This window comes from Streptomyces pyxinicus (genome assembly GCF_024753135.1).
Taxonomy (GTDB): domain Bacteria; phylum Actinomycetota; class Actinomycetes; order Streptomycetales; family Streptomycetaceae; genus Streptomyces; species Streptomyces pyxinicus.
Genome location: NZ_JANUGP010000008.1, coordinates 172,673 through 229,081, shown reverse-complemented (window position 1 = coordinate 229,081; position 56,409 = coordinate 172,673). Strand labels below are relative to the sequence as shown.

General features: G+C 72.3%; 52 protein-coding genes (1 of these 52 running past the window's edge). 15 read left to right on the top strand and 37 right to left on the bottom strand.

Annotated features, from left to right (window positions below; all coding sequences use genetic code 11):
- Positions 1-75 precede the first annotated feature (75 nt).
- The 3 genes from NX794_RS13855 to fabG form a co-directional block, all read right to left on the bottom strand.
- Positions 76-897, bottom strand: coding sequence for an AfsR/SARP family transcriptional regulator (locus tag NX794_RS13855; RefSeq protein ID WP_258778794.1), 822 nt, complete (start codon positions 895-897; stop codon positions 76-78).
- A gap of 154 nt (positions 898-1,051) precedes the next feature.
- Complete coding sequence (locus NX794_RS13850) at positions 1,052-2,050, bottom strand: aromatase/cyclase (protein ID WP_258778793.1); 999 nt, start codon at positions 2,048-2,050, stop codon at positions 1,052-1,054.
- A 17-nt stretch (positions 2,051-2,067) separates the two neighbouring features.
- Positions 2,068-2,853 (bottom strand): 3-oxoacyl-ACP reductase FabG, encoded by a 786-nt coding sequence (gene fabG, locus NX794_RS13845; protein WP_258778792.1) that lies wholly within the window; start codon positions 2,851-2,853, stop codon positions 2,068-2,070.
- A gap of 167 nt (positions 2,854-3,020) precedes the next feature.
- Between fabG and NX794_RS13840 the strand changes: the two genes are divergently transcribed.
- The 3 genes from NX794_RS13840 (at position 3,021) to NX794_RS13830 (ending at position 5,494) form a co-directional block, all read left to right on the top strand.
- Positions 3,021-3,488: a nuclear transport factor 2 family protein gene (locus tag NX794_RS13840; protein ID WP_258778791.1), complete on the top strand. Its 468-nt coding sequence runs from the start codon at positions 3,021-3,023 to the stop codon at positions 3,486-3,488.
- Positions 3,489-3,587: 99 nt separating this feature from the next.
- Positions 3,588-4,661, top strand: coding sequence for a serine hydrolase domain-containing protein (locus NX794_RS13835; protein WP_258778790.1), 1,074 nt, complete (start codon positions 3,588-3,590; stop codon positions 4,659-4,661).
- A 59-nt stretch (positions 4,662-4,720) separates the two neighbouring features.
- Positions 4,721-5,494 carry an SDR family NAD(P)-dependent oxidoreductase gene (locus NX794_RS13830; RefSeq protein WP_258778789.1) on the top strand — a complete coding sequence of 258 codons (774 nt, stop codon included), beginning with the start codon at positions 4,721-4,723 and terminating at the stop codon, positions 5,492-5,494.
- Between the two features lie 76 nt (positions 5,495-5,570).
- On the opposite strand, the gene NX794_RS13825 is transcribed toward NX794_RS13830, so the two are convergent.
- Positions 5,571-6,431, bottom strand: coding sequence for a class I SAM-dependent methyltransferase (locus NX794_RS13825; RefSeq protein WP_258778788.1), 861 nt, complete (start codon positions 6,429-6,431; stop codon positions 5,571-5,573).
- Between the two features lie 213 nt (positions 6,432-6,644).
- Here NX794_RS13825 and NX794_RS13820 point away from each other — a divergent pair, with 213 nt between their 5' ends.
- The 3 genes from NX794_RS13820 to NX794_RS13810 are packed head-to-tail and all read left to right on the top strand — an operon-like array spanning position 6,645 to position 8,884.
- The gene (locus NX794_RS13820) at positions 6,645-7,079 is read left to right on the top strand and encodes an ester cyclase (protein ID WP_258778787.1); all 435 of its coding nucleotides are present in this window, start codon (positions 6,645-6,647) and stop codon (positions 7,077-7,079) included.
- A gap of 3 nt (positions 7,080-7,082) precedes the next feature.
- Complete coding sequence (locus tag NX794_RS13815; protein WP_258778786.1) at positions 7,083-7,949, top strand: SDR family oxidoreductase; 867 nt, start codon at positions 7,083-7,085, stop codon at positions 7,947-7,949.
- The gene (locus NX794_RS13810) at positions 7,946-8,884 is read left to right on the top strand and encodes an NmrA/HSCARG family protein (protein ID WP_258778785.1); all 939 of its coding nucleotides are present in this window, start codon (positions 7,946-7,948) and stop codon (positions 8,882-8,884) included. Before NX794_RS13815 ends, NX794_RS13810 begins: the two co-directional genes overlap by 4 nt.
- 95 nt (positions 8,885-8,979) lie before the next feature.
- Here the strand turns inward: NX794_RS13810 and NX794_RS13805 are convergent, their stop codons facing one another.
- The 5 genes from NX794_RS13805 to NX794_RS13785 form a co-directional block, all read right to left on the bottom strand.
- Positions 8,980-9,867: an MBL fold metallo-hydrolase gene (locus NX794_RS13805; protein ID WP_258778854.1), complete on the bottom strand. Its 888-nt coding sequence runs from the start codon at positions 9,865-9,867 to the stop codon at positions 8,980-8,982.
- A gap of 29 nt (positions 9,868-9,896) precedes the next feature.
- Positions 9,897-10,340 (bottom strand): ester cyclase, encoded by a 444-nt coding sequence (locus NX794_RS13800; protein ID WP_258778784.1) that lies wholly within the window; start codon positions 10,338-10,340, stop codon positions 9,897-9,899.
- Between the two features lie 67 nt (positions 10,341-10,407).
- Positions 10,408-11,472, bottom strand: a complete 1,065-nt coding sequence (locus tag NX794_RS13795; protein WP_258778783.1) for a zinc-binding dehydrogenase — start codon at positions 11,470-11,472, stop codon at positions 10,408-10,410.
- A complete protein-coding gene (locus NX794_RS13790; RefSeq protein ID WP_309505994.1) occupies positions 11,469-12,353 on the bottom strand; it encodes an NAD(P)H-binding protein in 885 nt (294 codons plus the stop codon). The genes NX794_RS13795 and NX794_RS13790 overlap by 4 nt, the downstream gene beginning before the upstream one ends.
- A gap of 129 nt (positions 12,354-12,482) precedes the next feature.
- On the bottom strand, positions 12,483-13,235 hold the full coding sequence (locus NX794_RS13785) for a TetR/AcrR family transcriptional regulator (protein ID WP_258778781.1): 753 nt from the start codon (positions 13,233-13,235) through the stop codon (positions 12,483-12,485).
- A 255-nt stretch (positions 13,236-13,490) separates the two neighbouring features.
- Here NX794_RS13785 and NX794_RS13780 point away from each other — a divergent pair, with 255 nt between their 5' ends.
- Entirely contained in the window at positions 13,491-13,973 is a 483-nt protein-coding gene (locus NX794_RS13780) for a DUF2269 domain-containing protein (RefSeq protein ID WP_258778780.1), read from the top strand.
- A gap of 7 nt (positions 13,974-13,980) precedes the next feature.
- Here the strand turns inward: NX794_RS13780 and NX794_RS13775 are convergent, their stop codons facing one another.
- The 11 genes from NX794_RS13775 to NX794_RS13725 form a co-directional block, all read right to left on the bottom strand.
- Positions 13,981-14,688 carry a beta/alpha barrel domain-containing protein gene (locus tag NX794_RS13775; RefSeq protein WP_258778779.1) on the bottom strand — a complete coding sequence of 236 codons (708 nt, stop codon included), beginning with the start codon at positions 14,686-14,688 and terminating at the stop codon, positions 13,981-13,983.
- Positions 14,685-15,353 (bottom strand): phosphoribosylanthranilate isomerase, encoded by a 669-nt coding sequence (trpF, locus tag NX794_RS13770; RefSeq protein ID WP_258778778.1) that lies wholly within the window; start codon positions 15,351-15,353, stop codon positions 14,685-14,687. Before trpF ends, NX794_RS13775 begins: the two co-directional genes overlap by 4 nt.
- Positions 15,350-16,048 (bottom strand): transglutaminase-like domain-containing protein, encoded by a 699-nt coding sequence (locus NX794_RS13765; RefSeq protein WP_258778777.1) that lies wholly within the window; start codon positions 16,046-16,048, stop codon positions 15,350-15,352. The genes trpF and NX794_RS13765 overlap by 4 nt, the downstream gene beginning before the upstream one ends.
- A 48-nt stretch (positions 16,049-16,096) precedes the next feature.
- The gene (locus NX794_RS13760; RefSeq protein WP_258778776.1) at positions 16,097-17,236 is read right to left on the bottom strand and encodes an acyl-CoA dehydrogenase family protein; all 1,140 of its coding nucleotides are present in this window, start codon (positions 17,234-17,236) and stop codon (positions 16,097-16,099) included.
- Positions 17,236-17,610 (bottom strand): ectoine synthase, encoded by a 375-nt coding sequence (locus tag NX794_RS13755; protein WP_258778775.1) that lies wholly within the window; start codon positions 17,608-17,610, stop codon positions 17,236-17,238. The genes NX794_RS13760 and NX794_RS13755 overlap by 1 nt, the downstream gene beginning before the upstream one ends.
- Complete coding sequence (gene trpA / locus NX794_RS13750) at positions 17,597-18,442, bottom strand: tryptophan synthase subunit alpha (protein WP_258778774.1); 846 nt, start codon at positions 18,440-18,442, stop codon at positions 17,597-17,599. Before trpA ends, NX794_RS13755 begins: the two co-directional genes overlap by 14 nt.
- Complete coding sequence (locus NX794_RS13745) at positions 18,435-19,469, bottom strand: anthranilate phosphoribosyltransferase (RefSeq protein WP_258778773.1); 1,035 nt, start codon at positions 19,467-19,469, stop codon at positions 18,435-18,437. The genes trpA and NX794_RS13745 overlap by 8 nt, the downstream gene beginning before the upstream one ends.
- Before the next feature lie 2 nt (positions 19,470-19,471).
- Entirely contained in the window at positions 19,472-19,735 is a 264-nt protein-coding gene (locus NX794_RS13740; protein ID WP_258778772.1) for an acyl carrier protein, read from the bottom strand.
- 1 nt (position 19,736) lies between these two features.
- Entirely contained in the window at positions 19,737-21,209 is a 1,473-nt protein-coding gene (locus NX794_RS13735) for an AMP-binding protein (protein WP_309505991.1), read from the bottom strand.
- A 190-nt stretch (positions 21,210-21,399) separates the two neighbouring features.
- The gene (locus NX794_RS13730; RefSeq protein ID WP_258778771.1) at positions 21,400-22,710 is read right to left on the bottom strand and encodes an SWIM zinc finger family protein; all 1,311 of its coding nucleotides are present in this window, start codon (positions 22,708-22,710) and stop codon (positions 21,400-21,402) included.
- A complete protein-coding gene (locus tag NX794_RS13725) occupies positions 22,707-25,508 on the bottom strand; it encodes a DEAD/DEAH box helicase (protein WP_258778770.1) in 2,802 nt (933 codons plus the stop codon). Before NX794_RS13725 ends, NX794_RS13730 begins: the two co-directional genes overlap by 4 nt.
- Positions 25,509-25,725: 217 nt before the next feature.
- Here NX794_RS13725 and NX794_RS13720 point away from each other — a divergent pair, with 217 nt between their 5' ends.
- Entirely contained in the window at positions 25,726-26,019 is a 294-nt protein-coding gene (locus NX794_RS13720) for an antibiotic biosynthesis monooxygenase family protein (RefSeq protein WP_258778769.1), read from the top strand.
- A gap of 68 nt (positions 26,020-26,087) precedes the next feature.
- On the opposite strand, the gene NX794_RS13715 is transcribed toward NX794_RS13720, so the two are convergent.
- The 10 genes from NX794_RS13715 to NX794_RS13670 all read right to left on the bottom strand — a co-directional run bounded on the left by NX794_RS13715 (position 26,088) and on the right by NX794_RS13670 (position 36,813).
- Positions 26,088-27,734, bottom strand: coding sequence for an FAD-binding oxidoreductase (locus NX794_RS13715; RefSeq protein ID WP_258778768.1), 1,647 nt, complete (start codon positions 27,732-27,734; stop codon positions 26,088-26,090).
- A 52-nt stretch (positions 27,735-27,786) separates the two neighbouring features.
- Positions 27,787-28,047: an acyl carrier protein gene (locus tag NX794_RS13710; RefSeq protein WP_258778767.1), complete on the bottom strand. Its 261-nt coding sequence runs from the start codon at positions 28,045-28,047 to the stop codon at positions 27,787-27,789.
- A gap of 45 nt (positions 28,048-28,092) precedes the next feature.
- Positions 28,093-29,349, bottom strand: a complete 1,257-nt coding sequence (locus NX794_RS13705; RefSeq protein WP_428985898.1) for a beta-ketoacyl synthase N-terminal-like domain-containing protein — start codon at positions 29,347-29,349, stop codon at positions 28,093-28,095.
- Positions 29,346-30,611, bottom strand: coding sequence for a beta-ketoacyl-[acyl-carrier-protein] synthase family protein (locus NX794_RS13700; protein ID WP_258778766.1), 1,266 nt, complete (start codon positions 30,609-30,611; stop codon positions 29,346-29,348). Before NX794_RS13700 ends, NX794_RS13705 begins: the two co-directional genes overlap by 4 nt.
- A gap of 256 nt (positions 30,612-30,867) precedes the next feature.
- Positions 30,868-31,596: an ABC transporter permease gene (locus NX794_RS13695; RefSeq protein ID WP_258778851.1), complete on the bottom strand. Its 729-nt coding sequence runs from the start codon at positions 31,594-31,596 to the stop codon at positions 30,868-30,870.
- A gap of 71 nt (positions 31,597-31,667) precedes the next feature.
- Positions 31,668-32,645: an ATP-binding cassette domain-containing protein gene (locus NX794_RS13690; protein WP_258778765.1), complete on the bottom strand. Its 978-nt coding sequence runs from the start codon at positions 32,643-32,645 to the stop codon at positions 31,668-31,670.
- Positions 32,646-32,780: 135 nt separating this feature from the next.
- Positions 32,781-33,431 (bottom strand): PadR family transcriptional regulator, encoded by a 651-nt coding sequence (locus NX794_RS13685; RefSeq protein WP_258778764.1) that lies wholly within the window; start codon positions 33,429-33,431, stop codon positions 32,781-32,783.
- A gap of 74 nt (positions 33,432-33,505) precedes the next feature.
- Positions 33,506-35,008 carry a CoA transferase gene (locus tag NX794_RS13680; protein ID WP_258778763.1) on the bottom strand — a complete coding sequence of 501 codons (1,503 nt, stop codon included), beginning with the start codon at positions 35,006-35,008 and terminating at the stop codon, positions 33,506-33,508.
- 38 nt (positions 35,009-35,046) lie between these two features.
- Positions 35,047-36,039, bottom strand: a complete 993-nt coding sequence (locus tag NX794_RS13675; RefSeq protein WP_258778762.1) for a 3-hydroxyacyl-CoA dehydrogenase family protein — start codon at positions 36,037-36,039, stop codon at positions 35,047-35,049.
- A gap of 36 nt (positions 36,040-36,075) precedes the next feature.
- On the bottom strand, positions 36,076-36,813 hold the full coding sequence (locus tag NX794_RS13670; RefSeq protein WP_258778761.1) for an acetoacetate decarboxylase: 738 nt from the start codon (positions 36,811-36,813) through the stop codon (positions 36,076-36,078).
- A 129-nt stretch (positions 36,814-36,942) separates the two neighbouring features.
- Here NX794_RS13670 and NX794_RS13665 point away from each other — a divergent pair, with 129 nt between their 5' ends.
- The 5 genes from NX794_RS13665 (at position 36,943) to NX794_RS13645 (ending at position 42,192) form a co-directional block, all read left to right on the top strand.
- Complete coding sequence (locus tag NX794_RS13665) at positions 36,943-37,860, top strand: LysR substrate-binding domain-containing protein (protein WP_258778760.1); 918 nt, start codon at positions 36,943-36,945, stop codon at positions 37,858-37,860.
- Between the two features lie 58 nt (positions 37,861-37,918).
- Positions 37,919-38,608 carry a TetR/AcrR family transcriptional regulator gene (locus NX794_RS13660; RefSeq protein WP_258778759.1) on the top strand — a complete coding sequence of 230 codons (690 nt, stop codon included), beginning with the start codon at positions 37,919-37,921 and terminating at the stop codon, positions 38,606-38,608.
- A 563-nt stretch (positions 38,609-39,171) separates the two neighbouring features.
- Positions 39,172-39,624, top strand: a complete 453-nt coding sequence (locus tag NX794_RS13655) for a hypothetical protein (protein ID WP_258778758.1) — start codon at positions 39,172-39,174, stop codon at positions 39,622-39,624.
- Complete coding sequence (locus NX794_RS13650) at positions 39,621-41,471, top strand: sensor histidine kinase (RefSeq protein ID WP_258778757.1); 1,851 nt, start codon at positions 39,621-39,623, stop codon at positions 41,469-41,471. The genes NX794_RS13655 and NX794_RS13650 overlap by 4 nt, the downstream gene beginning before the upstream one ends.
- Before the next feature lie 46 nt (positions 41,472-41,517).
- Positions 41,518-42,192, top strand: coding sequence for a response regulator transcription factor (locus NX794_RS13645; RefSeq protein WP_258778756.1), 675 nt, complete (start codon positions 41,518-41,520; stop codon positions 42,190-42,192).
- 101 nt (positions 42,193-42,293) lie between these two features.
- Here NX794_RS13645 and NX794_RS13640 read toward each other — a convergent pair whose 3' ends face one another.
- The 3 genes from NX794_RS13640 to NX794_RS13630 all read right to left on the bottom strand — a co-directional run bounded on the left by NX794_RS13640 (position 42,294) and on the right by NX794_RS13630 (position 45,072).
- The gene (locus NX794_RS13640) at positions 42,294-42,794 is read right to left on the bottom strand and encodes a GNAT family N-acetyltransferase (protein ID WP_258778755.1); all 501 of its coding nucleotides are present in this window, start codon (positions 42,792-42,794) and stop codon (positions 42,294-42,296) included.
- A gap of 10 nt (positions 42,795-42,804) precedes the next feature.
- On the bottom strand, positions 42,805-43,863 hold the full coding sequence (locus NX794_RS13635; RefSeq protein WP_258778754.1) for an alpha/beta hydrolase: 1,059 nt from the start codon (positions 43,861-43,863) through the stop codon (positions 42,805-42,807).
- Between the two features lie 222 nt (positions 43,864-44,085).
- On the bottom strand, positions 44,086-45,072 hold the full coding sequence (locus tag NX794_RS13630; RefSeq protein WP_258778753.1) for a hypothetical protein: 987 nt from the start codon (positions 45,070-45,072) through the stop codon (positions 44,086-44,088).
- A 353-nt stretch (positions 45,073-45,425) separates the two neighbouring features.
- On the opposite strand from NX794_RS13630, the gene NX794_RS13625 reads away from it, so the two are divergent.
- On the top strand, positions 45,426-48,158 hold the full coding sequence (locus NX794_RS13625) for a helix-turn-helix transcriptional regulator (protein ID WP_258778752.1): 2,733 nt from the start codon (positions 45,426-45,428) through the stop codon (positions 48,156-48,158).
- Positions 48,159-48,195: 37 nt separating this feature from the next.
- On the opposite strand, the gene NX794_RS13620 is transcribed toward NX794_RS13625, so the two are convergent.
- The 3 genes from NX794_RS13620 to NX794_RS13610 form a co-directional block, all read right to left on the bottom strand.
- The gene (locus NX794_RS13620; protein ID WP_258778751.1) at positions 48,196-49,725 is read right to left on the bottom strand and encodes a helix-turn-helix domain-containing protein; all 1,530 of its coding nucleotides are present in this window, start codon (positions 49,723-49,725) and stop codon (positions 48,196-48,198) included.
- A gap of 86 nt (positions 49,726-49,811) precedes the next feature.
- Positions 49,812-50,009, bottom strand: a complete 198-nt coding sequence (locus NX794_RS13615) for a DUF4236 domain-containing protein (protein ID WP_258778750.1) — start codon at positions 50,007-50,009, stop codon at positions 49,812-49,814.
- 110 nt (positions 50,010-50,119) lie between these two features.
- On the bottom strand, positions 50,120-50,413 hold the full coding sequence (locus tag NX794_RS13610; protein WP_258778749.1) for a hypothetical protein: 294 nt from the start codon (positions 50,411-50,413) through the stop codon (positions 50,120-50,122).
- A gap of 923 nt (positions 50,414-51,336) precedes the next feature.
- Between NX794_RS13610 and NX794_RS13605 the strand changes: the two genes are divergently transcribed.
- The gene (locus NX794_RS13605; RefSeq protein ID WP_258778748.1) at positions 51,337-54,147 is read left to right on the top strand and encodes an aconitate hydratase; all 2,811 of its coding nucleotides are present in this window, start codon (positions 51,337-51,339) and stop codon (positions 54,145-54,147) included.
- Between the two features lie 113 nt (positions 54,148-54,260).
- Here NX794_RS13605 and NX794_RS13600 read toward each other — a convergent pair whose 3' ends face one another.
- On the bottom strand, positions 54,261-56,409 hold the 3' portion of the coding sequence (locus NX794_RS13600; protein ID WP_258778747.1) for a SpoIIE family protein phosphatase. 578 nt of this gene lie beyond the right edge of the window; 2,149 of the gene's 2,727 nt are visible here — the last part of the coding sequence; the start codon falls outside the window, past its right edge; it ends in the stop codon at positions 54,261-54,263.

Below are 56,409 nucleotides of genomic sequence, written 5' to 3'. Positions count from 1 at the left end.
TGTCGACCCGCTGGGGAGCGACCTGCGGCGACCTCTGCACCAGGACCGTCTGGTGTAGAGGTCGCGCTGGTGTGATCAGGCCGCGTACAGGTCGAAGGTGGAACCCCGACGTTCGTCGGCGAGGACGTCGAGGCGGCTGTCGACGGTGAGGATGGCCTGATGGAGCCGTTGCAGTTGCGGTGAGGGTTCCACGCCGAGTTCCTCGATCAGGCGGGTGCGCAGAGCGCGATAGACGCCCAGGGCGGACGCCTGGCGGCCGGAGCGATAGAGGGCGACCATCGCCTGGGAGTGCAGGCCCTCGTGATGGGGGTGGCGGGAGACCAGGTCGAACAGCTCGGCGATCAGCTGGGAGTGCTTGCCCAGCCGCAGGTCGGCGTCGATCCGCCGCTCCGTGGTGACCAGGCGGGACTCTTGCAGTCGCATGACCTCGATCTCCAGGACCGGCCCGACGGGTACGTCGACGAGCGCCGGGCCCTGCCACAGGGACAGCGCTTTGCGGAAGGTCGCGGAAGCCTGCTCGTCCCGGTTCTGCTCGAAGGCGCTCTGGGCGCAGGCAGCCAGCCGCTCGTACTCGCGTACGTCGGTGCAGGCCGGCTCGACCTGGAGGACGTAACCGCCGTGCCGGGTCGCGAGCACGTCCTTCACCGAGTCCGACGCGTCCGGCCCCATGGCCGTGCCCAGGCGCCGGCGGAGCTGGAGAACGTACGTCTGGAGCGTGGTCAGCGCGCTCGCGGGCGGTTCGGTTCCCCAGATCTCGTCCATGAGGGTCGACACCGGCAGAATCCTGCCGGGGTGCAAAGCCAGCAGGGCAAGAACCTGCCGCGGCTTCCCCGCCGTCGGGACGATCGATTCTCCTCGTATGGTCGCCCCTAAGGGGCCCAGAAGCTGGATTTCCACAATCTCTCCCCGTCTCTCCGCGCTGTTGCGTCGAGCCAAATCCGAGTCAAGGATTCGTCATAGCATCACAGTAGTCCACCCGCGCCTTTGATGCTTGGATTTCATGGGTTCGGTCTTTTCTGTTACCGAACCCCGGCTGTACTTCCTCAAATCCTTAGGTCGGCCTTATTTCGGAGATCTCACTCCTAGTCGCACTCTCTGTGTATTTCTCGGCTTTCTCGGCGTGTTCCTTCGCGAGGTTGAGAGTCGCGGTGCTGTTGCGGCCGAGCGCCTCGCGTACATACCGGCGGGCCTCGGCGAGGCCGGCGCCCTCGCCGAGCACCCGCCGGATGTTCTCCTCGCGCAGCACCACACCGTGACGGGAGGTGACCGTCACGCCCGACGCGTCGGGGACGACCCGCCACTCGCCGACGTGGGCAGCCATCAAGGCGGGCGTCACCGTCTGCTTGTAGACGATGCGTCCGGCGTGCGGAAAGCACACGCGGACCGATTCGGTGGTGTGCGTGGAGCCGTCCGAGGTGCGGGTGTCCATCGACATCGTCTGGATCCCCGGTTCGTCCTCCACCACGGTCAGCCGGGACACGTGCGGGACGAGGTCCGGCCACTCGTGAACCCGGTGGAGGAACCCGTAGACCCGCTCGGCGGGGCCGTCGACCCGGACGGAGTCCTCGAAGGACAGCACCAGGTCGGTCAGCCGCGTCCAGCGCTCGGCCAGCTCCTTCAGACTCGCCAGCTCCGTACGGCTGTTGGTGTCGGTCGCCCGCTCCACCCACGCCACGTCGTCCGCCGAGTCACCCCGCACGGTGAAGTCGTGCAGCAGAACCAGTCTCGACTCGGCCGCTCCGCGCGGCTCGACGATCCAGGTGCCGCCCATGGACTCCACCGGTGCCGCGGACCGCTCCTGCCGGAACTCGATCCGCCGTTTTCCGGGGTCGAGGTAACGCCGCGAGGTCCATGACTTGGTCGCGCCGTTGGCCGTGGCCCACATACGCAACCGCTCCCGCCGCCCGTCGGAGTCGAGTTGCTCCACGTGAATGTTCGGCGGGAAGTACAGCGGCCAGTCGGCCGCGTCGGAGATGATCCCGTAGACCACGTGCGCGGGCGCGGCCAACTCGATCTCGTGTCGGGTGCGGTGTACTCGTTCGGCAGGCATTCGCCGCCCCTTTCGGTTCAGAAGTTGCCCAGGCCACCGCAGACATTGAGCGCCTGCGCCGTGATGGAGGCGGCGTGTTCAGTGGTCAGATAGCCGACGAGCCCCGCGACCTCCTCGGGGGTCGAGTAGCGCCCGAGCGGGATCTTCGCCTCGAACCGCTCCCGTACATCGTCCTGTGTCGTGCCCCAGGCCGCCGCGTAGCCCTGGCGGACCCGCTCGGCCATGGGGGTCTCGACATAACCAGGGCAGACGGCGTTGACGGTGATGCCGGCCGGGGCCAGTTCCTTGCCCAGTGCCTTGGTGAAGCCGACGACACCGTGCTTCGAGGCGGAGTAGGGGGCTCCCAGCAACACGCCCTGTTTCCCGGCTGTCGAGGCGATGTTGACGATCCTGCCGTAACCGGCGTCCGCCAGACCGCCCGTGGTCAGCGCGGCGCGGGTCACCAGGAAGACGCTGTTGAGGTTGGTGTCGATGACGTCGTACCAGAGCTCGTCCGCGAGGGCGGCCGTCGGGCCGCCCCCACTGCGTCCCGCGTTGTTGACCAGGACATTGACCGGGCCGAAGGTGTCGACCACGGAGCGGACGAGGGTCGCCACCGAGTCGGCGGAGCGCACGTCGGCCTCCGCGCCCGCCGCGTCCAGGCCCTCCTCGCGCAGTTCCTCGACGGTCCGCCGGACCGTGTCCCCGTCACGGGCGCAGAGAAAAACGCGGTTTCCCCGGCGCCCCAGGTCCCGGGCCACGGCGAGGCCGATGCCACTCGTACCCCCGGTGACCAGGGCGACCGGGTTCGTCACTGTCGTCATCCGTCTACCTCCCGTGCGGCGATGGCGGCTTCGACCGTGTCCCCGTCCGCTTGAACCCCACAAGAAGATCGCTTGAGGCGCGGTGCTCAAGGCGGCCTCGAAGCCCGCTCGACCCGGGTCCCGGACCATGGCGCGAAACGTGGGACAACGAGGTGACGGAGGAACCCATGACCACGCAGTCGACCACCGCCCGAGCCGCCGTCCGGCCGCGGGACGCGGAGGCGTTCACCGCCCTGTACGCGCGGGTGCAGCAGTTCTACGCCCACCAGATGCAGTTGCTCGACCTCGGTGAGTGCGACCGGTGGGCCGCCACCTTCACCGAGGACGCCACCTTCGAGGTGCCGACGCTGCCCGAGCCGGTGGCCGGCCGCGCCGCCCTGGCCGCGGCCACCGGACGCACCGCGGCCGAACTGGCGGCGAGCGGCATACGGCACCGCCACTTCGTCGGCATGTTCGACGTCGCCGGGCAGTCGGACGGCACGATCCACGTGCGTTCGTACGCCATCGTGTACGCGTCCCCGGTCGGTGGCGAGTCACGGGTGCACCGGGTGTGCGTCTGCGACGACGTGCTGGTCCGCGTGCCCGGCGGACTCCAGGTCGCCTCCCGCCGGGTGACCCGCGACGACCTCGCCTGAGCGGCGCTCAAGCGGCTCGCGTGCGGGCCTCCATCGCGGGTGGCCAGGCTTGCCCGCGGGAAAGCAACCAACCGCCACACGACACAGGGATGTGCCGACATGTCACAGCCGACCATCGCTACTCCGGAGGTCTCGGCCCACAAGGAGGCGGTCCAGCGCGCGGCCGACCGTCTCGTCGAACTGGGCGCCGCAGGCGTGCAGTTCCGGGTCACCCGAAGGGAGCACACGTTCACCGTCACGTCCGGCGTGGCGGAACTGGGCACCGACCGGCCGGTGCCCGAGGACGGCCGCTTCCGGATCTCATGCATCACCAAGCCGTTCGTCTCCGTGGTGGTGCTGCAACTCGTCGCCGAGGGCCGGATCGACTTGGACCGCACCGTGGAGAGCTACCTCCCCGGGCTGCTGCCGGAAGGCGGGCGGATCACCGTCCGCAATCTGCTCCAGCACACCAGCGGCCTGTACAACTACGCCGACTCCTTCCAGAAGCCGGGCGACCGCTTCCTGCGCGACCGCTACAACCACTACGAGCCGGAGAACCTGATCGCCATCGCGGCCGCCAAGCCGCTGGAGTTCGAGCCGGGGAAGGAGTTCGCCTACTGCAACACCAACTACTTCGTCATCGGCCTGCTCATCGGGAAGGTGACCGGCCGCTCGTACCGTGACGAGATCCGCGAACGGATCCTGGAGCCGCTCGGGCTGAAGGAGACCACGCTGCCGGGCGACGCCCCCGAGATCCCCGGGCCGCACGCCCACGGTTACATGCAGATCGCCGGCCGTACCGAGGACGTCACGCTGATGAACCCCTCCGAGGCCGGCTGCGCGGGAGAGATCATCTCGACCACGGCGGACCTGGACCGGTTCCTGGTCGCTCTGTTCGGCGGGGAACTGCTCGCCGAACCGGAGTTCGAGGAGATGACCACTCCGCTGCCCGGCGAGATGATCAAGGACCTGCCGATGGGCATCGGTTACGGCCTCGGACTGATGAAGCTCCAGAACGACGGCGGACTCGACCTGTGGGGGCACGGCGCGGGTATCCCAGGGTACGCCACGTTCGCGGCGACCACCCGGGACCTGGGCATCAGGGTCCAGTTGTCGATCACTCTCGGCGCGGACTTCACCAAGGAGGCGGAGCAAGCCGTCATCCGGGGCGTCAACACCGCGGTCTGCCACTGAGGCCGGCGTGCTCTCCCTGTTCCGGGCCAGGGGCCCGGCGCCGGAAAGGAGTCCGGCCCATGGCGAACCGTGACACCGTGGCCGGCGGCGAGGCGCGGGCCGTCGTCGTCACCGGCGGCGGCACCGGGATCGGCCGCGCCACGGCGCGCGCCTTCCACGAGGACGGGGCGCGCGTGCTGGTCGTCGGCCGCTCGGCGCATACTCTGCGGGCGACCGCCGACGGGTACGACGGCATCCGCTGCCTCACCGCCGACCTGCGGGCCCCCGAGGCCGCGGAGGAGATCGTCGCGGCGGCCCTGCGGGAGTTCGGGCGGATCGACGTCCTGGTCAACAACGCGGCCGTCGCCGGGTTCGAGTCGCTGCACGGTCTCGACCGGGCCGCCGTCGAGGCACAGTTGGGCACGAACCTGATCGGCCCGGTCTTCCTGACCCAGAGCGCGCTGGACGCGCTGGAGGCCACCGAGGGCACGGTGGTGAACGTCAGCTCGGCGGGCTCGCTCGGTCGCCGGGCCTGGCCGGAGAACTCCGTGTACGGCATGGCCAAGGCGGCCCTCGACTTCCTCACCCGCACCTGGGCCGTGGAACTCGCCCCGCGCGGTATCCGCTGTGTCGGTGTCGCCCCCGGTGTGGTCGACACCGGTGTCGGTGTGCGGGCGGGAATGCCTCCCGAGGCGTACGAGGCGTTCCTCACGCGGATGGCCGGGCGGATCCCGGCGGGCCGGGTGGGCCGCCCCGAGGACGTCGCCTGGTGGATCGTCCAGCTGACCCGGCCGGCCGCCGCGTACGTCAACGGCGCCGTACTGGCTGTGGACGGCGCGCTCTCGGTGACCTGAGGAGAGCCGGGGCGGCAGGGCGCGTGAGAGCGGAGGACCGGGACCGTCCCGGCCCTCCGCTCTCACACTCGCTCGGTCAGCGGGCGACCCTCGCGGTGACGTACCGCACCGGTACCTCGATGCGCACCGGACCGTCGTCGTCGCGCAGCGCGTCCAGCGCGGTGACGAGGCGGGCCCGCAGGTCTGCGGCCTGCTCGTCGGGCAGGTGCTGCCACAGCAGGCGCATGCCCTGGGTGTGCGACCAGTCGACCCACGCCGTGCCGGAGGCCGCGGTCATCCGCACCGGCTCGTCGACGGTCTCCACGTCGGTGAACCCCGCCTGCTCCAGGGCCGCCGCCAAGTCGGCCGGATGCTCCAGCCAGGAGTGCAACTGGCGGTGCAGCCGCTCCGGGTGCCAGGACTCCGGCAGGTGCCGCAGCAGGTCCAGCGGAATCAGCTCGGTGAACATCGGCGGCAGGAAGGGAAACGTGTCCCGGGTGAAGACCGGGCTGGTGAAGGCGATCCGGCCGCCGTCGGCCAGCAGCCGTGCGAAGCGGGCGAGCGCGGCCCGCGCGTCCGGCAGGAAGATCACGCTGTAGCTGCCGAGGATCAGGTCGAACAGCCGGGGCGGCAGGTCAGGGTGCTCACCGTCCATCACGCGCACCTCCATGTTGCCGATGCCCTGCCGCCGGGCCTCGCGCCGGGCCTCCGCGACCATCGCCGGGGCGATGTCGATGCCGAGGGCATGGCCCGCCGGACCGATCAGCCGGGCGGCGGGCAGCAGCGTCGCGCCGAGGCCACACCCGATGTCGAGCACCCGCTCGCCAGGCCGCGGTGCGGCCCGTTCGACGAGCCGGCGGCCCATGGGCGTGAAGAACTCGACACCCATCCGGTCGTAGACGGCCGCGGCCTCGTTGAAGGCGTCGGTGACTTTCGATTTGTAAGCGGCAGAGTCCATCGTCACTCGTTCTCTCCGGTCTCGTACGGCAGAAAGGGGCTGAGTTCATCGTCCGGGCCCGGCCACGGGGGCCACTGGACGGCCGGTGGAGAATTCTTCGAAGTTCGCTCGAATCATTTTCGACCAAGGGTGCGGCGCGGAATTCGGGGCTTGCTCAGGGCAATTCACTGCCGCAGGATTGCAGGCAAAGACCATGCCGTCGGAAGGAATGAGATGAGCGGTCAATTGAATACCGTGCGTCGCATGGTGAGGGCGTACAACACCGGTCTCACCGAGGATGTCGCCGAGTACATACACCCGGAATATCTGAATCCGGCGGCGCTGGAACACATGGATCTGCGGGGGCCGGAGTCCTTCGCCATGGCCGTCACCTGGCTGCGGGCGACGTTCTCCGAGGAGGCCCGCCTCGAAGAGGTACGCATCGAGGAACGCGGCGACTGGGTCCGCGCCCACCTCGTGCTCTACGGGCGGCACGTCGGCGAACTCGTGGGCATGGCCCCGACCGGGCGGGTTTTCTCGGGTGAGCAGATCCATCTGATCCGCTTCGTCGACGGACGGATCCGCGACCACCGCGACTGGCCCGACTACCAGGGCACCTACCGGCAGCTCGGCTCGCCGTGGCCCGAGCCCAGCGGTTGGCGGGCCTGACCGATGATCCTGATCACCGGAGCCACCGGCAAGGTCGGCCGCGAGGCCATCCGGCAGTTGCTCGGGCTCGGTCACGACGTCCGCGCGCTGAGCCGCAGACCCCAGGACGCCGAACTGCCCCCGGAAGTCGACGTCGTCGCGGGCAGCCCGGCCGATCCCACCTCACTCGGCGAGGCGTTCACCGGCGTCTCGGCGGTGCTCGTCGTCCTCGCCGGCGACATGGCGGTCGAGGCGGCCAACATCGCGGAGGCCGTTCGCAGGGCGGGCACCGGCCGGATCGTGCTGCTGTCGTCGGCGAGCGTCCGGCATCCGCTGCCGCACGGCATCGCGGACGAACACCGGGCCGCGGAGGAGGCGGTCCGGCGGTCCGGTGGGGCCTGGACCTTCCTGCGCCCCGGCCCGTTTCACGCCAACACGTCCTGGTGGAGCCGGACGGTGCGGGAACAGGGCTCGGTGCGCTGCTGGATCGGGAACAACCCCGGGGCGCCCGTCGACGAGTACGACATCGCCTCGGTCGCCGTCGTGGCGCTCACCCAGGACGGGCACGAGGGCCGGTCGTACCTGCTCACCGGTCCGGAGACACTCACCTCGCGCGAGCAGGCGCGCGTTCTCGGCGACGTGCTGGGCCGGGAGCTGACCTTCTCGGTGGCACCCGCCGAGGAGGTGGTGGAGGAGTTCACCGCGATCACCGGGGACCGCCCGGCCGCCGTGACCAACGTCGCCGCGCTGCACAGCCCCCAGGTGCCTTGGGCGAAGCCGACGACCGCCGTGCGCGATCTCACGGGGCGCGAGCCGCGCCCGTACCGGCGGTGGGCCGTGGAGAACGCGGCGCTGTTCACACCGGAGCGATCGAAGGGGAGTGCCGTATGAACGAGGCCGGGAGGCCGCCCGGAGGACACAAGGGCGCGCCGGCCGCTCGGAGACCCGAAGCGGCGGGAGAGACCGGACCGGTCCTGGTCACGGGCGCCACCGGCCTCCAGGGCGGCGCCGTGGCGCGTGAACTCCTACGCCGGGGCCGGGACACGAGGGCGCTGGTGCGGGATCCGGACGCACCGGCGGCCCGCAGGCTCGCGGCGCTCGGTGCGACCCTGCGCCGTGGCGACCTGGACGACGAGGCGTCGCTGCGGCGCGCGATGGACGGCGTGCGGGGGGTCTTCTCGGTGCAGACCTTCATGACGCCGGCTGGTCTCGGCGGCGAGGTTCGCCAAGGGCGTGCCGTGGCCCGGGCGGCTCTGGCGGCCGGTGTGGCCCACGTGGTCTACAGCTCGGTCGGCGGCGCCGAACGGCACAGCGGCGTGCCGCACTTCGACTCGAAGCGGGGTATCGAGCGGTATCTCGCCGAGCTGGGAGTGCCGCACACGGTGCTGCGTCCGGCGTTCTTCATGGACAACTTCGCCGCCCACGGCGTGCCCCGGGAGGACGGCGTACTGGTGGTGCGGCTCGCCCTGCGGCCGAACACCCGCGTCCAGTTCATCGCCGTCGACGACATCGCATACTTCGCCGCGGAGGCGTTCGAACGACCGCAGGAGTATCTGAGTCGGTCGATGGAGCTGGCCGGAGACGAGCTGACGGCGACCGAGGTGGCCGAGGCGTTCGCCCGGCGCACCGGTTCGCCGGCCCGCTTCGAGGAACTCCCGTTGGACGCGGTCGCGGCCAGCCCGCACCTCCCCAACGCACCGGAGATCGCCCTGATGTTCGAGTGGTTCCAGCGGCACGGCTACCGAGCGGACATTCCCGCGCTGCGTGCCGAGCACCCGGGGCTCCGGGACTTCACGACGTACCTCGAAAGCGTCGACATCGGATAGCGACGGCGGTGCCGCGGGCAGGCGTTCGGCCTGTCCGCGGCACCGCCGTCGTGCGGGGAATCAGGTGGGTGGAGCACCTCCCGAGTTCCCGCTGATCACGCTCGGCAGTCGGGGAGTCCGCCATGGAAGAGCGACATCTCCTCGAAGAGCGCGCCGACGTCGAGAGGGCTGCCGGGCGCCGCTCCGCGCACCTCCGCATAGCCCCGGTGCAGGTTCGGCACCAGCCGCTCGGAGTCGAGCAGGCCGTCGAACGGCCCAGGCCCGGTCGAACGGGCGAGCCGGAGCGGGGTCAGGCCGGCCGCGACGCCCCGCCGGGCCTCTTCGTCGAGCCAGCGGAAATACGCCTCGTTCGCGTCGATCAGTTCGGGGCCGCCGACCGGGCCGTGGCCGGGAACGACCGTCTCGGCCCCGAGGGCGCGCAACCGCCGCATGGCTCGCAGCGACCCGGAGACCGACCCCATCAGACAGAACGGCGTGACGCCGGACATCACCAGGTCGCCGGTGAACAGAACACGCCGTTCGGGCAGCCAGACGGCGGTGTCGGCCGTGGTGTGGGCCGGTCCCAGGGTGATGAGGTCGACACGCACCCCGCCCACGTGCAACGTCAGTGAGTCCCGGTAGACGAGCTGGGGCAGGACCAGTTCCAGGTCCCCCCAGTGCACGTCGGGCCACAGGCCGGTGAGGTGCAGTCCGGACGCGGCCATCTCGGTCCGGGTGCGCTCCTGGGCGATGATCAGCGCTTCGGGGAAGTGCGAGTTGCCGAAGGTGTGGTCGCCGTGGAAATGGGTGTTCACCAGGGTGCGCGGCGGGGCGCCCGACCGCCGCAGCACCTCGGTACGCAGCAGCCGGGCGCGCGACTCGGTGGCCGCGGTGTCCACCAGCAGGCTCTCGCCGCCGTCGCCGACCACGAGGCCGGCGTTGTTGAGGCACCAGCCACCGTCCGGCTGCACATAGGCGTAGACCCCGTCGGCGACGTCGACCATGTGCGGCGCGGCGGTCCGGGCCACGTGGCTCACAGCACGTCTTCCCGGGCCAGACCCAGCTTCTTGAGCATGGGCAGGTAGTTGAAGACGTCGTAGTGTTCGATCACCTGGCCCGCGTCGTTGAAGCGGAGTTCCTCCAGCATGTACCAGGTCACCTCGGTGCCGCTGGCGGCCTTGCCGAGGAACTCGCCCCCGTGGCTGGCCGTCACGGTGATCCGCAGGCAGACGCGGTCCCCCTCGGCGACGATGCTCTTGACGTCCAGGTGCAGGTCGGGGAAGGCGGCGAGGCCGCCCTCCATCGCCCGGACCATGGCCTTCGAGGACACCGGGCGGTCCTCGGAGAAGTGCCGGATGTCCGGAGCCCAGTGCTTGATGATGCCCTGGAGCTCCCAGCGGTTCCAGCTCGCGACCATGGAGAGGGCGAGTTCCTTGTTGCGCTTCTGGGCGGACTTCTCGGTCAGAGTTGCGGACATGCCGGGTTCCTTTCCGAACGGGTGAGTCGAGGCGGTCGGGGTTCGACCGGTGGTTCAGGCCGGTGGTTCAGGGCAGCAGGACGTGCTTGCCGACGGTGCGGCCTTCCAGCAGGGCGCGCACCGCGGCCGCGGCCCCGTCCAGGGGGTGGCGTGCCGCGATCTCCGGCCGCAGCACGCCCTCGGCGGCCAGCCGGAACAGCGTGGCGAGGTCGGCGCCGAAGCGTTCGCCGGGCTTGACGTAGTACATGGACATACGCCGGCCGCGGGTGAGCCCGAGGCGCCGTGCGACCCAGTGGCGCACGGTGCGCCGCAACGCCGGGACATGCGGGCGAAACCACTGGCCGGGCTCGTAGCCCGCGACGGAGGAGTCGTAGGAGACCAGGGTCCCGCCGGAGGCGAGCATGGCCCAGCTGTCGTCCAGACCGCGCCCGCCGACGTGGTCGAAGACAGCCCGCACCCCCTCGGGAGCCCGTTTCCGGACGACGTCCCGCAGGCCCGGCGTGCGGTAGTCGAAAGGCTCCGCGCCCAGCGCGCGGACCGCGTCGTGCTTGGCGGGCGAGGCGGTGCCGAGGACGCGCAGCCCGTGGTGCACGGCGAGCTGGGTGAGCAGACTGCCGACGCCGCCCCCGGCGCCGTGCACGAGCACGGTGTCACCGGGGCGTACCCGGGCCAGCCGGTGCAGCATCTGCCAGGCCGTCACCCCGTTGGTGATCAGGGCCACGGCGGCGGCGGCGTCCAGTTCCTCCGGAACGGTGACGAGCGTCCGGGCGGGTGTCTCCAGATACCGCGCCCAGGCGCCGTGGCGGGGCATGGCGGCGACCCGCTCGCCGACGCGTCGGTCGGTGACGCCCGGGCCGGTCTCGACGACGCGTCCGACCAGATCGTAGCCGGGGACGAAGGGGAAAGCCGGAGGGAAGGGGTGCAGCCGACCGAGCATCTGCACCTCCGCATAGGAGACGCCCGCGGCCTCGACCCGGATGACGACGTTGCCGCGGCCGGGGGTGGGGCGTGCGCCCTCACCGAGGACGATGTGCCGTTCAGGGTCACCGCCGCCGGTCATGCGGACGAAGATGTTGGTGTCGTCCGCCGTTCCGGGCGGCGTCACGGGCTCGGGGACATCGGCGGTGGTCATGCGGCGGGCTCCTCGGCACCCGGAGCGCGCCGCGCGAGGGGCACCGTGGCGGAGCGCGGGGCGAAGTCGCCGGCGTGGTCGGCCGCCCACCGCGCGAACGTCCTGCCCGGGCGGCCGGTGACGCGCTCCACGGTGTCCACCGGGACCGGCGGGTGCGCGACGGCATCGGTGAGATACCGCAGCACCATCTCCACGACCGGCGCCGGCATCGCCGCCGTCATCTCCTCGCGCGCCTGGTCCGGGGTGATCTCCTCGAACGCGACCGGGCGGCCTACGGCCTCGGCGATCGCTTGCACCTGACCGGCCTGGGTGATCACCTCGGGCCCGGTCAGCGCGTACGCCTGTCCGGCATGCCCATCCTCCAGCAGCGCGGCAGCGGCCACTTCGGCCACATCGGCTTCGTGCACCGGCACCCGCGGGGCGGCGCCGTAGGGAGCGCGTGCCACGCCCTCGGTGCGAATGGATTCGCCCCACTTCCACAGGACGTTGGACGCGAACTCGTCGGGGCGCACGAAGGTCCACTCGACGCCGGACTCCTCGACGGCGTGCTCCACCGCGCGATGGTGCTCCGCGCTGTGATGGTCACCCGAGGTGTCCAGCACGGAGGCCGAAGAGAGGACGACGATCCGGCGCACGCCGGCCTCCTCGGCCGCCGAGACCACCGCACGGGCCGTCTCGGGGACCGGGAAGAGGTAGAGGCGCTCCACGCCGTCCAACGCGGCGCGCAGCGTGTCCGGCCGCAGCAGATCACCCTCCCGTACCTCGGCCCCGTCCGGCAGCGCGGCCGAGGCCGGGTTCCGGGTCAGCGCTCGCACCTGTACGCCCGCGGCGAGCAGGTGACCGGTCACCAGCCGGCCCACGGATCCTGTCGCTCCTGTCACCAGAACTGTCACGCCTGCTCCGCCCTGTCGGCCTCAGTCCCGCGAGGCTCCCGCATCCCTTGTGGAACCAGGGTGGGAAACCGGACTGGAGAGCCCCCTGAGACTCGCTGGAGCACGGGGCTCCGGAGATCAGCCGGCGAAGCGGTCTGCGACGCGCCGCTCGATGCCGTCGAGCACCCGCTGCAGGCCGAACTCGAAACCCCCGTCGGGTCCGAGCCCCGCACCGGGCTCCTCGAAGACCCCCGACCGCCAGACCCGGGTGAGGGCCGGATACCGGTCGGCGGAGATCGTCTTCTCCAGCAGCGGTCCGGTCTGCTCGTACCACTCGTCGTAGCTGAGCCCGGAGCGCCGTGCGTCGTGCTCGGCGTCCGCCGACTGCTGGGCCGCGCCCCGGACATAGCCGTCGAGCAGGTGGACCACGGCCAGCATCTCGCGCTCCGGCAGGCCCACCCCGGACAGGGCGCCGAGCACACCGTCCCACCGGGCGGTCTCGTTGGGGCCCATGAGCATCCGCGAGGAGACGAGGGGCGGCACCCACGGGTGGCGGCGGGCGATGGCCATGCCGCCCCGCGCATAGCGCTCCAGGGCCTGCCGCCAGCCGTCGGCGGCCTCCAGCGAGGGCGCTTCACCGAGCACCTCGTCGAGCATGCAGTTGACCAGCTCGGCACGCCCCGGCACATAGGTGTAGAGCGACATCGCGGAGACACCGAGCGGTTCGGCGACCTTGCGCATCGAGAGGGCGGCCAGCCCGTCGGCGTCGGCGACGGCGATCGCGGTCCGCACGATGCGGTCGACCGTCAGCCCCTGGCGGGGACCGCGGGCCGGGCGCACGGGCTCATGCTCCGCACGCCACAGCAGAGCCAGGGTGCGGGCCGGATCCATCCGGCCATTTCCGTTCGCCCCGCCGCTTCCCGACCTCACAGCGGAATGGTAATCCTGTACGCTTCCCAGCATTCTCCTTACGCCGTAAAGAGTTAGTGTCCGCGTCGGCGCGCGCCCCGGACCCCCCGCAGAAAGCGAGGCGCAGGTTTGTCCGCTTCCACCTCCGCAGCGACCGGCAGGCCCGGCACTGTCCGGCGTCACCCCGCGAGGAAAAGGTTCGAACTCGGCCGCAGAACACGGAAGCTGGTCCTGGCCGTGCACGTCGTGACCTCGGTCGGCTGGGTGGGACTCTCGCTGTCCATGGCGGTCCTGGCCGTCATGGGGTACACCACACGGGACGCCGCCATCGCCAAGGGCGTCTACTACGCGATGTACGTCTTCGACGACACCAGCGTGACGGTCTTCAGCGTCACCGCCGCGGTCACCGGGATCCTGCTCTCCTGCGGCACCAAGTGGGGCCTGCTGCTGCACTGGTGGATCGTCGTCAAGTGGGTCATCACCCTGTTCATGACCGTCTTCGCGTGGTTCGTGATCCACCCGGTCGTGATGGCGGCCAGCGAGCGGACGGCCGGGGCCGACGGCAGCCCCCCGGAGCCGGGCGCGGCCGGGGACTTCCTGCTCTGGAGCGTGCCCCTGCTGTTCGTCCTGCTCACTGTCGCCGCCGTCGTTTCCGTGTACAAGCCCTGGGGACGCACGGCCCGCGGGCGCCGCGCTCGCCCAGCGGGCGGACGCGGCTGACGGGCGGTCAGCGCACCTGTGGCCTGGTGGCCCGCGCGGTGTCGAACGCGGCGCACCAGGCCGTCAGACTCGGGGCCCGCAACAGCTCGGTGCCGATGAGCAGGCCGGTGAAGCCCTCGCCCAGCAGGCGGGCCGCCATCGCCGGAGAGGTGATGCCGCTCGCGCTGACCGGGTGGCGGGTTCCGGTGCCGCGCACCGCCGGCAGCAGAGCCCTGCCACGTGCCGGATCGGCCGGAAGACGCTCACGGGTGGCGATGTCCTTGTTGTTGACCGCGACCACGCACTCCGGTCCACGCACCACCCGCGTCACCTCCGCCGCGTCGGCGACCTCCACGAAGGGCGTCAGCCCCAGTGCCAGGGCACGGTCGGTCAGCCGAGCCAGGATTGAGGCCGGCAGCAGCCGCGCGGTCAGCAGGACGGCGGACGCGCCCAGCTCACGGGTCCGCTCCAACTGGCGCGCGTTGGTGACGAAATCCTTGCGCAGCAGCGGCAGCGAGGTCCGGGAGGCGACCTCGCCCAGCAAGTTCTCGGTGCCGCCGAACCAGCGCCCGGTGACCACCGAGAGACACGGTGCTCCCGCCGTCTCGAACCGTGCGACCGTCTCGGCCACACTCCTGCCGCCCAGCAGGTCCCGGCCGTCGGCGTCCCGCAGCTTGACCTCCATGACAAGAGGCCGGGCGGCGGCCGTCAGCGCTTCGGTGAAAGGGGTGTTCACACAGTCCTCCAGGCGTCCACGACCGCTCGCGCTCGGTCGGCTCGCAGGAACCCGTCGGCGGCGCGTGCCGCCGAGTCGACATCTATGCCGAGGAAGCGTGGGTGCGCTCGCGCACGGGTGAACTCGTTCGCGTTGCCGGCGTGCAGACCCCCCGCCAGCAGGAACGGCAGGCCGATCCGGTCGGCGAGCGCGGTCACCGCAGGGTCTGCCAGAGGCTCGGCGGTACTGCCGAGGCGGCCGTCGGCGGTGACCGCGTCCATCAGGAAGTAGTCGGTGCCGGCTCGTTCGTAGGCATCGGTCAGCCGCTCCTCCAGGCACACGCCGGCGCGCAGGTGGAGCACCTTGACGATCTCCAAGCCCGGCGGCCCGTCCCGGCGCAGCGCGCGCACCACGCTTGGTGGCTGGAAGCCGTGCAGCTGCACGCACGGCACGCGGGACGCCGCCACCGCCGCCAGCAGCGCCCTGGTGTCGGAGGAGAACGTGACCACCATCGGCCGGAGCCGGCCACCCGTCAGGGCCACTGCGGCGAGAGCGGCGAGCCGGGCGGCGGGCAGGTCCGCACGGCCGCCCGGCACACCATGCCACAGGCCGACGAGATCGGCCCCGGCCGCCGCCATCGCCACGATCTCGTTCTCCGTCGTGGCCCCGCAGAACTTGACGATCACCGCTCGGCCGTCAGGGGTGCGGCCTCTCCGGCGAGCGAGCCCTCGGTGAACCTGGTGCCGTCCGCGCTGAAAAGGCGCGGATGGACGGTCTTCAGCTCCCCGATCACCCGCTCGTAGGGCAGGTCGTCGAACTCCCCGTGAGACCGCAGGAACTCCATGTGCCGACGGCCCTGGAGGTCGAAGGGGTGGTGCAAACTGTCCGCCGTGCCGTCGAAGTCCAGCGGCGCCAACCCGTACAGTCGGCACAGCGCCTTGTTGAACACGGGTGTCGCCCGCACCCAGCGGCCGTCCAGACGGACCGAGGTGAGGCAGTGCATGTGGAAGACGTCGCCGCCGATCAGCCGCTTGAGCCGCTCGGAGGCCAGGTGGTTGCGTACGTCTCCGAGAACCAGCCGGGCCGGAACACCGAGCGACCGCAGGCCGGCCGCGTACAGCACCGACTTGTGCAGGCACATGCCGGAACCGGTCCGCGCCACCGAACTGGCCCGCAGGCCGGCCCGGGACAGGTCCGCCCCGTACACCTCGTACCGGACACGGTCGCGTACCGCGTAGTAGAGCGCGACCGCCTGGGCGCGCGGGCTGGTGGCCGAGGCGGGCAGGGCGTCGGCGACGAAGTCGCGGACCTCGGGCGACGCGTGGTCGAGGAAGGCGGTGGCGCGCAGCACGCCGCCGTCCCCGTGGAGCTGGGTCGTCACGTGGGAGTCTCTCCGTCGAGGGTCGGAAGGCCGGCCCCGCTCGGCCGGTCACAGGCCGAGCAGGGCCGCGATGCGGTTGCGCTGGATCTCGGAGGTGCCCGAGTAGAGGGTGGAACCGACCGCGTCGCGCAGCCCGGCCTCGACGCCGTACTCGGCCAGGTATCCGCTGCCGCCGAAGACCTGCACGGCGGCCAGGGCCGAGGCGACGTTCGCCTCGCTGGTGACGAGCTTGGCCATGGCGATGTCCCGGGTCACGTTCGCGCCCGCCGCCAGCCGCTCCGCGGTGCCGTACAGCCAGTGGCGGGCGGTCTCCACCCCGATTTCCATGTCCACGATCCGGTGCGAGACGGCCTGGTTGGCCCCGATGGGCCGGCCGAACTGCTCGCGGGTCCGCGCGTACGCCACACAGCGGGTGACGCGGTGGCGCATCTCGCCCGCGTTGATGACGAAGGAGCAGAGGATCTCCCGCCGCATCACGTGGTCGAGCACCAGGAAACCGCCGCCGAGCGGCCCGACGACGTGGGACGCGGGCACCCGGCAGTCGTCGAGGAACAGTTCGCCCAGGGGCGAGGTGCGCAGCCCCAGCTTGGCGACGGGCGTACCGACCCGAAGCCCCGGTGTATCGCGCTCCACCAGGAACGCGGTCACCCCGAGCGGGCCGGGCCCGTCGCCGGTCCGGGCGTACACCGTGAACAGGTCGGCGACCGGCCCGTTGCTGACGAACGCCTTGCTGCCGTTCAGCACGTAGTGGTCGCCGTCCCGCACTGCCCTGGTCCGCATGGCCAGAGCGTCCGAACCACTGTCCGGCTCGCTGATGGCGTGGGCGCCGATCCACTCGCCCGAGCAGATCAGCGGCAGATACCGCTCCTTCAGGTCCGGCGAGCCGAAGTGCTGCAACGGCACCCCGGTGCTCACCATGTGGGTGCAGGCCGAGAAGCTCAGCCCGCCGTCCCGGCAGCCCTCGCCGAGCCCCTCCAGGACGTACATGGTGGTCAGCAGCGACTGCCCGAGGCCGCCCCATCGCTCCGCGAACGGCAGCCCGAAGATGCCGGTCCCGGCCAGTGTCCGCCAGTTCTCGTACGAGAACGAGGCGGACGCGTCCCGGGCGACATGACCGGTGTTGAGCTTCTCCAGCCAGGGTGCGAGGCCTTCGCGCAGCGCCCGCTGTTCCGCGGTCCACTCGATCATCAGTAGTGGGAGTAGCCGGACGAGTCGAGGTCGTGGCGTTCGTCGCCGCGCAGGGCGGGGGTGAAGACGCACACCAGGCGCAGGTCCTCCTCCGGGTGCGCGACGAGCCAGTGCGCGTCGTGCCGGTCGAGCGAGTACAGCGTGCCGGGCGTGATCGGGTGGACGGTGCCCGCGGTGTCGATCACCTCGCCGCTGCCCGCTATGCAGTAGCAGGTCTCCAGGTGGTTGCGGTACTCCAGCCGGGACTTGGTGCCCGCCCGGACGATGGTGTCGGTGACCGTGTAGCCGACACCATCGCCCCGGGTGAGGAAACGGCGGCTCAGGCCGTTGCCCCAGTCGACACTGGTGACCTCCTGGAGCTTACGGACGATCATGGGTTTCGATCCCTTCTTCCGGTCGGCCGGTGCGGGTACGGACCGGCGCGCGCAGTCCCTGTACGAAGGAGTGCAGTTCTTTGACGGGGTCGCGTCCCAGCAGCCCGGCCCGTTCGATGCGGGCCACCCCTGCGCTGCCGACCACGGCGGCGTCGGCGCCGAGCGCCTCCACCCGAGCGATGTCGTCGGCCGTCCTGATGCCGAAGCCGACGGCCAGGGGCGCCGACGCGGTGGAACGCAGGGTGCCGAGGACCGCCCCGAGCCGGTCCCGGTCCAGGGCCGCCGCTGTGCCACTGCGGCCGTAGTGCGCGACCAGATACACATATGCCGAGGCGAGGTCCGCCGCCTCGGCCACGGCGTCGGGGCCGGAGACGGCATAGCAGGTCGTGACGAGCGGGAGCTCCGCGCGGCGCACGGCCTCGTAGTGGGCCGCGCGCAGGCGGGGCGGCACCCCGTGCAGTAGCAGCCCGTCGCAGCCAGCGTCACGGACGGCGGCGGCGAAGTCGGCGGGGGCGGTGCCCCGGACGGTGTGGCTCCAGTCGGTGAGCAGCGCGATCCGCAGCCGGCGCAGCCCCGGGCGCACGGACGACACGGCGTCCAGCACCCTCCGGAACGTGGCGCCGCCAGCCAGCGCCCGGCGGGCGGAGGCCCGGACGACAGGGCCGTCGGTGGCCGAGCCGGGGAACGGGACGGCCAGTTCGAGGCAGTCGACCTGGCTCTCGTCGAGCATGGCGGCAAGGTCGGGCAGCGTGGCCAGCGGCGGGTCACCGGCGTTGAGGAACACCGCGATGCCTGGCCGGCCGGGCCCGCGGTGGGCGAAGAACTCACACATGGGCAGCCGCCGACGACCGCATCCGGCACAGCAGGCCGACTGCCCGGCCGTCCTGGATCACCGCACGAGCCGCGTCCAGCGCGGCCCCCCAGTCGCCGGTGAGCCGGCCGGCCACCGCCAGTGCGGCGGCGTTCAGGGCCACGGTCTCCGCCGCGACCGGCGCGCCACGCCCGGACAGCACCTCATGGAAATGCGCGACGGGGTGGGTGGGCCGCGGCCGCAGTTCGTCCGGCGAGCCCGGACGCAGCCCGAGCCGGGACGGATCGAGCACGAACTCGTCCTCCCACGTGCCCTCGCAGGTGTACACCCGGTTCGGCACGAAGCTCACCAGTTCGTCGGCACCCGCGTCGTTGGTGCACAGCCAGACCGAGCGGACACCGCCCCGCGCCAGATGCCCGCCGGCATGCCGCAGCCCGGTCACCAGCCGCGCGTCCGCGACGCCGGTGAGCTGCGCCTGGGCCGGCATTCGCGCCAGAAAGGGGCCGAACGCGTTGACGAAACCGCCGAGCTGCCTGATGTCCAGCGGTTGCACGTGACGCGCCAGTAGGCCCAGTTCGGGCGGGTAGACGAAGGCGCCGGCGAAAGCGATGCCGTACTCCTCCAGGGACGCGCGCGTCTCGTCATACGACGTGGTCAGCGGAACCCCGAGCAGCTCCAGCAGGTCGACCGAGCCGAGCCCGCCCGTATAAGCGCGCGAGCCGGTCTTCACGACCCGGACGCCCATCGCGGCGGCTACCAGCGCGGCGGCCGTCGAGATGTTGAAAGTGCGTGGGCCCCCGCCGGTCCCGACGATGTTGACCGCCGCACCCACCTCGTCGGGCACCTCGGCCGGCCGGTGCCCGGACAGTGAGTCCAGGAAGCCGGTCAGAGTGGTGCGGTCGGGGACCCGGGTGGCCAGGGAGGCGAGCAGGGCCACCGACTCTCCCTTCCGCAGGCCGCCCTCGCGCAGCCGGTCCCAGAACGAGCGCCAGACCGGCGCTTCCACGGGCCGCTCCCGCCGGAGCAGCGTGGTGACGGCTTCGTGCACGGCTACGCGCCTTTCGTCCGCCGGTACGACGCGCGCGTGACGAACGCGTCGATGGCCGCCACCGTGTGGAACGACTCCGGCCGCAGTTCGACCGTGTCGGTGTCGATCCCGTACCGGTCCTCGATCCAGGCGATCACCTTGAGCAGCCCCAGACTGTCGATCACCCCGTTCGCCAGCAGGTCGTAGTCGGCGTCCAGTTCCGCCGGAGAGACGTCCGGCAGGAATTCCTCGACCACGAACTCCTTGATGGCCTGGGCGTAAGGCATGTCAGCTCTCCTCGGTGAAGTGGACGTGTCCGGCGCGCTCCCGGTCGACCTTGCCGGTGGCGGTCCGGGGCAGCGGCTCGTCGGTGATCAGCAGGGCCGCGGGGATCGCGGCCCGGGACAGGCGCTGCGCCAGATGGCCGCGCAGTGAAAGGCTGTTGAGCCGGGAGCCGGGGCGGCGACGCGCCACGGCGCGCAGCGTGTGCCCGGCCGCCGGGTCCGGCACCGCCCGTACGGCGGCCTCGGTGACGTCCGGGTGCGCCAGCAGCAGGTGCTCGACCTCCTGCGGATTGACCCGGACGCCGAGGATCTTGACCTGGAAGTCGGTGCGCCCGACGAGGGTGAGCGTGCCGTCGGGCGAGCGTCGCACCAGGTCGCCGCTGCGGAACCAGCGGCGGTCGTCCGCTCCCTCGGGATGCGGCACGAACGCGCCGGAGGCGGCGGCCGCGCCGAGGTAGCCCTCGCTCTGGAAGGGCGTGGAAACGTACAGTTCACCGCTGCCCGGGCCGTCCAGCACCCGGCCCTCCGCGTCGACGAGCAGGGCCTCCACACCGGGCAGCGGCTGCCCGAGCGGGAGCGGGCGCGCCGGGTCCGGGGTGCCGCGCAGTTCGTACAGGAAGCTGTCGTTGGTCTCGGTGCAACCGTAGACGTTGTACAGCCGGGCGTGAGGCAGCAGGCCCGGCAGCGCGGCCACGACCGGTACGGGCATGGTGTCCCCGGTGAAGACGGCGTGCCGGACGGACGGGAGCGTACGGCCCCCGGCGCGGGCGGCGTCGGCCAGCAGTCGGTAGAACATCGGGACCGACTGCACCACCTCGGGCCGCTCCCGCTCGACGAGGGCGAGGAGGCGGCCTCCGTCGGTGACGCGTTCCGCGTCGACCAGGACGACCCGTCCGCCCCGAGCGAGGGTCGTCCACACGTCCAGCAGGCACACGTCGAAGTTGAGCGGTGCGTAGTTGAGTACGGTCGTGCCGGGACCGATACCGAAGGCGCCGGCCGCCCAGGTCACGAACTGGTCCAGCGCGGTGCTGGACAAGGGCACGATCTTGGGCAGCCCGGTGGACCCGGAGGTGGTGAGCAGCAACGCGTTCCCGCTGAGGTCCACGGTGGGGGAGCGGCGGGCCGCCGGCGGACGCCCCGGAGCGAGCACATGACCCACCCCCGCCTGCTCGTACAGTCGCTCCGTGACGTCCGCACCCAGCGCCGGCGACGGCAGCAGCAAGGGGCGCCTGGCCAGCAGGCAGCCCAGGATCAGGGCGATGGTGCCGGGTGACTTGACCGCGGGCAGGGCAGCCGGCGCTCCAGCCGGCAGTGCGGCCATCCGGTCCCGTTCCCGTTCCGCCCGGGCGAGCAGCGCCCCGTAGCCGACCGAGTGCCCCCGCCAGACCAGGGCGGTCGCCTCTGGCGTCCGCCGGGCCTGGTCCACGAAACTCTTGACGAGCGGACGCGGCGGCCCCGCGATGGTGGTGCCCTCCACGATGCCTCCTTCCGATGCGCGTCCGGCCACTGGTCCGGCGAACGCGGTCCCCCTCATGGTGAGTTCGGCATCTGGAGCCTCGTTGGAGCCTGACTCGGCGGGTGGCGGGCACCGAGCGCACGCAAGACGGTGGCCGGCCCGCCCCGGTGCGAGGGGCGGGCCGGCCACCGTCGACGCGTCGGGCGGTGGATCAGCCGTCGAGGAGTTCGGCGAACGCCAGGACGAGGTCGCGCACTGGCGGCCCGGCGGGCCACCAGGTGCCGGATCGATCCCGGTACGGGTGCCAGCGGCCGTCGCGTCCGTACCGCAGTTGCAGGTCCCGGCCGGGCAGCGTCAGGCAGTTGTCGCGGGCGACGGCGACGGGTGGCTCGTCGTCGTCCCAGCCGGCCGAGAGCGCCGCGCGGGCCCGGGCCATCTCGGCCCCCTCGGGCTGCCACACCTCTTCGAGCACCTCAAGACCGGCGGCTCCGCCCCACCGCCATGCCTCGACCGCCCGGTCCAGCTCGTCCCGCCGGTCGCAGCCGTCTCGCAGCCGCGCGGGCACCCTGGGGTCGGGGTGGGTGGCGGCGATCCGCACCGTGTCCTGCCACCGGTCGAGCGGCCGGGGCGGCTCGTCGCCCGATCCGAGGACGTAGGCGAGGAGTTCCCGGGCACGTACGGCGGCGTCGGTGACCAGCCGATCCAGCGGGTCCGCCGCGATGCCGGTGACCGGCTCGGCGCTGTCGTCCGGCGGCTCGGGCAGCGGCGGGAGTGTCGGGAGAGGGGCGGGCGGCCGGGCGTACGCGTCGTCGGCGGGGGTCCCGGCGGCAGCCGGACCGCCCACCGGCCCCGTTCCCTCGACACCGGCGGGGGTCGCCTGCCCGCCGGTGTCCTCCTCGTCCGGGCCGTGGTCGTCCTCGGCGCCGTCGGTCATGGCGCGCAGCAGGAGGACGGACTTCAGCTCCTCCAGCGCCGTCGGCCAGTCCCGGCCCCGTACCAGCAGCAGCAGTCGCGGTTCCTCGTCGAGCAGCCAGGAGAACTGGTAGCCCAGCGCGACCGCGTGCGCGCACGGATGGTCCGGTTCGTCACACCCGCAATCCGGCTCCAACTCGCCGTAGCCCGGCAGCAATCCCAGCCGGGCGTCCTCAGCCGCTTCCAGGAGATCCGGCGGCAGCTCCCCGGCGAGCAGCGCCTCGGTCTCCGCCGGGCGGTCCGCGGTCCGCTCCCAGAGGGTGTCCCACTGCTCGTCGTCCAGCTCGGGAAGCCCGAGGACCACCGCGTACGGCTCGTCGGCGCCGTCGTACACCTTCGCGGCGACGCGTCCCGGGCCGACGGTGAGGGAGCCGAGGCGGCCCGAGCGGGCGACGACCCGCCCCTGCTTCAGGACCTCTTCGTCGGGCCAGCCGTCCTCCAGCGACTCCGTCCAGGCCCGGCTCCACCAGGACTGTCCGCGCACCCGGCCGCCCCTGCGGGCCGGGAAGGCGGCGAACCCCCGGGCCCGGTCGTCGTGTCCGCCGCTCATTCCGCGCTCCTCAGCTCGACCAGGTTCGCCAACTCGTCGTTCCCGAGACGGCTCAGCGCTTGCTCGCCACTGCCGACGACCGCGTCGGCCAGTTCCCGCTTGGCCTCCATCAGCGCCGCGATCCGGTCCTCGACCGTGCCTTCCGCGATCATCCGGTGTACCTGCACCGGCCGCGTCTGGCCGATGCGGTAGGCCCGGTCGGTGGCCTGTGCCTCGACGGCCGGGTTCCACCAGCGGTCGTAGTGCACGACGTGGTCGGCGCGGGTGAGGTTGAGGCCCGTGCCGGCCGCCTTCAGCGACAGCAGGAAGACGGGCACCTCGCCGTCCTGGAAGCGGCGGACCATCTCCTCACGGCGGGGCAACGGGGTCCCGCCGTGCAGCAGTTGGGCCGGGACGCCCCGGTCGCTGAGGTGCCGCTCCAGCAGTCGCGCCATCGCGACGTACTGGGTGAAGACCAGTACCGCGCCGTCCTCCGCCAGGATCGTGTCCAGCAGCTCGTCCAGCAGGGCCAGTTTGCCGGAGCGGCCGACCAGCTTCGGCTCCTCCTCCTTGAGGAACTGCGCGGGATGGTTGCAAATCTGTTTCAGACCGGTGAGCAGCTTGAGCACCAGACCGCTGCGGGCGATCCCCTCGGTCGACCGGATCTCCGCCATGACGGCACGCACCTGCTGCTCGTAGAGGGCGGTCTGCTCGGGCGTCAACGGGACCGGCCGGTCCGTCTCGGTCTTCGGTGGCAGTTCCGGCGCCACGCCCGGGTCGGACTTGCGGCGGCGCAGCAGGAACGGCCGGACGAGACCGGCGAGCCGTGCGGCGGTGGCGCCAGGGCCCTCACCGGCGCCGGCGGCGGATCGCTCGGCCTCGATCGGAGTGATCCACCGGCGCCGGAAGCGGCCGTAGGTGCCGAGCAGACCCGGCGTGGTCCAGTCGAGCAGGGCCCACAGCTCGGAAAGGCTGTTCTCCACGGGGGTGCCGGTGAGCGCGACCCGCGCGTCCGCGGGGATCAGCCGCAGCGCCCTGGCGGTGGCGGACGACGCGTTCTTCACGTGCTGGGCCTCGTCGGCGACGACCATGCTCCAGCGGTGGCCGCCGAGCAGTCCGGCGTCCAGGCGCATCGTGCCGTAGGTGGTCAGCACGAACCCGTCGGCCACGCCCTCGACGGTTCGCCCGGCGCCGTGGAAGCGGTGTACGGCGGTGCCGGGGGCGAACCTGCGGATCTCCCGCTCCCAGTTGCCGAGCAGCGACGCCGGGCACACCACTAGGGTGGGGCCGCGGCTGCCCTCGTGCTCCTGGCGGAACAGGTGGAGCGCGATGAGCTGGACCGTCTTGCCGAGACCCATGTCGTCGGCGAGGCAGCCGCCGAGGCCGAGCGAGGTCATCCGCGCGAGCCAGGCGAGCCCGCGCGACTGGTAGTCGCGCAGGGTCGCGGCAAGCGCGGCCGGCCGCGCGACGGGCGCGCCGGCGGCGGTGTCGGCCAGCAGTGCGCGCAGGGCGCTCAGCCAGGGGCCGTCGGCGACGGCGATCTGCTCACCGCCGATCTCCGCGTACCCGGTGAGGGCCACAGCGAGTGCCTCCACGGCGGTGAGCGGGGGCAGCACGCGATCCCGGGCCCGGCGGGCGAGTTCGGGCCCGGCGAACGCCCAGCCGCCGCGCACCGGTACCACCGGCCGTCCCGCGCCGGCGACGGCCGCCGTCTCCTCCTCGGTCAGTGGATCCCCGTCGAGGCAGAGCTGCCAGCGCAGGTCGACGGTGCCGGCACCGCCGAGGAAGTCGCGCATGTCGGCCGGCGCGGTGCGGTCCGTACCCACCACGGCCCGCGCGGTCAGCCGCCGGTTCGCCTCCGGCCAGCGCACGTCGACGCCGTGCGCCCGCAGCCGGGCCGCCGCGCCGCCCAGCAACCGGCTCAACTCCTCGTCGGTGAGGTCGAGTCGGCGGGGCACCGGCAGCAGCCGGGCGAGCGGTTCCCATACGGCGGCGGCACGGCGCACGGCGCGGACGGTGTCGGCCTGGGCGGCCGGTCCCAGGACGTGCGGAGCGCCGTCGAAGAGGTCGGCGGCGGTCAGTTCCACGGTCGGGTCGGCGAGATCGGACACCAGGGGCACGAGCCGGACGACCGGTGCGCCGTCCGCGCCGTCGGCCGCTCGCACGGACAGCGAGACCCGTATGCCGGTGTCGACGCCGACCGCGATCTCCTCCGCCCAGGTACGCAGTTGCGGTACGTGCTGGGGCGCGGTGGCGGCGAACGCGGCCCGGCCGGTGGCCGCCTCGGCGGCGGCGGTGCGCGGCAGGGTGTCCGCGACGGCGTCCAGGAAGGCGCGCACCGTCCGGTCCGCGGGCGGCAGCAGATCGGTCCCGGGGACGGGCACGGCCAGGGCCTCGGGCGGCGCGGCGGCGGCCAGCTCGCGCAGCCGCAGCACGTCCTCGGGGTCGAACGGGCCGACCCGCCAGGTGTCGTAACCGCCGGCGGACACGCCGGGAAGGAGGCGTTCGCGGGCGGCCAGCTGGAGCGCCAGCGCGGCGGCGGCGCCCCAGAAGGCAGCCGCCGGGTGCACCGCGTCGGCGCCGTTCTCGCTCCCGGCGCCGCCGTACTCGCGCCGGGCCGTGATCAGGACGGGCAGCGCGTCGCCGACGGACAGCCACAGGACAGGGACCGGGCGCCGCCCCCGGGCCGTGATGAGCCCGGCCTCCGCCGTGGCGGCGCCGGCCAGGGCGGGCGGCTCCCCGCCCGCCGCGTCCCAGAAGGCCATCCGTCCCGTACGGGCCGGTTCACCCGGCTCGAACGCGACCGCATACCGCGCCATCCGTCCGGCATGCTCACGCGCAATCCACACCATGGGCTCCGCTTTCCACTGTTTCCGCTCCTGCCGATGATCCGGTACTTCCACATCGCGGCGTCGCCGCACACCCGTCCTTCCACCCTCCGCCCGGCGTCGCTCGGCCCAGCCGTCTTCCACGGTCGTTCGAGTGCCGCCTGGGACGGTGACCGTGCTTCCTGGTGTCCCACAGAAGGAACTCTCCGTGATCACACTAATCAACCGGTTCGAAGTCACCGGCTCCACAGCGGAGTTCGAGCGCGCCTTCGCCGCCACCTCGGCGTTCTTCGCCAGCCGGCCGGGCTTCGTCCGCCACCGCCTGCTGCGCCACCTGGACCGACCCGGCCACTACGTCAACGTGGCCGACTGGGAGGACGAGACGTCCTTCCACCAGGCCCTGCGGCAAAAGGAGTTCGCCGCCCACCGCGCCGCGTTGCGCGCCTTGAGCGACAGCGACCCGGAGCTGTACACCCCGCTCCTGGAACGGGTGTCCTCCTGAGCGTCCGGACAGCCCGGGGAGGGGCGGCGCACGCTGCGCCGCCCCTCCCCGTCGGTACGCCGAACCGGTCACACGGGCCGTACCCCCAGGTCGTGCCCGAACACCTGGCCCGGGTCCCAGACGGACTTGATCCGACGGAGTCGCGCGTAGTTGTCCTTGTAATACAGGTGGTGCCAGGGCACCCCCGACGTGTTCCACGAGGGATCCGCCATGTCGAGGTCCGGGTAGTTGATGTAGCAGCCGTCGGCTCCGTCCCGCCCCGGCACCGGTACGCCGCCGGTCGTGGCGAACACGTCCCGGTACATGCGCCGCAGCCAGCCGATGTTCTCGGCGTCGGCCTTCGGGTCCTGCCAGGTGTTCATGAAGATGACGTTCACCACCGCGTCCCGGTGCGCGGTGGCGGTGTCCGACGACGGCACGGTGTTGATCCGGCCGCCGTACGACTGGAGCGACACGCTGGCCGCCTCGCTGCTGTGGTCGGCGCTGTCGAGGTGGGTGAACAGGGTGTCGATCTGCCGGCCCGTCAGGGAACGCCGCAGATAGGCCGACTTGATCTTCTGACGGCCCTTCTCGGTGTCCTGGGACTCGGCGAGCTGGGTCGTGGCGGTCAACCAGGGGAGCCGGGCGGTCCCGGGGACGTACGGCGTGACGCCGACGCCCTCCGTCACGGCCGCCACGTAGCGTTGCAGTAGCCGCTCGGCGTTCGGCAGGCCGGCGTCGACATGAGTGAAGCTGACGGCGCTCTGGCCGGACTCTCGCTCCCTCAGCCGGCTCAGCAGCACCAGTCCGCCGTACAGCCCGGCGTACGGGGATCCGGGGCCGCTGTGGCGTTCGTGCCAGCGGCCGAAGTTGCCGACCAGCCGACGCATGGCCGCCCGGGTCATGCCCTCGCGCGGGTAGATCACCGCACTGGAGAGGATCTCGGCGGGCGGACGCGGAAGCAGTGTGGCGGGGTCGTCGCCGACGGCACCGGGGGAGCGGAACCAGTAGCGGGTGACCACGCCGAAGTTGCCCCCGCCACCGCCCGTGTGCGCCCACCACAGGTCGCGGTGGGGGTCCCCCGGCTCACGGGTGGCGACCACGGCACGGGCCCGGCCCGCGGCATCGGCGACGACGACCTCGACGGCGTACACATGGTCGGCGGCGACACCGAAGCGCCGGGACAGCGCCCCGTACCCGCCGCCCGCCACGTGGCCGCCGATGCCCACGGTGGCACTGGCCCCGCCGGGCAGCGTCACCCCCCAGGCGTCGTGGAGCCTGCGGTACACGTCCATCAGGCGGGCACCGGACTCGACCATGACGGCACGCATCCGCGGGTCGTACGCGACGGCGTTCATCTCGCCCAGGTCGATCACGAGGCGTACGGCCGGGTCACCCACGAAGTTCTCGTAGCAGTGGCCGCCGCTGCGCACCGCGACCCGCCGACCGGAGCGGGCGGCCTCGCCGACGGCACGGACCACCTCCTCGGTGGTCGTGGCCACGCGGAATGCCTTCGGGCGCGCCGTGAACCGCTTGTTGCGGCCGCGGGTGGCGAGTTCCTCGTAACGGGGGTCGCCCGGGGTGATGTCGGTGGAGCCGGATGTACCACCTGGCCCGGGACGGGCGCGGGTCCGGGCCGCCGCGGCCGGGGCAGCGCTCATCCCCGTGCCGAGGAGCCCGGCGGCCCCGACGGTGAACGTGCCGGCGACGAAGTGCCGGCGGCTTGAGGTGGTCATCGTGCCCCTTCTCGATGGGTCCTGCCGCACGGTGTGCTGGTCGTCGCCACGGTCAGGCCGCCTCCTGGGCCGCCAGGGCCCGGTTGACGGCGTCCAGGTAGGCGTGTGGGGTCCCGGCGCCGTCGACGATCCCGTCGAGCGTCACCTCGTAGTCGCGCTCGATGCGTCCGGTGGTCTGGAGCATGGCCAGCGAGTCGTAGCCGAGGTCGGTGAAAGGGGTGTCCAGGACGTCGCCGTCCAGGTCGACGCCTTCCTCCTGTCCGGCGCACTCGCGCAGCAGGGCCGTCAGTTCGCTCAGGTCGAGATGTTTCATCACACTGTCTCTCCGCGTGCCGGGCACGCTCGTCGGGAAGGCCGGTCAGTCCGCGCGGCTCACCACGGCGGCCGCGTTGAAGCCACCCTGGCCCCGGGCCAGTACCAGGGCGGTGCGCAGGCGCACACCACGGCGCGGGGCGCCGGTCACCAGGTCGATGGGGCAGTCGTCGGCCGGGCGTCTCGTGCCGGTGGTCGGCGGGATCACCTGGTCCCGCAAGGCGAGCAACGCCGCGGCCAGGTCCAGTGAGGCCCCGCCCGCCAGGAGCCGGCCCGCCATGGACTTGGGCGCCGTGACCGGCACTCCGAAGCGGCCGAACAGACCGGCGATCGCCGCGGCCTCCGCCCGGTCCGCGGCACGATCACCCGCCGCGTCCGCGAAGACCACGTCGATGTCGTGCCGTGTCACGCCGGCGTCGGCCAGCGCGAGCCGAGCCGCGTCGGCCAGGTGCGCGGAGCCGTCGGCGTCGAACGTCGCCGCGCAGCCCGCGATCGATCCGTAGACCGCGGCGCCGCGCTCCCGGGCTGCCTCCGCTTCCTCCAGCACGAACAGCGCTCCACCTTCGCCCACCACATGGCCACGGGCCCCGGCGTCGAACGGCAGGAACGCCACAGCCGGGTCGTCCGCCGTGCTCAGCCGGCCGTCCGCCAGATGGGCCGCCCACCCCCAGGGGCACAATGCCGAATCGACACCCCCGGTGATCATGAGCGGGGTGCCCCGGCGGATCTGCCGCCGGGCCTGCGCGACCGCGTCGAGGCCGCCCGCCTGCTCGGAGACGACGGCACCGCTGGGACCCCGCAGGCCGTGCCGGATGGAGATCTGGCCAGTGTTGACGGCGTAGAACCAGGCGAAGGACTGGTAGGCGCTGACATAACGGCTGCCCCGGCTCCACAGCGCCTGCAGTTCGCGCTGCCCGAACTCGAAGCCGCCCGCCGAACTGGCGGTGACCACCCCGGCGCCGTAGTCGGGCAGCCCGGCCGGGTCGACCCCGGCGTCGTCGAGGGCCTCCCGGGCGACGGCCAGGGACAGCCGGGTCACTCGGTCGGTCTGCGGCAGCAACCGGCTGGACACGTGGTCGGCGGCCACGAAGCCGGGGACCTCGCCGGCCAGCCGCACCGGATAGCCGGAAGCGTCGAACCGGGTGATGGGGCCGATGCCACTCTCCCCGCGCAGTACCGCCGCCCACCAGGCCGCGGTACCGAAGCCGTTGGGCGCGGCGACGCCGATCCCGGTGACGACAGCGGTGCCGGGGCGGGTGGCGGGCGACGGGGACGGAGCACACACCGGTGAGGTCGTCGTCACGCCGCCTCCGCGAGCCGGGGGCGGGTCAGGACGATGGCGCTCTGGAAGCCGCCGAAGCCGCTGCCGACGCTGAGCACGGTGTCGGTGCGCTGCTCGCGGGCGGTGTTCGGGGTGTAGTCCAGATCGCACTCCGGATCGGGCTCGTGCAGGTTGGCCGTCGGCGGCACTGTGTGGTGGGTGATGGCCAGGGCGCTGGCGGCCACCTCCAGCGAGCCGATCGCGCCCAGTGAGTGGCCGATCATCGACTTGATGGAGCTGACCGGGACGTCGTGGGCGTGGCTGCCGAGGCTGCGCTTCAAGGCGGCCGTCTCGTGCCGGTCGTTCTGCCGGGTGCCCGAACCATGCGCGTTGACGTAACCCACGGCGGTCCGGTCGAGCCGCGCCTCGTCGAGAGCCGCCCGGATCGCCTCGGCCATCTCGCGGCCGTCGGTTCGTAGTCCGGTCATGTGATAGGCGTTGCTGCGGCTGGCGAAGCCGGAGATCTCGGCGTACACCGGTGCGCCTCGGCGGCGCGCCCGTTCGAACTCCTCCAGGACCAGGACCGCCGAACCCTCGCCCAGGACGAAGCCGTTGCGGGTCCGGTCGAAGGGCCGTGACGCGGTTGCCGGGTCATCGTTGCGCGGGCTGGTCGCCTTGATCGCGTCGAAGCACGCGACCGTGATGGGCGAGATCGGCGCGTCGGTGGCCCCCGTCAGCATGACGTCGGCGCTGCCCTCACGGATCAGCTCGGCGGCATATCCGATCGCGTCCAGGCCGGAGGTGCAGCCGTTGGACACCAGGGACACCGGACCCTGGGCTCCGGCGGCCCGGGCCACCTCGGCCGCCAGCGAGCTGGGCACGAAGTAGTCGTAGAGGTGGGGCACGGCCCGGTCGTGGTCGACGGCCCAGTCCCGGCCGCTGTTGCTGACGACGGCGTACTCGGTGTCCAGACCGGTGGTGCAGCCGACCGCGCTGCCCAGGCTCACCCCGGTGCGGGACGGATCCAGCGTGTCCTGGACTCCGCTGTCCGCGAGGGCCTCGCGAGCGGCGACGAGGGCGAACTGAGCGGCCCGGTCCAGCCGTTCGGCTTCCGCCGGGTCGAACCCGTGCTCGGCGGGGTCGAAGTCGGCCTCGGCGGCGATGCGGGAGCGGTACGGTGCCGCATCGAACAGGGTGATCTCCCGGGTGGCCGTCCGGCCCGCCGTGAGCAACTCCCAGAACGCCTTGGCGCCTACGCCGCCCGGGGCGACCACGCCCATGCCGGTAATCACGACCCGTTTCATCGGATTCCTCACAGTCCTGAGCCTCGCTTGCGTCCTCGGGTACCGAGCCTCACCCAAGAAGCTGGAGCCTCACTCGATTCCCGTCCGCCGATGACAGGAGCGCCGCGTTCGGCGGCGGACGCGGCGGTGACCGCGTCCGCTGACGGGGAGCAGGGACGCGGCCACCGGCGTTTCACCACGGGGAGCCGGCGTGGAGCCGGCCCCCGGTGGGACCCAGGGGTGGGACGGGCCGTCGGCGGCGAGGGCCGACGGGGGCTCAGTGACTGAGCCGGGCGAAGCGGCGCAGGGCCAGCGGGAAGAACAGGGCGAAGAGGGCCACCGGCCAGAGCACGGCCGCCAAGACGTGCCCGGACTCGCCGCCGACGCTGCCGAACAGGTCCCGCACCGCCGTCGCGGTCTGGGACATGGGGTTCCACTGCACCACAGTGCCCAGCCAGTCCGGCATGGACTCGGGGCTCGCGATGGCGTTGGACAGGAAGCCCACCGGCCACACGAGAATCTGCACGGCCTGCACCAGCTCCGGTTTCCCGGCCAGCAGAGCCAGGTAGATACCGATCCACAGCATGGCGAACCGGAACAGCAGCAGGAGGCCCACAGCGCCGAGGAACCCGCCTGCCGACGTGTGCGCCCGCCAGCCGATCGCATACCCCACACCGATCATCACGGCGAGACTCACCGCGGACTGCAGCATGTCCGCCGCCGAACGGCCCACCAGCACAGCGCCGTTGGTCATCGGCATGGAGCGGAACCTGTCGATCACGCCTTTGTTGAGGTCCTGCGTGACCGCGATGACCGTGCTCTCCAGGCCGAAGGCCATGGTCAGCGCCAGGATTCCGGGCACCAGGTAGTCGATGTAGTCGCCGCCGACGTTCCGGCCGCCACCGATCAGGTAGCCGAACATCAGAAGGATCATCACGGGGAAGACCACGCCGACGGCCACCTGCACCGGCTGCCGGCCCCAGTGGGCGAGTTCCCGGCGGGTCATGGTCCAGGAGTCGCTCAGTGCGAAGGCGACACCGCCACCGCTCTCACGCGTACTCGTCGTGCTCACCGCGCTCACACCGCCTCCCTGGCCCGGGCCGCGTCTTGTTCCGAGGCCTCTTCGGAACGTCCTGTCAACCGCAGGAACACCTCGTCCAGGGTCGGCCTGCGCACCGCGATGTCCTCTGCCTCGATGCCGGCCGACTCCAGTGCCCGGACCACCTGGGTGAGCGCGCCCATACGATCGGCCACGGGCGCGCTGAACCGCCGGCGGTCGGCGTCCACCGTGACGTCGTCCGCGGCGAGCGGCACCAGGGCCACCGCGGCGGCCAGCTGGGACGCGTCGCGCAGGACGACGTCGATGCGGTCGCCGCCGGTACGGGCCTTCAGCTCGTCGGCGGTGCCGTCGGCGATGACCCGCCCCCGGTCGACCACCGAGATCTGGTCGGCGAGCTGGTCGGCCTCCTCCAGGTACTGGGTGGTCAGCAGCACCGTGGTGCCACCGCCGACCAGCGAGTGCACCGAGGACCAGACCTCGGTGCGGCTGCGCGGGTCCAGCCCGGTGGTCGGTTCGTCGAGGAAGAGCACCTCCGGCTCGATGATCAGCGAGGCGGCGAGGTCGAGCCGTCGCCGCATGCCGCCGCTGTACCGCTTGACCTGCTTGTCGCCGGTGTCGGTGAGGCCGAACCGCGCCAGCAGCTCGTCGGCGCGGGCACGGGCCCGCCGGGCACCGAGGTGGAAGAGCCGGCCGAACATCTCCAGGTTCTGCCGGCCGCCGAGCTCCTCGTCGAGCGCGGCGTGCTGGCCGAGCAGTCCGATCCGGGTGCGCACCCGGTCGGCCTGTGTCAGCACGTCGTACCCGGCGACCGACACGCGGCCCGAGTCCGGCCGCAGCAGTGTGGTCAGCACGCGGACCGTCGTCGATTTGCCCGCGCCGTTCGGGCCGAGGAGGGCGTGCACCGTGCCGCTTCCCACCCGCAGGTCCAGGCCGTCCAGCGCGACCTTGTCCCCGTATCGCTTCCGTACGCCCTCGACGTCGATCACGTCGGCCATGCGTCTCCTCCGGTCCGCGTAGTCAAGGTTGACTACTGTTCGCCGAGGCAAGTTAACGCCTGCGGGATGAATTAGTCAAACTTGACTACACGAGCCCGCGTACGGACGTACCGCCCGGGCGACCGATGACAGGACTCAGAGTTCGTCCCCCGGATGTCGCTCCCCGGTCCCGTACGGGTTCCGCTCGCCCTCCGCAAGCACCGCGCGCACCCCTGAGAACGGCTCGCCCTCACCGGCAAAGGTGTACGCGCCGCCCTCCAGACGACGAATCAGCCCGTCGGTCCACTCGGCACCCGCGTCCGCCGAGTGGACCCACATGTTCATGATCTCGCCGATGTGCCCGAGCCGGTCCGGTCCCTCTGCCGGCGTGTAGTACTCGGTGACGGCCTTGCGCCACTCCTGAATGGTCCGCACCCGGTCGCGCAGCATCTCCAGCACCTCCGCACGCTCCAGGTCGACGATGAAGCCGAGCGCGGCGGCGAGTGCGTCAGGCTTCTGGTCGTACGCGGTCAGCGAGTCCCGCAGCAGCCGGAAGTACTCCTCCGTGCCCTTCGCCGTCATCTCGTACTCGGTCCGGGGCGGTCCGCCGGCCGTGGACGGGGCGGTCTCGTGCGCGTGCAGCAGCCCCTGTTTCGCCAGCTGTTTCAGGGCGTGGTAGATCGACCCCGGCTTGGCGTTGGACCACTCGTGGGCGCCCCAGTACTCCAGGTCGTTGCGTACCTGATAGCCGTGGGCCCGCCCATGCCGGCGCACGGCGCCCAGGACGAGGAGACGGATGGCTGACATGCGCTCCACACTACGTTCTCGTAAGGCGACCGGAGCGGGGCGGCCAGGGCTTCGGCCGGCCCGCGGACGGGCGGTCAGGCGGTGGGCAGCCACTCCGGCCGCTGAGAGCCCCGGGGCACCAGGATCTGCCGGTAGCCGCCAGGGGTGTCCGACATCCGCACCTGGTCCGTGATGCCCTGGTAGTGGCCGAGCGGGGTGTCGGCCGTGAACAGCTCGGGGTCCGGGTAGGCGTGCGGCCCGCCCGTGCCCGCCGTCCGCCGCGCGTAGTCCTGGTCGAAGACGCCCATGGAGAGGATCCACAGGGCGACCCGGGACAGCGAGACGTGGACGCGGTAGCTGCCGCCGTGCACGGCCCGGCGGCGCAGCGCCTCGGCGATGCCGGCCGTCAGGAACCAGGAGACGAGGTAGTCGTTGACGACGGTGATGGGCGGCAGCGCCGGCCGGTCGCCGTCGCCCTCCAGGTGCAGCAGGCCGGTGAGGGCCCCGGCGGTCTGGTCGAAGCCCAGGTAGTCCCGCCACGGTCCGGTCCGCCCGTTCAGCGACACCGTGGCGTGGACCAGGCCCGGACGGCGCTCGATCGCCTCCGCCTCGCCCAGGCCGATACGGTCCAGGAAGCCGGGCCGCCGGTTGGCGTAGAAGACGTCCGCCTCGGACTGGAGCCGGTGGACGCGGGCCAGTCCCTCCGTCGTGTACGGACTCACCGTGGCCGAACGCACGCCCACACCCGTGGTGTTGTAGGTGACGTCGTGCTCCAGCTCGTTCGGCCGCCACAGGTTCAGCACGTCCGCCCCGTGCAGCGCCAGGGCCCGGCCGCAGCCGGCGCCGGCGATGATGTGGCCCATGCCCAGCGCGCGTACGCCGTCGAAGGGGGCCGTCGGGCCGGCCGGCAGCGGCTCGGGCTCGCTGTCGCCGATGCGGGTGATCTCCACCAACGGCAGCCCGGAGAGCACCTGCCGGTACTGCTCCTCGTCCAGGATCTCGCTCGGCGTGCGCACCATCGGCATCACGCACCCCGCCTCGGCCCCGGCCCGCTCCAGCTCCCGCGCGTCCCACTTCGCGACGGCGGCCTCGACGTCCTCGGGAACCTCACCGACCCCGAGCAGCCTCTGCGCGGCGATCTTGATGTTGGGGTAGATGTTGAACGGCATCATCCAACGGCCGTCCGCGCTGCGGTAGAAGTTGTTGGTGAACGCCGTGTTGATGATCGACGGCGTGCCGCCGGGATAGCCGTTCAGGAGTTCCCACTTGCGCTCGTAGAACGGGCACAGGCGGTGCGGGCCCTTGCGCAGGTCCATGTGGATGTCCTGGCCGCGCCCGGTCCGGTCCCGCCACAGCGCCGCCACGGCCGCCGACTTGGCGACCAGCGCGATCCCGGAGGCGGCACCCAGGCGCAGCGTGCTCGGTACGACCGGATCGGCGCCCTCGAAGGTGACGCGGCCGCCGGTGTCGCCCGGCTGGAGGCCGATGTCCCGCAGGACGTGCTCGGTCTCGGCGTGGACGTCGAACGCGTCGTCGGTGGCCGGCGCGGCGATCGCCTTCCTGATCTTCTCGGTGAGGGTCTTCTCGGTGCGGTCCATGGTTGCTTCGCTTCTCGTCTCCGTCGGAAGGGGCGTGGTCAGGCGCGGGCGCCGTCGGTGGCCGTGGCCGTGTCGTCCGGCGTCTCGCGCAGGGCGCGCATCAGCGTGATCTGGGCGCGGTCGCGTTCGGCGGCGAGGTCCCCGACGCTCGCGCCGCCGAAGGCGTCGTCCGCCTGCTCGGTGAGGGTGGCGACGGTGGCGTCGTCGAAGGACGGACGGCCCAGGGCGGGCCACATGTCGCGCTCCATGCCACGGCCCAGGTGCTCGATGAACTGGGGCAGCCCGCCGGGCCCGCCGCCGAGGTGGAAGGTGCGGAACGGACCGGCGACCGCCCAGCGCAGCCCGATGGAGGAGGTGACGATCTCGTCCAGCTCCTGCTCGGTCACGACCCCCTGCGCGACGAGGTACACGCACTCGCGGAACATCGCGGACTGGAGGCGGTTGGCGACGAAACCGGGCATCTCCTTGCGCAGGACCTGCGGCTTCTTGCCGAGCGCGGTGTAGAAGTCCCGGGCCCTTTCGACTGTCTCCTCGGAGGTCTTCTCACCCGGCACGACCTCCACCAGCGGCACCAGATGCGGCGGGTTGAAGGGGTGGCCCACCACGAGGCGTTCGGGCCGGCGCAGCGCGGCGGCGATGGCGGTGGCCGGGATGCTGGAGGTCGAGGTGGCCAGCAGCGCGTGCGCCGGGGCCGCGTCCTCGACGGTCCGCCAGATCTCCCGCTTCAGCTCAAGGCGCTCGGGGCCGTTCTCCTGGACGACGTCCACCCCGGCCACGGCGGTGGCGAGGTCGGCCTCGAAGGAGAGCCCGGCTGCCAGGTTCCCGGTGGGCAGGCCCAGGTCGGCCAGTGCCGGGGCGATCTCGTCGAGGCCCGCGCGGACGAGGTCCTCGATGTCCTCGCGGGGGTCGTTGACGACCACCTCGACACCGCGGGCGAGGAGGAGACCGGCCCACGAGACGCCGATCACGCCGCCGCCGATGATCGCGGCACGCCGGTAGGGGGCCAGGGTGGGAGTGGGGGTGTGGTTCATGCTTGCGCGGCTTTCTCGGAGGGGGCGGCTCGCGGCTCAGGCGGCGAGGTAGTCGTAGACCGGCTCGACCGGATCGAGGGTCAGGTCGGTGACGATGTGGCTGGCGCGGACGATCTCGCGCACCGGCAGGTCGGCGAGCGGCGCCATGGCGTGGGCGAACAGCTCCAGGCGGGCCGGTCCGGTGAAGGCGCTCTTGACGGTGACGTCCGTGATCCGGGTGCGCACCAGCTCGCAGATGCGCGGGGTGCCGTCGTAGTGCGGGACCGTCTTGATCATGAAGTTGGGTGAGCGGATCTCCGCGCGGGCCTCGTCCGGGTCCAGCGCGTGGTGCTTGTAACCCATGGTGGCGGTGGCCACGCGCAGGGTGCCGTAGTCGAGCGTGCCGACCAACGTGTCGGAGTCCACGTAGAGCGCGGGGGAGCCGCCCTTCTTCGGGTACGCGCTGTACTCCCGGCCGCTGGAGATCGCCGGCACGCTGTCCACGTACATGGCGAGGTTGAACTCGCCCCGCACACCCTCGTGTTCCACGGCGATGAGCTGGCCGGCCTCGGTGTAGTCGCCCAGGCCCGTGGTGTCGGGCATCCGCATCACCTCGAAGCGGACGACCGGGTCGGTGACCGTCAGCGGCTCGGGCACCAGGCGGCGCAGGACTTCGAGGTCGGAGCGGTAGTGGATGTTGAGGTACTCGCGGTCGGTGAAGCGGTACCGGGTGGGTGCGTAGGCCGGGGAGTCCACCGGGGTGGTGAAGAGCCGGGCGACATCCTGCTTGTGCATGAGGGCCTCCTGGGACCTCTCCCGTATCGGGTGTTCTGAGGGCGGGGCGTGTCTCGCGCTGCTCGCGGGAACACCCTGGAAACCAGTGGACACCTCCCGGCTCAGGTCTGTCCAATATATGATCAGGTCATGACTGATATGCTTGAGGATATTGCGCTGACGAAGCGGCTTCTGGAGCAGTTTCTGGTGGTCGCCGACGAACGGCATTTCGGCCGCGCGGCCGAACGCCTGGGCATGAGCCAGCCGCCGCTCAGCCAGTCCATCCAGCGCCTGGAGCGCGGGCTGGGGGTACGGCTGTTCGAGCGCGGTTCCGGCGGTGTCACGCCGACCGCGGCGGGCGAGGCCTTCACCGTGGACGCGCGGCGCCTGCTCGACGCGCAGTCCGCCGCCATCGAACGCGTCCGGCGGGTGGCCGCCGGCCTGGAGGGCGACGTCCGGGTGGGATACGTGAGCATCCTCAGCCACCACTACCTGCCCGGCCTCCTGCGGGCGACGGCGAAGGAGCTGCCCGGTCTCCGCGTCCGCCTGCACCAGGGCGCGCCCACGACCCTCACCGAGATGATCCGTTCCGGCACGCTCGACCTGGCGTTCCTGCGGGACCCGTCCTCCCTGACGTCCGACCTCGTCAGCCGGGACTTCGCGGTGGAGCGCATCGCGGCGGCGCTGCCGTACGACCATCCGCTGGCCGCGTCCGCCGGGATCGCCCTGGCCGACCTGCGCGAGGAGGACTTCGTCCTCCCGGACGCGACCGCGTTGCCCGTCCTCGCCCACCAGGTCCAACTGGCCTGCCGCGAAGCGGGGTTCACCCCCCGCGCGCGTGCCGTCTCCGACGACCTCACCGGCCTGTTCAGCTACGTCGCGTCCGGCCTCTGCGTCAGCCTGCTGCCCGAACGCCTCCGTGACTTCCACGCCCCCGAGGTCGCCTTCGTCCCCCTGCGCGAGACCTCGCCCTACCTGGAGACCGCGCTCTCCGCCGTCCACCGCCCGGACGCCGACGCGGCCGTACTCCGCCTGCTGGAACTGATCACCCGCCGCACGACGCCGTGACGTCCACGATCTGGGGTGACCTTTGTCCACGTGAACGTCGTTCACTACAGTGCGGGTCATGGGTTCCACGTCAACCGCGGGCAGAGGCCGTCCCGCCCGCATCGATCAGGCCGGCATCGTCGAGACCTCTCTGGCACTCCTGGACGACGTCGGGCTGGAAGCGCTCACGATGCGGCGCGTGGCCGACGGGCTCGACGTGCGGGCGGGAGCGCTCTACCGCCACTTCGCGACCAAGCAGGACCTGCTCACGGCGATGGCCGAGCGGATGCTGGCGCCCATCGCGAAGCCCCCGGCGGACGCCCCCTGGACCGAGCAGATCAAGGCGCTCGCCCGGATGATGCGCCAGGCCCTCCTCGCCCACCGTGACGGCGCGAAGGTCTTCGGTGGCACGCACTCCACCGGACCCCACACGCTGGCCTTCGCCGAGTCCGTCCTCGGTGTCCTGCGCACGGCCGGCTTCCGCGACGAGGACGCGGCCCGGGTGTTCCTGACCGTGGTCAACTTCGTCCTCGGACACACCCTGGAGGAACAGGCGGCCGCAGCGGACGACGCCGTCGAGACCGAGGGACTACGGCGCCTGCGTGACGCCGTACTGACCGGCGGCCACCCGCACCTCGCGGCCACCATGCGGGTGCTGACCGACCCCGACTTCGAAGCGCACTTCGAGTTCGGACTGCGACTCCTCGTCGAGGGCTGTGCCGCACGTGAACGCTCGTCCGGCGGCGGTGACCGTCGCGTCGGCGAGTGAAAGGCGCGGGGAGCCGGTTCACCCCTCGGGACTGACCGGATACGCCTTCGCGCGGTACGCGGCAAGGCCCTCGCCGGCGGTCTGCCGTCCACGCCGTGGACGAGCAGCGGGTTCGTCGTCTGGACCAGTGCCGTGTAACGGCCGCCGGCCGCCTCCACCGCGCGGCCCAGGATGCCGCGCGTGCTGTGCTCGGAGGCCGGCGGCAGCAGGGGTTCGGCCGGCGGCTCGGCCGGCTCGCCGACACCGCGAGGTCCGCGTCCGACCGATGCGGGAGAGCGGGCAGGTGAACGCGGCGGAGGCCGCGCCGCCCGAGGGTTCCGGTTCGGTCATCGCGGTCTTCGACGCCTTCCGCCGTGCTCAATTCGGGAGTGGGGCGCCGGAAGCCCCGGGTGAGCCAGAGGAGGTAACCGAAGCCGATCGCGAGCCAGCAGCCTCCGATGGTCAGTGCCGTCGCGCTGAGCCGGGTGAGGAGGTAGACCGTGACACCACAGCCCAGCGCCGGGGCGACGACGTGGCCCAGGACGCCGAGATGCTGGGTGGTCCGGTGGCGGGCGTAGTGGACGATGACGCAGAGCACCGAGGCGAATCCGGCGATCAGGTCGACCAGGTTGCTCCAGTCGGCGAAGATCTTGCCGCCGATCTCAACGGTGGCCGAGGTCACCTGGCAGGTCCAGACCCGCTTCCCGGCCATCACGGAGCTGACCTTCGCGCGCACCAACGACCACACCGCCTGGACCCGCGTCTACTCACGCCTCTCCGAGGCGGAGTTCCCGGTCAGCAGGGCGCACGGCGAGGCACTGAGCGCGGTCGACGACAAGGCCATCGACGACACGGCCGTCGAAGCGATCCTGTCCGGGCCGGGCACGGAGAGGTGTCGGGCGGGGAGAGGTATCGGGCAGGGAGAGGGATCGGGCGGGAGTGGTATGCGGTCCCGCATGACATCGACTTCGGTCGTCGCGGGTCACGACGGACGGCCGGTTGAGTGCGGGGCCGCAGAGCCTAGCCTGGCGGGATGATTCCGACAGACCGCGCGACCCCGGGACCGCCGACCGGCCGACCCGCCCTCCGCCGGACGCTTTCCGCGTCCGGGCTGCTGACCGGCGTGGGCGCGGCGCTGCGCGCCCCGGGTGTGTGGACGGGCCGGCGTGTGCTGGGTGAAGCGCTGCTGGCCTCGGGGCTCGGTCTGTCGGCCTTTCTGCTCGAACTCTCGGCGGACGGCGGAACGGCCCGGTCCGCGGCCGTCGGACTGGCCGCGGGGACGCTGTCCGTCCTGCGCCGGTTCCTGCCCGCGACGGTGCTGCTCGCGGTCGTGTCGGGATGCCTGTTCCTGGAGGGGCTCACCGTGCTGCTCCCCGTCGCCTCCTGGTCGGCCGGACGGCGCGTCGGCCGGCCCGGACGAGCCGCGGGTGTCTTCGCCGCGGCCTGCGCCGTCAACCTGGCCGGCAGCCTGTACGAGCAGCTTCCGCGCTTCTCCTCCTCGTACGCCGTGTTCTGCGTCCTCGTCCTGCTCGCGGTCGTGGCCGCTCCCGGTCTGGCCGGACGCCACTGGTCGCAGCGGCGTACGCTGACCGACACCCTTCGCGAGTACCACGGCCAGCTTCTGCGTGAGCGCGGGATGATCGCGGACCAGGCCCGGCTCCGGGAGCGGCAGCGCATCGCCCAGGACATGCACGACAGTCTCGGCCACCAACTCGTGCTGATCTCGGTACAGGCCGGCGCGCTGGAGGTGGACAGCCGGGCGACCGAACGCCATCGCCGGACGGCGGGTGTGCTGCGGGAGGCCTCGGTGGCCGCCATGCGCGAACTGCGCGAGGTGGTGGGCCTGCTGCGGGACGAGGCCGGAGCACCCGGCCGCCACGACTCGCCGGAGCCCCCCGCACCGGACGTCCCCGGCACCCCGCCGCACCCGGACGAGCCGGGAGCCGGCACGGCCGCGCGCGGGGTGGCGGGCATCGACCGGCTGGTGAAGGCGTCCCGGGACGCCGGCGCCACCGTGGTGCTGCGGCGGTACGGCGACTCGCGCCCGCTCCCACCGGCCGCGGACCACACGGCGTACCGCCTCGTCCAGGAAGGGCTGACCAACGCGCACAAGCACGCTCCCGGCGCCGCGATCACCGTGGACCTGCGCTACGAGCCGGATGCCCTGGTGGTGGCGGTCGTCAACGGTCCCGGACACCAGGGGCCGGACTCGGACGGGGCCCGGCGGGCGGTGGGCGGAAGACAGGGGCTCACCGGACTGACGGAACGGGCCCGGCTCGTCGGCGGCATCGTGAACGCCACGGCCACCGCGGACGGCGGTCACCGGGTGGCCGCCGTGCTGCCCTACGCCCCCGTCCGCAACGGCGGCACGGCCCTCCCGGAGGATGCGACGGCGACTTTCGTCCCTCCCTCGGACGACTTCCGGGAGCAGCCCACGACGGTCGCGCACGGCGAGAGTGAGGGGGTCAGCGACTGGGACGAGATGTCGAGGGAAGTGACCCGAATCATGCGCAAGAACAGCCGGAGAAGCGGTGTGGTCCTGGGCTGTGGCACGGCCGTGCTGGCCATTCTGCTGGCGGGGATCGCCGCAGTCGTCTATGTCTACTTCAGCGGCGAGGCGGACAAGGCCATGATCAGCCCGAGGGCGTACGACGCGGTGCGGGTGGGCGCGTCCGAGGCCGAGGTGCGCGAGCGGTTGCCGGACGGGGACTCGTTCCTGACCGTCGGACTGGACAAGGGCGCGCCCCCCGAGCCGGCCGGAGCGAAGTGCCTCAGCCTGAACTCCACGGAGTCGGGAAGCCGCTGGAACAAGTCCCCGGTCTTCCGGTTCTGCTTCAAGGACGGCCGCCTGATCGAGAAGAAGGCCTTCGAGGTTAAAATGTGAGCATTCCGGGCCCGACCGGGGCCTTTCCGAACCTTACGGGGGAGCAGTGATCAGGGTCCTCGTCGCCGACGACGAGCCGCTCATCCGGGCCGGAATCCGGATGATCCTCTCCTCGTGCGCGGACATCGAGGTCGTCGCCGAGGCGGCCGACGGCCGCGAGGCGGTGACTCTGGCCCGTGAACTGCGGGTGGACGTCGCCGTCCTGGACATCCAGATGCCCGTCATGGACGGTCTGACGGCCTTGGCCGAACTGCGCCGCACCGTCCCCGAGGTGCGCGTCCTGATGCTCACCACGTTCGGCGAGCAGCGGAATGTGCTGCGCGCGCTGACCGGGGGCGGCGCGGGGTTCCTGCTCAAGGACTCCGCGCCGCCGGACCTGATCCGTGCCGTACAGGCCGCCGCGGCCGGCCAGGCCTACCTGTCCCCCGCCACCACGCGCCGCGTCGTGGACCTCCTGGCCGCCGACGACACCGTGCGCCGTGCCGAACGGGCCCGCGCTCTCCTCGAACGTCTGACAGGGCGCGAGCGGGACGTACTCGCCCTGCTCGGTGAGGGACTGTCCAACGCGGACGTCGGCCGCCGGATCCACATGAGCGAGGGCACGATCAAGTCCTACGTCAGCCGCATCCTGACGAAGCTGGACTGCGAGAACCGCGTCCAGGCCGCGCTGTTGGCCCGGGACGCCGAACTGCGCGGCGAACCCACCGACTTCGAGCCCTGACCACCCCCGCCCCGCCCCGCGCCGTCCTCGCCGCCTCAGCGATCACCGCATCGCCGGAAACTCATCGCGGACCGCCCGTCCGCCCGGCCGGCGGTGACCACTCAGGCGGCGCGCCGCATGCACACCAGCCGGTCCCGCTCGTCCCATGACCGGGTGACGGTGAACCCGAGCCGCTCGTACAGGGCGATGGCCCCGGTTCGCCACTCCCACACCGAGAGCCGGACGGCGTCCGCGCCCGTCTCCGCGGCGTGAGCGAGCGCGGCGCCGAGCAAGGCGGACGCGACGCCCCGGCCACGGAACCCGGGGTCGGTCCAGAGCCTCTTGATCTCCGACTGTCCGTCGACCGGAGAGGCCACCACCAGGCAGCCCACAACGGCGTCTCCCAGGAGAGCCACCAGCACGACATCGCCGGCGAACGCGGCCCGGGGGTCCGCGACTTCTGCCCGGTAGCGATCGGGCAGCCCGTCCACATCGGCGACCGGTTCGCCCTTCTCGGCCTCCGTCCGCAGATGGTAGGCCGCCAGCAAGGCGGTCAGGCCGCCCTCGATCGCAGGGGCCTGACCGGACCAGCTGACGATGGCGATCTCACGGTGATCGGTCATGACACCAGGGTCACACGACGGAGACCGTGTTGCGAGAGACCTCTGGTGACACCACCTGGCGACGGACCGGGCCGGCGGCCGAGGAGGAGTGGTGGCCCAACCGCCGGTCGAGGAACGCCGTGATCGTCTCCCAGGTCGGCGTGACGGGACGGGCCGGGGTGCTGTGCCCGTTCCCTGCCGACTCCTCCCGGGCGCCGGCGCGCGTGGCGTCGTCGGTGAGCATCCGGAACGCGGTGCCGTGGCCCGCCCCGGGGAAGGAGATCAGGCGTACCGCACCGCCCGCGGCGGCGAGCGCGTCGAAGAGCAGACGGCTCTGGTGGTACGGGACGAAGGCGTCCGGTTCACCGTGCAGGAGGAGGAAGGGCGGTGCGGGCCGGCCGCCGATGTAGGAGAGCGGACTGGCCGCGGCGACCCGGCCGGGGCATGCCGTGATCGCGCATCCCAGCAGCCGCGACTCGGGTGAGCGGGGATCGGAGTGGCAGTCGGTGAGCCCGAACGCGGCGTTGAACACCGCGCAGTTGTCCGGCATGTGCGCGTCCATCGCGAGGAAGTCCGTGGGCGCGTAGAAGGGGATCGCCGCCTGGACGGCGCTGGAGGGACCGCGCACCCCCACGTCACCCTCCAGCCACGGGATGTCTCCGGTCACGGCTGCCATGGTCGTGACCCAGCCGCCGGAGGAGTCCCCCATGATCGCGATGCGACGGGGGTCCAGGTGGTACGTGCCGGCGTTCGCGCGCAGCCAGCGGACGGCGGCCTTGATGTCGTACAACTGGGCGGGGAACCGGGCCTGGCCGCTGGAGCGGACGGCCACCCCGGCGACGGCGTAGCCATGGGAGTTGAGCTGAGCGGCCACCGTGTCGGCGCCGCGCCGCCCGCTGTCCGCCATCCAGCCCGAGCCGCTGGTGAAGATCACCAGGGGGACAGGGGCCGGGGACGCCGGCACGTAGAGATCCAGCAGATGTCCCTGGGACCCGGCCGGCTGGGCGGGGGCGTACGCCAGGTCCTTGGAAACCCGCACGATGTCCGCCGTCCGTGCCGAGGCGGCGGGCGAGAGCACGGCCGCGGTCACGCTCAGCGCCAGCCCGGTGAGAAGCGCCGTCAGAGCCCGTCGCAGGCGCGCCGCACGAGTCGGCGCGGGAAGAGGTAAGGGGGTCATGACCGTCCCTGAGAGTGAGGGAGAGCGGGGGAGAGTGGGGGAGGACGTACGGGCGGACCGCTACGGCCGCGGTCTCGGCGGCCGAGACCGCGGCCGTCGCGGCGGTGGACGCGCGGGGCGGCGCGGAGCGGTGCGTCAGCCGACGGCCACCCAGTGGTCGTAGGCGTTCACCATGCGGTAGGTGCGCGTGGGGCAGTAGAAGGCGCTGTTCGGCGCGTCGTACCCGGTGTCCGAGTTGGCCGGGGAGGCCGCGGTCCAGGCGCCGTTGGTGCGCACCGCTATGTTCGAGGACTCGAAGGTGACACCCGCCATGGCGTCACAGGAGCCGGACCGCCCCGAGGCCCCGACGGTGGAGTACAGCTCGTAGATGTCCCAGCCGTCGTAGCGGGCCTGCGTGGTCCCCGACTGGGTGTACAGCCGGTCCCAGCCGCGGGTGCGGTAGTTGTACAGATCCGCGGCCCAGGTGTTGCTCGTCGCGGACGTCTTGATCACCCGGCCCGTGTAGGCGCTGGAGGAGCCGTCGGTGTAGGTGTTGAGGAAGCTGCTGTCGATGGGCACCGACGCCTTGAAGGTGACGCTGCGGCACCAGTCCCAGGCGGACACCGACGCCTCGCCCTGGTTGTAGACGGTGACCAGCTCGATGCACGAGCCGCCCGCCGGATACATGGTCGGGGTGTAGATGGTGGTGTCGGCGTCCCGGACCCGCACCCGGGTGGAGACGGACTGGGTGGCGCACGCGCCGTCGCTGCCCTGCAACTGCTTGAACGCGGTTCCCTGCGCGGGGTGGATGGCCGTCGCCGCCGCCCCCGCGCCCGCACGGAAGGCGCCGGGCGTGGCCAGGGCGCCCTTGCCGGCCACGTAGCCGCGCGCCGCCCGGTGCTCGTCGGTCAGCGGGCCGAGCCGGCGCGTGACCTCGGCGGCAGAGCGCGCTCCTCGCACGCCGCGGCCGGACAGCGCGTTCGAGGCGCAGGGGCCGGCGGCGGCGGGCGCGACGGAACGGGTCCGGGCCGTGGGGGAGTTGGCGGCGTGGGCGTCGTCGTAGGCGCTCGCGGTGCCCGTACTCGCCGACAGGGCGACGACGGCGCAGGTCAGGAGGGCGGGGACGACTTCGAGTGACTTCACGGTGGCTTCCTTAGCTCGGCGCGCGGGCAGACCGGGGCGCCGGGTGGGGGCGTAGGGGTGGGGTGGAGCGACCGTGACGGGTGGGTGGCCGGGCCGGTTCCCGCGGCGGTCTTCCGTGCGGTGCGGACAGTCCGGTCCTCGCCGCGTGCCGCCGCTGGGGCCGACGGCGCGGGAGCACCGGGATGTCCGGCCGGGGGGTTCGTTCGGGGACTGGATGGATCCTCCCGGCGGCCATTAGGCTGCTGCGCCGGCGTACGCCCGAGCAATGCGGACGGCCGGAATACGGATACGCAAAGAAACCCTGAACCGGCCCTGAACGGGAGCGGGTTCGGGCCGGAGACCGGAGAGGCGCGATGGTCCCCCCGGAGGAGTCCGAGGTCGTGGATCGGGTACGGCGAGTCCTCGGCTCCGGGGACGGTGCCGCCCTGGTGCTGCTGATCGAGGGCGCGGCCGGCACGGGCAAGTCCCGTCTGCTGCGGCACCTTCGCGCCGCCGTACCGGACGGTGTGGAGTGCGCCGCGCTCTCGGCCGCCGGACACCTGCCGTCCGCACGGCTGAGGAGAGGAGGGACGGCCGGTTCCGCGAGCCCTGTCGGATCATCCGGCGAGGACCCGGCCGCGCGGCCCGCACTGCTCGTCGTGGACGACGTCCAGGAGGCGGGAGACGCGGCCCGGCGACTGCTGTGGGAGACCGTGCGCACGGCGCGCCGCGCACAGGTGCTGGCGCTTGCCTACCGCCCGGAGGAACTCCCGCTGCCCGGGCTGCCCTTGGGACGGCCGCTGACCCCCCCGACCGGTACCACGGTCCTGCGTCACCGGGTGGAACCGCTCGACCTCGCGGGCGTACGACGGCTGGCCGCGACCCGCCTCGGCCCGTCGGCGCTCTCCTCCGCACTGGTCGTCCCCCTGCACCGGATGACCGGGGGCGTGGCGCAAGTCGTCGTGGACGTCCTGGAGATGCTCGACCCACCGGCACCCGGCGGACCACCGCTCACCTCCGGTGCGGTGTCGGCCCTGGAACCGCCGCCCCGCCTGTCCGAACTGGTCCGCGCCCGGACAGCCGCCCTTCCGGTCCGGTGCCGCCCCCTGGTCTGGGCCGCCGCGATCCTGGGCGGCCCGGCGGCAGGGCCCGGTGCCGGACCGGCGTCGGCCGCCGAGCTGGCGGAGATGGCCGGACTCTCCGAGGCCGCGGGACAGGAAGCGCTCGTCCGCGTCCTGGAGGCAGCCGTCCTCCAGGAACTCGGCCCGGACGCCTACGGGTTCGCCGTCCCCTTGGCCGCCGACGCGGTCGCCGCCGCACTGCCGGGACCCCGCCGCGCGGTTCTGCACCGCGCGGCGGCCCGGGTGCTCACCGGCCGACGGCAGCCGCCCTGGCCGTCCGTCGCCGCGCACCTGGAGGCCGGCGGTCAGGAGCGCGGGCGGCTGCGTGCCGTCCAACGCGCCATCGGCGAGCACATCGAGGCGCGCCGCCCCGACGAAGCCGACCGGCTGCTGCGCCGTACCCTCGCCGACCGGCGGCTGGCGGTGCACTCCAGGGCCCGGCTCGCCGCGGCGACCATGGCTCCCCTGATGGCGGCCCTGCCGATCACCACCGCCCAGCGGCTGTTCTCCTCGATCGCCGGCGATCCGGCCCTGCCGGGAGCGGTACGCGGACAGGCCCGGATCTCACTGACGCTGGCGCTGTGCGGCCCGCTGCCGCCCGACCGGGACGGCTGGCTGCACCTGGAGCGGACCGCCTGCGGAATGTCCGGCCAGCCGGCGCTCGAAGCACGGGTGCTGTCCGGCATGGCCATACCGCACTGGCCCGGCGCCACCCTCGCCGAACACCTGAACTGGCTGGAACGGGCCGAGACGGCGGCGGCCACCGTGGCGGAACCCGCCCTGCACGCGGCCGTCGCGGCCAACGGCGTCTCCCTGCTGCTGACCGTCGGCGCGCCCCACGCCGACCGTCATCTCGCCACCGCACCCGGCCCGGACGGGGAACCGGAGCACCTCCACCACTGGGCGCGCGGCCTGTCCAACGCCGCCGACGCGGCCACCTGGCTGGGCCGCTACCGGGAAGCCCGTGTCTGGCTGGACCAGAGCCTGGCGCACCCGGGCCGCCCGCACACCGACTCGACCACCTCCCTGGCAGGCCGCAGCGCGGCCCTGTTGCTCGACTGCTTCACCGGCCGCTGGACGGGCCTGGCCGAGCGGGCCGAGGGACTGGTCGCCCAGGTCCCGGACAGCCCGGTCCTCGGCACCGACGCCCACCTGGTGCTGGCCACACTCGCCTTGGCCCAAGGCGAGTGGCAGCAGGTCACCGACCGCCTCCTCGGCCCCGGTGCCCCGACGCTGGACGCCCAGCTGGTGCCGATCGCCTCGGCCGCCTCCGCCCTCCTGATCCGCCTCGCCCTCGCCCGGGGCGACACGGAAGCCGCCCGGGCCCTGGCCGACACCGCCTGGACCCGGCTGCGCCGCAAGGGCATCTGGGCCTGGGCCGCCGAGGTCGCGCCCTGGGCGGTCACCGCGGCGCTGGCCGCCGGCCGCCCGGCGGAAGCCGAGGCCCTGGCCGACGAGTTCGCCCGCGGGCTGCGCCGCCCGCCGCTCCCGGCCGCCGAGGCCGCCGCCCACTGGTGCGCGGCCGCCCTGGCGGCGGAGGCCGGCGACCACGCCGAAGCCCGGCGGCGCTACCAGGCCTCGGCCGCCGGCTACGCCACCCTGCCCCGGCCGTACCTGGCCGCGCTGGCGACCGAGGCCGCCGCCCGCGCCGCGCTGTCCGCCGACGACCGGACCGCCGCGCGCCAGGACCTGGAGACCGCCGTACGGACCCTCGCCGACCTCGGCGCCACCTGGGACACCGCCCGGGTACGCGCCGCACTCCGCCTCATGGAACACCGCCGCGGCCGCCCCCCGCACGCCCCCGGACTCTCCCCCCGCGAACGCGAGGTCGCCGACCTCGCCGCCCACGGCCTGACCAACCGCGAGATCGCCGACACCCTGCACCTCTCCCCACGCACGGTCGAACAGCACGTCAGCCGCGCCATGCGCAAACTCTCCGCACCATCCCGCCGGGCGCTGGCCCTGCCGCCGCCGGACGGCCCATAGCGGGGCGCCCGTACAGGGGCGCGTCGGCTGAGGGCTGTCAGATGTCCCGAAAGATCTCGATCTGCGCCCCGACAGAGTTCAGCCGCTCCGCCAGATCCTCGTACCCCCGGTTGATGACATACACGTTCCGCAGGACCGACGTGCCCTCGGCCGCCATCATCGCCAGGAGGACGACCACGGCGGGGCGGAGGGCGGGTGGGCACATCATCTCGGCGGCGCGCCAGCGGGTGGGGCCCTCGACCAGGACGCGGTGGGGGTCGAGGAGTTGGAGGCGGCCGCCGAGGCGGTTGAGGTCGGTGAGGTAGATCGCGCGGTTGTCGTAGACCCAGTCGTGGATCAGGGTCTGGCCGGAGGCGACCGCCGCGATGGCCGCGAAGAACGGCACGTTGTCGATGTTGAGGCCCGGGAAGGGCATCGGGTGGATCTTGTCGATCGGGGCTTCGAGCTTGGAGGGGCGGACGGTCAGGTCGACCAGGCGGGTGCGGCCGTTGTCCGCGAAGTACTCGGGGGAGCGGTCGTGGTCGAGGCCCATCTCCTCCAGGACCGCCAGCTCGATCTCCAGGAACTCGATGGGGACGCGGCGGACCGTCAGCTCCGACTCGGTGACGACCGCGGCGGCCAGCAGGCTCATCGCCTCGACCGGGTCCTCGGAGGGGGAGTAGTCGACGTCGACGTCGATGTTCGGCACGCCGTGGACGGTCAGCGTGGTGGTGCCGATGCCCTCCACCCTGACGCCGAGCGCCTCCAGGAAGAAGCACAGGTCCTGGACCATGTAGTTGGAGGAGGCGTTGCGGATGACCGTCACGCCGTCGTGCCGGGCGGCGGCCAGCAGCGCGTTCTCGGTCACGGTGTCGCCGCGCTCGGTCAGCACGATCGGGCGGTCGGGGCGGACCGTGCGGTCGACCCGGGCGTGGTACTGGCCCTCGGTGGCCGCGATGTCCAGGCCGAAGCGGCGCAGCGCGATCATGTGCGGCTCGATGGTCCGGGTGCCGAGGTCGCAGCCGCCGGCGTACGGCAGCTTGAACGCGTCCATACGGTGCAGCAGAGGGCCGAGGAACATGATGATGGAGCGGGTGCGGACGGCCGCCTCCGCGTCGATCGCCGCCATCTCCAGCTCGGCCGGCGGCACCAGCTCCAGGTCGACCCCGTCGTTGATCCAGCGGGTGCGCACGCCGATGGAGTTCAGCACCTCCAGAAGGCGGTACACCTCCTCGATCCGCGCCACCCGCCGCAGCACCGTGCGGCCCTTGTTGAGCAGCGAGCCGCACAACAGGGCCACACAGGCGTTCTTGCTGGTCTTGACGTCGATGGCACCGGACAGCCGGCGGCCGCCGACCACACGCAGATGCATCGGACCCGCGTAGCCCAGCGACACGATCTCGCTGTCCAGGGCCTCACCGATGCGGGCGATCATCTCAAGGCTGATGTTCTGGTTGCCGCGCTCGATGCGGTTGACCGCGCTCTGGCTGGTGCCGAGCGCCTCCGCGAGCTGGGTCTGGGTCCAGCCCCGGTGCTGCCGGGCGTCACGGATGAGCTTGCCGATGCGTACGAGGTAGTCGTCTGACATGAGGTTGAGGCTATCTCAGATATGAGATGGCGCCTCCTGGGGGGTCCATTCGGGTGACGGTCGCGTACCGGCCGGATGAGGGCCTGTCAGCGGTTTTTGCCCGAATGGGTACGACGCCACCCGAAAGGTCCGGGCAGATCCATCGATGTCGTACGACGTCCGGTGCTGCTGTGCGTGTGCCGGGGGCCGTTCTTGCCGCCGGTGGTGATGGACCAGGAGTGCCGGTTGATGTTCAGCCGCACGCCGGGCAGGATCCGGAAGCTCTTGCGGAAGGTGAGCGGCATGGACGCCTCCTCGGGTCGTTCGGAATCTGAGTGCCGCTCAGGTCGGATACCCCGAGTCCGGCGACTGAGTCCGGCCACCCGTTGGGGGGCTCGCATGCATCGGGGCCGTGTCAGGGGGTGTGCTCGATCGTCTTCTCCCGCATCAGCCCCTCCAACTCCCTGTCCGACACAGGGTGCAGCGTGTCCAGGAGGCGGCGTAGCCCGGGTTCGCCGAGGGTCTGGCTGCTGGCCTCGGCCTCCACCTTCCCGTGGCGGCGGGTGATCGTGACCTCGCGGAGGCCGCCGCCGACGTCATGGATCGTGACGGTCTCGCCGTGCGCGTCCGCCGTGCAGGTCTCGCCCTTCGTCGCGGGCTCGGGGCAGCGCGGGACCGGCGTGAGCGGCTCCCGCACGACGAGGCCCACGTAGCCGGGCTCGTATCCGTCCCGGACGGGGCTGTAGCTGACGGCGAAGGAGGCGGGGCCGCCTGGGCGCGGGTCAGCCGCATGCCCCGCGGCGCGGTGCCCAGGTACAGCAGGTCCGGCTTCTCCCGGTACCGGGCGATCTCCGCCTCGTGCTGACGCTGCCGTGCCTGCGCCGGGCCGACGAAACCGCCGTAGGCCACCCCGGCCGCCAGCACGGCCGGCGCCCCCAGCCGCACCCACCGGCTCGGCACCAGGATCGCCGCGGCCACGGCGTACGGCACTCCCGTCAGCGCGATCCGGGTGCCGGCGCTGCCCAGGCTGACGTCCGCGGCGCAGGCGGCCAGACCCGCCAGGACGCCGAGCGTGCCGAGGACGAAGACCAGTACCGCCCGGCCCAGTCGCCGCGGCCCGGAGTCACACCACGGCACCACGGTCCGTGCCGGCAGGCCCGCCAGGGCCAGCAGACCCACCATGAGGGGCACGCCCAAGGCGAAGACCGGCACCGTCGCGCCGGCTCCACCGCCCCAGGCCGCCCCCGCCGGCACGAAGCCGAACACCGGACCCACGGCCGCCATGGCCGCCCGGACCAGGAAGAGACGCAGGGCGGTAAGCGCCCCTCTGTCGGTGATCACGCCGCGGAGACTTCCAGGCGGCGTCCCGGCGCGCATGCGTACCCGTACTCAGCGCACGGTCCCGCCCGGATCGGGGCGCCCGTGTGGTCCATGCCACCTGGAAGCGGGCGTGCCGGAGCGGGCCCGGGCATGACCATCGCGCGGGCATGTACTAGAGTTATCTCGACATCGAGATATCTGCCGAGGCGCACCGCGGTCGCCACGCCAGTAAGGCTTACCTAACTTAGCCTGACCTTAGCGGATCGGCCAAGTCGGCGTGGCGGCAGGATTGACGGTGGTACGCGCACATCAATGAAGGAGACTGTCGTGTCGGCGAACAGCTTCGACGCCCGCAGCACGCTGCAGGTGGGCGACGAGTCGTACGAGATCTTCCGGCTGGACAAGGTCGAGGGCTCGGCCCGCCTGCCGTACAGCCTGAAGGTCCTGCTGGAGAACCTGCTCCGCACGGAGGACGGCGCGAACATCACCGCCGACCACATCCGTGCCCTCGGCAGCTGGGACTCCCAGGCCCAGCCCAGCCAGGAGATCCAGTTCACGCCGGCCCGCGTGATCATGCAGGACTTCACCGGCGTGCCCTGTGTCGTGGACCTCGCGACCATGCGTGAGGCCGTGAAGGAGCTGGGCGGCGACCCGGCCAAGATCAACCCGCTGGCGCCGGCCGAGCTGGTCATCGACCACTCCGTCATCGCCGACAAGTTCGGCACGAACGACGCCTTCAAGCAGAACGTCGAGCTGGAGTACGGCCGCAACAAGGAGCGCTACCAGTTCCTGCGCTGGGGCCAGACCGCCTTCGACGAGTTCAAGGTCGTGCCCCCGGGCACCGGCATCGTGCACCAGGTGAACATCGAGCACCTGGCCCGCGTCGTCATGGTCCGCGAGGGCAAGGCGTACCCGGACACCCTGGTCGGCACCGACTCGCACACCACCATGGTCAACGGCCTCGGCGTCCTCGGCTGGGGCGTCGGCGGCATCGAGGCCGAGGCCGCCATGCTCGGCCAGCCGGTCTCCATGCTCATCCCGCGCGTCGTCGGCTTCAAGCTCACCGGTGAGCTGCAGGCCGGCACCACCGCCACCGACCTCGTGCTCACCATCACCGAAATGCTCCGCAAGCACGGTGTGGTCGGCAAGTTCGTCGAGTTCTACGGCGAGGGCGTCGCCGCCACCTCGCTGGCCAACCGCGCCACCATCGGCAACATGTCGCCGGAGTTCGGCTCCACCGCCGCGATCTTCCCGATCGACGACGAGACCCTGAACTACCTGCGCCTGACCGGTCGTTCGCAGCAGCAGGTCGCGCTCGTCGAGGCCTACGCCAAGCAGCAGGGCCTCTGGCTGGACCCGAAGGCCGAGCCGGACTTCTCCGAGAAGCTGGAGCTGGACCTCTCCACGGTCGTCCCCTCCATCGCCGGCCCGAAGCGCCCGCAGGACCGCATCGTCCTCGCCGAGGCCGCCGAGCAGTTCGCCAAGGACGTCCTCAACTACGTCGAGGCCCCGGCCGCCCCGACCCCGGCCGCCTCCGCCTCCCCGGTCGACGAGGCGAGCGCGGAGTCCTTCCCGGCCTCCGACGCCCCGGCCTACGGCAGCCAGGAGAACGGCGCCGGCGCCCCGCAGCACGGCGAGGGCACGGGCGACGCGCCGTCCCACCCGGTCACCGTCGAGGCCCCGGACGGCACCTCGTACGAGATCGACCACGGTGCGGTGACGGTCGCGGCCATCACCTCCTGCACCAACACCTCGAACCCGTACGTCATGATCGGCGCTGCCCTGGTCGCCAAGAAGGCGGTCGAGAAGGGCCTGACCCGCAAGCCGTGGGTCAAGACCACCCTCGCCCCGGGCTCCAAGGTCGTCACCGACTACTTCGAGCGGGCGGGCCTGACCCCCTACCTCGACAAGGTCGGCTTCAACCTGGTCGGCTACGGCTGCACCACCTGCATCGGCAACTCCGGCCCGCTGCCGGAGGAGGTCTCCAAGGCGGTCAACGACCACGACCTCGCGGTCACCTCGGTGCTGTCCGGCAACCGCAACTTCGAGGGCCGGATCAACCCCGACGTCAAGATGAACTACCTGGCGTCCCCGCCGCTGGTCGTCGCATACGCCCTCGCGGGCTCCATGACGGTGGACATCACGCGGGACGCGCTCGGCACCGACCAGGACGGCAACCCGGTCTTCCTGAAGGACATCTGGCCCTCCGAGGCCGAGGTCAACGAGGTCGTCGCCGCCGCCATCGGCGAGGACATGTTCGCCAAGTCCTACCAGGACGTCTTCGCCGGCGACGCCCAGTGGCAGTCGCTCCCGGTCCCCACCGGCAACACCTTCGAGTGGGACACCGAGTCGACCTACGTCCGCAAGCCCCCGTACTTCGAGGGCATGGAGATGGAGCCGGCCCCGGTCACCGAGATCACCGGCGCCCGGGTGCTCGCCAAGCTCGGCGACTCGGTCACCACCGACCACATCTCCCCGGCCGGCGCCATCAAGGCCGACACCCCGGCCGGCAAGTACCTCACCGAGCACGGTGTGGAGCGTCGTGACTTCAACTCCTACGGCTCGCGCCGTGGCAACCACGAGGTCATGATCCGCGGCACGTTCGCCAACATCCGCCTGCGCAACCAGATCGCGCCGGGCACCGAGGGCGGCTACACCCGCGACTTCACGCAGGCGGACGGCCCGGTGGCGTTCATCTACGACGCCTCCCGCAACTACATCGAGCAGGGCATCCCGCTGGTCGTCCTGGCCGGCAAGGAGTACGGCTCCGGCTCGTCCCGCGACTGGGCCGCCAAGGGCACCGCGCTGCTCGGCGTCAAGGCCGTCATCGCCGAGTCGTACGAGCGCATCCACCGCTCGAACCTCATCGGCATGGGCGTCCTGCCGCTCCAGTTCCCGGAGGGCGAGTCCGCCGAGTCCCTCGGCCTGACCGGCGAGGAGACCTTCTCCTTCACCGGCGTCACCGAGCTGAACGAGGGCACCACGCCGCGCACGGTCAAGGTCACCACCGACACCGGTGTGGAGTTCGACGCGGTCGTCCGCATCGACACCCCCGGTGAGGCCGACTACTACCGCAACGGCGGCATCATGCAGTACGTGCTGCGCAACCTGATCCGCAAGTAGCCGATAGCAGGTAGCCGGCAGGCGGTACCGCTCAGCGGTGGGAGGGCCGCGTTCCCGTGACGGGGACGCGGCCCTCCCGTATGCCCGGACGCCTGGTCCGCGCCTGGTCGCGCCTAGTCCACGTCCGCGAACAGCTCCAGCGGATCCACCGGCTTCGCCGGCGCCGACGGGTCCGGCATCGTCATCTCGGCCCAGATCACCTTGCCCTGCGGGGAGTACCGGGTGCCCCAGCGCTCGGTCATCTGCTGCACCAGGAACAGCCCGCGCCCGCCCTCGTCGGTCGTCGCGGCGTAGCGCAGGTGCGGTGAGGTGCTGCTGCCGTCGGAGACCTCGCAGATCAGCGTGCGGTCGCGGATGAGCCGGACGTGGACCGGGTCCGAGCCGTAGCGGATCGCGTTGGTGATCAGCTCGCTCAGGACCAGCTCCATCCCGAAGCCCAGCTCGGCCAGGCCCCACTCCGCCAGCTTGTCGGAGACCGCGAGGCGCATCTTGGACACGGCGGCCGGATCGCGGGGTACGTCCCAGTCGGCGACGTTCTCCGGTGCCAGCGCCCGGGTGCGGGCGATCAGCAGTGCGACGTCGTCCGCCGGACGCTCCGGCAGCAGCTCCGCCAGTACCGCCTGGCAGCTGTCCTCGGGGGACCGGTCGGGATGCCCGGCCAGCGCCCGGCGCAGCAGCTCCATGCCCTCGTCCAGGTCGCGCCGCCGGTCCTCGATCAGACCGTCCGTGTACAGCACCAGCTGACTGCCCTCGGCCAGCTCCAGCTCGGCCGTCCGGAACGGCAGCCCGCCCAGGCCCAGCGGCGGCCCGGTCGGCACGTCCGGGAACTCCACTCGGCCGTCCGGGTGAACCAGCGCGGGTGCCAGGTGCCCGGCCCGGGACATCACACAGGTGCGGGACACCGGGTCGTAGATCGCGTACAGGCAGGTGGCGCCGACGATCTCGCCGGCCGTCTCCGGGCAGGCCTCGTCCTGGTCGATCCGGGCGACCAGCTCGTCCAGGTGGCTCAGCAGCTCGTCGGGCGGCAGGTCGAGGGTGGAGAAGTTGTGCACCGCGGTGCGCAGCCGGCCCATGGTCGCCGCCGCGTGCAGACCGTGGCCCACCACGTCGCCCACGGCCAGCGCGACCCGGCCGCCGGGCAGCGGGATCACGTCGAACCAGTCGCCGCTCACCCCCGACTGGGCGGGCAGATAGCGGTAGCCGACGTCGAGGGCGCTCTGCTCGGGCAGCGCGCGCGGCAGCAGGCTGCGCTGGAGGGTGACCGCGAGCGCGTGCTCGCGGGTGTACCGGCGGGCGTTGTCGATGCTGACCGCGGCCCGCGCCACCAGCTCGTCGGCGAGCGACAGCTCCTCCTCGTCGAAGGGCTCCCGCTCGGCCCGCCAGAAGTTGGCCGTGCCGAGCACCACACCGCGCGCCTGGATCGGGGCGGCGATCAGGGAGTGGATGCCGTAGGCCAGGATGCGCCGGGTGCGCTCCGGGTCCTGGGCCAGCCAGCCGTCGGCGGCCGACAGGTCGGGCACCAGCTCGGCGTGGCCGGAGCCGAAGCCCCGGGCCTGGGGGGTGGACTCCTTGAAGTGGATCAGCCGGCCCTGCTCGTACAGCGGGTGGTCGTCGTGGATGCCGCTCACCGCGACCCGGCGCATCCCGGAGGCCGAGGACGTCGGCTCCTCGCCGTGCAGCACGCCGTCGGCCAGGTCCACGGTGACGAAGTCGGCGAACCGGGGGACGGCGACCTCGGCCAGCTCGTCGGCCGTACGGACCACGTCGAGGGTGGTGCCGATGCCCAGACCGGCGTCGTAGAGCAGCTCCAGGCGCTCCCGGGCGACCTCCGCGCGGCCCGAGACCGCCTGCAGCTCGGTGGAGTCCCGCAGGGTCACCACGGTGCCCCTGGGGCCGCCGGCGGTGTCCGTGGGCCGCTGGTTGACCGCCAGCAGACGGCCGCCGGCGAAGTGCACCTCGTCGCTGGCCTCGCGCCCGGAGACCAGCAGCTCCACCATGGCCGGGTCCAGGTCGGACAGCTCGCGGACGTTGCGGCCCTCGGCCGTGGCGGGCAGCTCCAGCAGCCGCCTCGCCTCGTCGTTGGCGAGCAGCAGCCGGCCGTCGTCACCGACGATGAGCACGCCCTCGCGCACCGAGTGCAGCACCGTGTCGTGGTGCGCGTACATGCGGGTCATCTCCGCGGGGGCCAGGCTGTGCGTCTGCCGCCGCAGCCGGCGGCCCACCAGGGCCGTGCCGCCGGTCGACACCACGAGCGCCCCGGCG

Bases quoted from the DNA above. Each gene is read 5' to 3' on its own strand.
- NX794_RS13850 (WP_258778793.1), bottom strand. From the start codon at position 2,050: ATGCCTGCCGAACGAGTACACCGCACCCGACACGAGATCGAGTTGGCC.
- fabG (WP_258778792.1), bottom strand. From the start codon at position 2,853: ATGACGACAGTGACGAACCCGGTCGCCCTGGTCACCGGGGGTACGAGT.
- NX794_RS13840 (WP_258778791.1), top strand. From the start codon at position 3,021: ATGACCACGCAGTCGACCACCGCCCGAGCCGCCGTCCGGCCGCGGGAC.
- NX794_RS13835 (WP_258778790.1), top strand. From the start codon at position 3,588: ATGTCACAGCCGACCATCGCTACTCCGGAGGTCTCGGCCCACAAGGAG.
- NX794_RS13830 (WP_258778789.1), top strand. From the start codon at position 4,721: ATGGCGAACCGTGACACCGTGGCCGGCGGCGAGGCGCGGGCCGTCGTC.
- NX794_RS13825 (WP_258778788.1), bottom strand. From the start codon at position 6,431: ATGGACTCTGCCGCTTACAAATCGAAAGTCACCGACGCCTTCAACGAG.
- NX794_RS13820 (WP_258778787.1), top strand. From the start codon at position 6,645: ATGAGCGGTCAATTGAATACCGTGCGTCGCATGGTGAGGGCGTACAAC.
- NX794_RS13815 (WP_258778786.1), top strand. From the start codon at position 7,083: ATGATCCTGATCACCGGAGCCACCGGCAAGGTCGGCCGCGAGGCCATC.
- NX794_RS13810 (WP_258778785.1), top strand. From the start codon at position 7,946: ATGAACGAGGCCGGGAGGCCGCCCGGAGGACACAAGGGCGCGCCGGCC.
- NX794_RS13805 (WP_258778854.1), bottom strand. From the start codon at position 9,867: ATGGTCGACGTCGCCGACGGGGTCTACGCCTATGTGCAGCCGGACGGT.
- NX794_RS13800 (WP_258778784.1), bottom strand. From the start codon at position 10,340: ATGTCCGCAACTCTGACCGAGAAGTCCGCCCAGAAGCGCAACAAGGAA.
- NX794_RS13795 (WP_258778783.1), bottom strand. From the start codon at position 11,472: ATGACCACCGCCGATGTCCCCGAGCCCGTGACGCCGCCCGGAACGGCG.
- NX794_RS13785 (WP_258778781.1), bottom strand. From the start codon at position 13,235: ATGGATCCGGCCCGCACCCTGGCTCTGCTGTGGCGTGCGGAGCATGAG.
- NX794_RS13760 (WP_258778776.1), bottom strand. From the start codon at position 17,236: ATGATCGAGTGGACCGCGGAACAGCGGGCGCTGCGCGAAGGCCTCGCA.
- NX794_RS13755 (WP_258778775.1), bottom strand. From the start codon at position 17,610: ATGATCGTCCGTAAGCTCCAGGAGGTCACCAGTGTCGACTGGGGCAAC.
- trpA (WP_258778774.1), bottom strand. From the start codon at position 18,442: ATGTGTGAGTTCTTCGCCCACCGCGGGCCCGGCCGGCCAGGCATCGCG.
- NX794_RS13740 (WP_258778772.1), bottom strand. From the start codon at position 19,735: ATGCCTTACGCCCAGGCCATCAAGGAGTTCGTGGTCGAGGAATTCCTG.
- NX794_RS13730 (WP_258778771.1), bottom strand. From the start codon at position 22,710: ATGAGCGGCGGACACGACGACCGGGCCCGGGGGTTCGCCGCCTTCCCG.
- NX794_RS13725 (WP_258778770.1), bottom strand. From the start codon at position 25,508: ATGGCGCGGTATGCGGTCGCGTTCGAGCCGGGTGAACCGGCCCGTACG.
- NX794_RS13715 (WP_258778768.1), bottom strand. From the start codon at position 27,734: ATGACCACCTCAAGCCGCCGGCACTTCGTCGCCGGCACGTTCACCGTC.
- NX794_RS13710 (WP_258778767.1), bottom strand. From the start codon at position 28,047: ATGAAACATCTCGACCTGAGCGAACTGACGGCCCTGCTGCGCGAGTGC.
- NX794_RS13700 (WP_258778766.1), bottom strand. From the start codon at position 30,611: ATGAAACGGGTCGTGATTACCGGCATGGGCGTGGTCGCCCCGGGCGGC.
- NX794_RS13695 (WP_258778851.1), bottom strand. From the start codon at position 31,596: ATGACCCGCCGGGAACTCGCCCACTGGGGCCGGCAGCCGGTGCAGGTG.
- NX794_RS13690 (WP_258778765.1), bottom strand. From the start codon at position 32,645: ATGGCCGACGTGATCGACGTCGAGGGCGTACGGAAGCGATACGGGGAC.
- NX794_RS13685 (WP_258778764.1), bottom strand. From the start codon at position 33,431: ATGTCAGCCATCCGTCTCCTCGTCCTGGGCGCCGTGCGCCGGCATGGG.
- NX794_RS13680 (WP_258778763.1), bottom strand. From the start codon at position 35,008: ATGGACCGCACCGAGAAGACCCTCACCGAGAAGATCAGGAAGGCGATC.
- NX794_RS13675 (WP_258778762.1), bottom strand. From the start codon at position 36,039: ATGAACCACACCCCCACTCCCACCCTGGCCCCCTACCGGCGTGCCGCG.
- NX794_RS13670 (WP_258778761.1), bottom strand. From the start codon at position 36,813: ATGCACAAGCAGGATGTCGCCCGGCTCTTCACCACCCCGGTGGACTCC.
- NX794_RS13665 (WP_258778760.1), top strand. From the start codon at position 36,943: ATGACTGATATGCTTGAGGATATTGCGCTGACGAAGCGGCTTCTGGAG.
- NX794_RS13660 (WP_258778759.1), top strand. From the start codon at position 37,919: ATGGGTTCCACGTCAACCGCGGGCAGAGGCCGTCCCGCCCGCATCGAT.
- NX794_RS13655 (WP_258778758.1), top strand. From the start codon at position 39,172: ATGACGCAGAGCACCGAGGCGAATCCGGCGATCAGGTCGACCAGGTTG.
- NX794_RS13650 (WP_258778757.1), top strand. From the start codon at position 39,621: ATGATTCCGACAGACCGCGCGACCCCGGGACCGCCGACCGGCCGACCC.
- NX794_RS13640 (WP_258778755.1), bottom strand. From the start codon at position 42,794: ATGACCGATCACCGTGAGATCGCCATCGTCAGCTGGTCCGGTCAGGCC.
- NX794_RS13625 (WP_258778752.1), top strand. From the start codon at position 45,426: ATGGTCCCCCCGGAGGAGTCCGAGGTCGTGGATCGGGTACGGCGAGTC.
- NX794_RS13620 (WP_258778751.1), bottom strand. From the start codon at position 49,725: ATGTCAGACGACTACCTCGTACGCATCGGCAAGCTCATCCGTGACGCC.
- NX794_RS13615 (WP_258778750.1), bottom strand. From the start codon at position 50,009: ATGCCGCTCACCTTCCGCAAGAGCTTCCGGATCCTGCCCGGCGTGCGG.
- NX794_RS13605 (WP_258778748.1), top strand. From the start codon at position 51,337: ATGAAGGAGACTGTCGTGTCGGCGAACAGCTTCGACGCCCGCAGCACG.